Consider the following 46,207-nt stretch of genomic DNA (forward strand, 5'->3'; position numbering starts at 1 on the left):
GCGATCCGGCTGGGCAACCTGGCGACCACGTACAGCGACCTGGGCCGGCACGCAGAGGCCCTGCCACTGGAGGAACGGGCACTGCAGACGACGGCGGGGCCGGTCGCCACGGCGGGCGTGCCCAGCGCCCGGCGCACCTCGTCCGCCGCCCCTTCCGTGAGGCACAGGTACCGGTCGTTGCCGGGATGCAGCCACTGCCGGTGCACGGCGAAGTCCACCAGGAAGACGGCGCTCGGCACCCGCAGCCGGCCGCGGGCCCGGAGGTGGCCGGTGAGCTGCGCGGCGAGGTGGAAGACGCACACCACCACGTCGGCCTCCAGCCGCTCCACGAGCTCGGTCAGCCGGTCACCGGCGAGCCGGGCCAGCGGCACCCCGCTGGGGCGCGGACCCCGGCCGGCGCGCAGGAACGCACCGTAGACACCGGCGTACGCCCACGGGAAGTGGCGTACCGACGCCTGGTAGGAGCGGCGCAGTGCGTCGCCCAGGCCGTACGGCAGCAGCCGCAGGAGGTCGGCCACATGCGGGTCGTGTCCGGACGCCGCGGCTCGGCGCGCCAGTTCGGTGGCTACGGTGTCATGACCGGCCCCCATGCTCGCGCTCAGGATCAGCGGGCGCCGCCGGCCGCTCGGCGGGACGGGTTCCGTGGAGGGCACCTCGGCAGGAGTACGCACGGGGTCCGATTCTCCGGTGGGCGCCACCCGCAAACCGCTCATCCGGCCGCCGTGTCGCCCGACCGCCGGCCCGCGACACGGCAGCGGTGCGAGTTGCCCGGACGGCGCCGGGGTGGATGAATCGGCTCAGGACAGCGTGTGGGCGGCGAGCACGGGAGGAGCCGTGAGGCGGTTGCGGCGCGGCCTGCACCGCGCTTGGGAGTGGCTCAGGGTCGGGGTCCTGCTCGACCGCGGCCGCGAGCTGGAACTGATGCACCGGGCCATGGGGTTCGCGACCCTGGCGCTGGTGACGCTGGCACCGATGCTGATCGTGGTGGCCGCCGCCGATCCCCTGGTGAGGGGCGGTTTCGCCTCATGGCTCACCGACGGCATGGGCCTGTCCGGCCGGTCCGCCCATGTGCTCACCGACGTCATCAGCCCACCGCGCAACGTCATCGGCACGACCAGCGTCTGGGGCGGTGTGCTGCTCGCCGTCTTCGGTGTGTCCTTCGGCGGCAGCGTGCAGAACGCCTACGAACGGATCTGGAGCCTCGCCTCCGGCCCCTGGCACCGGGTCTGGCGGCAGGCGACCTGGCTGATCGTGCTCACCGCCTACCTCTACCAGGAGGTGGCGACCAAGAACACCCTGCACGGGGGCCAGCGGATCGTGCTGTCCACGGTGACCGGCGTGCTGTTCTTCTGGTGGGGGCAGCGCTTCCTGCTCGGCGGCCAGGTCGCCTGGCGCTCCCTGCTGCCGGGCGCGCTCGCCACCGTCGTCGGCCTGGCCGGCCTGCGGGCCTTCTCCTACCTCGTCTTCACCCCGCTCATCGTCACCAACGCGCTCAGCTACGGCGCCGTCGGCACCGTCCTCGTGGTCGAGTCCTGGCTCATCGGCGTCGGTTTCGTCATCTACGGCGGCGCCCTGTTCGGCCGCTGGTTTTGCGAGCACCACTGGATGCCGGCCCACGACGACGGGGGAGACGAGACGCCGCAGCCGCGCCGGGGCAAGTACTGAACGCTCCCGGCCGCCGGTCACCGCGGACGCTACGTCAGCTGCCGGCGCACCAGCTCGTGCAACCGGCCCGTGGTGTCGGCGAGCAGCTCCGCCGGCGCGCCCTGCTGCACCACCTTGCCGTCCTCCATCACGATCACCCGGTCGGCGTCCAGGACCGTCGACAGCCGGTGCGCGATGACGACCCGGGTGGCGTTCAGCTTGCGGGTGCTGTCGATGACGATGCGCTGGGTGTCGTTGTCCAGGGCGCTGGTGGCCTCGTCGAAGAAGAGGATGCGCGGCCGCCGGATCAGGGCCTGGGCGATCATCAGGCGCTGCCGCTGACCGCCGGAGATCGCGCCGTTGCCGGCCACGATGGTGTGCAGGCCCATCGGCATCCGCTTGATGTCCTCCGCGAGCCCCGCCATCTCGGCCGCCGCCATCGCCTCCTCCGGCGTGTACGGCTCGGTGCCGCAGATGACGTCCAGGATGGAGCCGGTGAACGGCTGGGCGTGCTGGAGCACGACCCCGCACTGGCGGCGCACCGCCGACTGGTCGAGCGCCCCGAGGTCCTGGCCGTCGTACAGGACGCTGCCGGAGACCGGTTTGTCGAAGCCGATCAGCAGCCGGAGCAGGGTGGACTTGCCGCAGCCGCTCGGGCCGACGACCGCGACGAACTCGCCCGGCCGGACGGCGAAGGACACGTCGTCCAGGACGAGCGGGCCGTCGTCGGCGTACCGGAAGGAGAGCCGGCGGGTCTCGATCGCGCCGGACAGCGGGCCCGGCCGGGTGCTCGCCTCCCGCACCTCGGGCGTCGCCTCGAAGACCGGCCTGATCTCCTCGAACAGCGGCAGCGCGGCCACGGCGGAGACGAAGGAGCCGGTCAGCTGGGTGACCGAGGTCAGCACCATCGTCACCGAGGTGTTGAAGGTCAGGAAGTCGGCCGCCGACATCGCGCCCCGCGCCGGGCCCGCCAGCAGCATGAACATCAGCAGCGTGCACACCGGCAGGTAGATCCCGCCGAGCACCGTGGTGAGGTTCTTGATCCGGCCGACCTTCTGCTGCAGCTCCCGGCTGCGCGCGAACTCCCGGGCCCAGGCCGCGTAGGCGTAGTTCTCGGCCGCCGCCACCCGCAGCTTCGGCAGGCCCCGCAGCGTCTGGAAGGCCTGGTTGTTGAGCTTGTTGCCGAGCACCGTCAGCTTCCGCTGCCAGCGCACCTGCCACAGCCCGAGCCCGAGGAAGACCGCCGCGATCACGACGAGCATGCCGATCGCCGCCATGGCCAGGGACGGGCTGTACCAGAACAGCAGGCCCAGGTTCATCGCACCGACCGTCACCGACTGCACGACCACCGGCCCGACGCCGGCCAGCAGCCGGCGGATCGCGCTGATGCCCATGGCGGCACTGGCGAGTTCACCGGTGGAGCGCTGGGTGAAGAACCGGGTCGGCAGCCTCAGCAGCCTGTCCCACACGGCGGGCTGCAGCGCGGCCTCGATCCGCCCCTCCAGCCGCAGGATGGAGAGGTTCTCCAGCAGTGTGAACGCCGCCGCGACCACCCCGCTCACCATCACGGCCAGGCACACCTGGACGATCAGGCCCTCCTGCGCCCTCGGCACGTACTCGCCGAGCACCTTGCCCGTCGCGATCGGCACCAGTGCGCCGATCGCCACCGTCACCAGGCCCGCCAGCAGCAGGCTCAGCAGATCGCCGCGGGTGCCCTGGAGGCTGAAGCGCAGCAGACCGGGCAGCGAGAGCGCCTTGTCGGGCAGCGGCCGGTAGAACATCACCGCGCGCGGCTCGAACTCCTCCGCGTTCGCCTTCTCGATCGGTGTCTCGCGTCCGGTGCCGGGATGGACGGCCACGTACCCGCCGCGCCGCCACAGCAGCGCGACCGGAGCCCCGGACAGCGCCCGGTGCCCGACCAGCGGGCCCACGTTCTCCCGCCACCAGCGTCCCTGCAGCCGTACGGCCCGGGTGCGCACCCGGGAGGCGAGCGCCACCCGCTCGACGGGGTCGAGGCGGTCGCTCTCGGTGCCGCTCTGCGCGGGCTCCGCCAGGGTGATCCCGGCCGCCTCGGCGACCAGCTTGCAGGCCGCGTAGCCCGCGTCGGCGTCGGCGGCCGTCGTACGGCGGGCCGAGCGCTTGCCGATGGACGCCAGCAGTGTCCGGTCGGCCTGGGCACGGATCTCCTCGCCGGCCTTGATCCCGGCGGCCGCGCGGGTCTCGTGGGTGCGCTCCAGCTGCTCGATCCAGCGGTCCAGGGCGGTCAGCAGCCGGTACTGCTGGTCGACCATGGACTGCCACAGCGCCGGGTCCATCAGCAGATCGGCGGCGGCCTCCGCGCCGTACAGCGAGCCGTACTGGACGCTGCCCGGCGGCACCTGCATCCAGAACACGTCGTCGTCGGTGGGCGCCTGGGACCGCTCCTCGGCCATCGGGGCCTGGAAGAGGACGGACAGACCGCGGCCGACGCCGAGCGCGACCGCGTACTCCAGCGGGCTGGTGGCGGGCGGCACGTACTGGGGGTTGCCGTACTCGTCGTACGACCATGTCTGGGTGTTGGCGGGCTGGTACAGCTCGCGCAGGTTGACGCGGTGCACCACGCAGTCCCGTACCGGGCGGGCCACCAGGGTGTGCTGGGGCCCGGCGACCGGACCGAGCAGCAGCGCGCCCGCCTCCAGCCGGCCCAGGTGGTGCCAGTGGCCCTGCTGGACGGCGTCCACCGCGAACAGGTCCAGCGCGCCGGCCGCGACCAGCCACAGCACCTGCGGGCCCTCCAGGTCCAGGCGGTTGTGGCCGGCGCAGTCCAGGCGCGTGCCCAGCGAGCCGAGCGCGCCGAGGACGAGGTCGTCTCCGTACCCCTCCTGCACAGTCGTCATCTCATCGCTCCCTGACCAGCGCGGCGTACGCGCCGCCGTGTGCCACCAGCTCCTCGTGCCGGCCGCGCTCGACGACCGTGCCGTGCTGCAGCACGACGATCTCGTCGCTGTCGCGGACGGTGCTCAGCCGGTGCGCGATGACCACGCAGGCGCAGCCGCGCCGGCGCAGGTTGTCCATCACGACCAGCTCGGTCTCCGCGTCCAGCGCGCTGGTCACCTCGTCCAGCACCAGGATGCTCGGCCGGCGAACCAGCGCCCGCGCGATCTCCAGGCGCTGGCGCTGACCGCCGGAGAAGTTGTGGCCGTCCTGCTCGACCCTGCTGTGGATGCCGCCGGGCCGGCGCATCACCACCTCGTACAGGGCCGCGTCCTTCAGCGCCTCCACCACGGCCTCGTCCGGGATCGACGGGTCCCACAGCGCCACGTTGTCGCGGACCGAGCCCTCGAAGAGGAACACGTCCTGGTCGACGAAGGAGACGGAGGAGGCGAGCGCGCCGCGCGGGATGTCCTCGAGACGGCGGCCGTCGATCCGGATCACCCCGTCCCAGGGCGCGTACAGGCCCGAGATCAGCCGGGACACCGTCGACTTGCCGCTGCCGGAGCCGCCGACCAGGGCCACCTGCTGACCGGGGCCCACGGTCAGGTCGAAGCCGCTCAGCAGGGGCTGGTCCAGCGGGCTGTAGCCGAAGGTGACGTTCTCCAGCTCGACGTGTCCCTGCAGCCGGCGTGTGGAGTCGGCGCCGCCCGGACGGGCGTAGAGCGGGTCGGCCTGGAAGTTCTCCACGTCCTTCAGCCGGGCCACGTCGGCCGCGAAGTCCTGGATGCGGCCCGCCACGCCGTTGAGCCGGGTGAGGGGCGCGGTGAACCGGGTGACCAGCGCCTGGAAGGCGACCAGCAGACCCACCGAGATGTGTCCCTCGACGGCGCGCAGGCCGCCGATCCACAGGATCAGCGCGCTGTTGAACGTGGCGAGCGTCGGAGCGACCACGCCGAGCCAGGCACTCGGCACGCCGAGCCGCTGCTGCTCCTCCAGCGTGGTGGCGTGCTGTCCGGCCCACTTGCGGAAGTAGCCGTCCTCGCCGCCGGTCGCCTTCATCGTCTCGATCAGCTGAAGGCCGGTGTACGAGGTGTTGGTCAGGCGTGCCGTGTCCGCGCGCAGCTTCGCCGTCCGCGTCGCGCGCAGCCGTACGACCAGGCGCATCGCGACCACGTTGAGCAGGGCCACGCCGATGCCGACGAACGTCAGCTGCGGGTCGTAGGTGTAGAGCAGCACGGCGTACAGGACGACGACGACCGCGTCCACGCCGGCCGCCGCGAGGTCGCGGGCCAGGGTCTCGGCGACCTGGTCGTTGGACTGCAGCCGCTGCACCAGGTCGGCGGGGGAGCGCTGGGCGAAGAACGTCACCGGCAGCCGCAGCAGATGGCGCAGGAAGCGGGCGCTGGAGAGGGTGGAGGAGATGATCCGGCCGTGCAGCAGGTTGGACTGCTGCAGCCAGGTCAGCACCAGGGTGAGCAGCACACAGGTGCCCATCGAGGCGAACAGCACGCCCAGCAGGGAGGTCTGGCCGCCGATGAGGAACTTGTCGATGTAGGTGCGGCTGAGCGCGGGCACGGCGGCGCCGACCGCGACCAGCAGCAGGCTGGCCAGGACGGCGGCGGGCAGGGTGCCGGCGGTGCCGCGCAGCCGGGCCGGCATCGCGCCGAGCACGCCGGTCCGGCGGCCGCCCTTGGTGAAGCCGTCGCCCGGCTCCAGCACCAGCACCACACCGGTGAAGCTGCCGTCGAACTCCTCCATGGGCACGAAACGGCGGCCCTTGGCGGGGTCGTTGATGTACACGCCCCGCCGGCCGAAGCGGCGGCCCATGCCGTCGTAGACGACGTAGTGGTTGAACTCCCAGAAGAGGATGGCCGGTGACCGCACCTCGGCGAGGGCGGCCAGGTCCATCTGCATGCCCTTGGCGGTCAGACCGTAGCTGCGGGCCGCCTTCAGCAGGTTGGAGGCGCGCGAGCCGTCGCGGGAGACACCGCAGGCGATGCGCAGCTCCTCCAGCGGGACGTGCCGGCCGTAGTGGCCGAGGACCATGGCGAGGGAGGCGGCGCCGCACTCGACGGCCTCCATCTGGAGGACGGTGGGCGTACGGACCGTACCGCCACGCGGCTTGGGCACCGGCCGCTTGGCCGGGGCGGCGCGTCTGCGGCCGCGTTCCTGGGTGGTGCTCACGGCAGCAGCCAATCGACGGGATGCTGGTCGGCCAGCTTGATGGAACCGGAGGCGAGCGTCATGGAGTCCAGGCGGAACGGAGGCCCGTCGGTGGTGGACCACCGGTAACCGCTCCTGGTGGTCGTCGACCTGTCGAGTGCGACCAGGACGGCCACCGGGCGGCCCTTGCTCGTGAACTGCTGGCCGAGCTGGCTGTCGCCGAGGAACGCGGAGATCGACTGGGCGGACTGCGCCGCGCGGTCCACCGACTTCACCTCGCCGCGCAGCACGCCGTAGGTCTGCGTCGGCACCGAGGACACGGTGAGGTCGACGGAGGCGTGGGCCGGGATGGCGGCGGCGTTCTCGGCGGGGACGTACACGGTCGCGTACAGCGGGTCGGAGGCGTGGGCGATCCTCTCTACGGCGGCGACGTCGGTGCCGGTCTGGATGATCTGCCCGATGGTGGCGGCGAGCGTGGTGACGCGGCCCGCGGCGACCGTACGAACCACCGAATCGCCCTGTGACGTACGGACCTTGAGCACGGCGGCGCCTGCGGGGAGCCGTTCGCCCTGTTTCGCGAGGACGGCCGTGACCTGGCCGGACACCGGGCTCTGCAGCAGATAGCTGCCCTGCCCGTGGGTGAGGACGGCCGGTGCGCTCACGGTGGAGGCGACCGAACCGGTCACCGCCCAGACGGAGGCCGCCGCCATGACGACGACGGTGACGCCCAGGGCGAGCCAGCCCTGGGGGCGGGCAAGGCGCACCGGGAGGTCCAGTTCTTCCGGTGACTGGAGCTTGGCGAGGGCCTGTTGACGGAACTGCACGGAACTTCCCTCACCTGTGGGAGAGACGCTGGTGTTTCAGGCATCCGAGAGCCCCGGAGCCGAGGTACGGCTCCGGGACCTTCGATGCGACGAGGTGCGATCAGAGACCGGCGACCAGGTCGGTGACCGGCTGAACGTTCAGGCCGGTGACACCCTCGACGGTGCCGATGGCGGTGTTGGTCAGGCCGGAAACCGGGGCGACGCCGTTGACGGCACCGGTCACGGTGTTCAGGGCGTTCAGGGACAGACCGCCGGAAACGTTGTCCAGCTCGGCGTCCGAGATCTCGACGGTCTCAACCTGGGGGGTGGAGTTCATGATGGAACTTCCCTTCCTAATGGGTATTTCACAAGGGGGGAGCGGCCCCCTCTGGGGACAGACGGACGGCCGCGACCGCGGGCGCCGGGCCCCCGTCGCCGGGAGCCCGCCGCGACCCCCGCGGTGCGATGGATCAAAGCACGCAGCCGGGGCGGGCTTCCAATCAACCAGGGCTCTCACCAGGGCACTTGAGTCACAAAAGGGTTCATCCGTGCAGGCGTGCGCACGCCATGTCGGCGACTCCTTCACATGTGGCGCGACATCGGTGTGCCCGGCCCCTTGCCCGCCGTACGGCGAATCCGGCACTCCTCACCAAAGGAGTGCCGGGGGGCGCGCGAATGTGCAGATCCCCGACCGACGGTGCCTTGGTTGAGTATTCAATGTGTAGATTCCCTGAAGCATGGGTTCCGCATAGCGCTCGGAACAGACCGTTACCGATCGGTAGCGGATCGTGTCAGCCCAAGATCGCGTACACCGTGCTCGCCCGGGCCGCGAGCGCCCCCGAGCCGGCGTCGCTCAGGGCGATGTCCGCGAACGCCATCCGGCGGCCCAGCTTCGTCAGGACCGCTTCGATCCGGACATCCGAACCGGTCACCGCCCGCTGGAACGACGTCGACTGCTGCACCGTCGTCATCGGGACGAAGCCGCCCCGCGCGGCCGAGACCGCGATCACCGTCGCCGTGTCGGCGGCCGCCATCAGCGCCTGCCCCGACAGCCCGCCGCCCTCCCGGGCCAGCCGCTGCGACCAGGGCAGTCGCAGCACGGCCCGGTCCTCGCCCACCGCCTCGACGGTCAGTCCGAGATCCAGCACCCAGGGGGCGAAGTTGGCGGAGAGGATCTTGTCGGCTTCGGCGGTGGTCATCGTCATGTGCGGGATTGTTCCCGGCGCCCCGCCGCGACACGCGGGGCGTGGCCGATTCGCCCGCCCGGCACGGCCGTTGGGAAACGGAATTGAACACACCGCGCGGCGGGTGCGTACGTACGGCCATCCAGGCGCCCCGAAACGAACTGCCCACAAGCGGCAGACCCCCCGTCCCCAGGAGGTCGAGAAGTTTGAGTCACAAGCGAATGCCCAAGCGCAAGGCCGCGATAGCGGTGGGCGGTGTCGCGGCGCTCGGAGCGGCGGCCCTTCTGCTGCCCAACGCCAACGCCTCGCAGGACAAGAACGACACGGCGTCGGGTGCCACCGGCTCCGCGAAGACCCTGAAGGCCACGCAGGCGTCCGGTCTCGCCGCCCAGCTCCAGAAGGCTCTCGGCGACGCCTTCGCCGGGTCCTACTTCGACAGCGCCAAGCAGCAACTCGTCGTCAACGTGGTCAACGGTGACAGCAACACGATCGTCCAGGCGGAGAAGGCGGGTGCGGTCGTCCGCCAGGTGAAGAACAGCACGCGCGACCTCAAGGCCGCCGCCACGACGCTGAAGACCAAGGCGACCATCCCCGGCACTTCCTGGGCCGTGGACCCGCGGACCAACAAGGTCCTCGTCACCGCCGACTCCACCGTCACCGGCGCCAAGTGGAACAGACTGCAGTCGACCGTGCAGAGCCTCGGCTCCGGCACGGCCACGCTGAAGAAGTCCGCCGGCACCTTCAAGACCTTTGTCTCGGGCGGCGACGCCATCTTCGCCCAGACCCAGCAGGGCGGCGTCCGCTGCTCCCTCGGCTTCAACGTCACCGCCTCCGACGGCAGCCCCGCCTTCCTGACGGCCGGTCACTGCGGTGTCGCCGCCAAGGACTGGTCCGACTCGCAGAACGGCCAGCCCATCGCCACCGTGGACCAGGCGAAGTTCCCCGGCAACGACTTCTCGCTCGTCAAGTACAACGACCCGAGCACGCAGGCGCCCAGCGAGGTCAACGCGGGCAACGGCCAGACCGTCCAGATCACCCAGGCCGCCGACGCCACCGTCGGCGAGACCGTGTTCCGGATGGGCTCCACCACCGGACTGCACGACGGCCAGGTCACCGGGCTCGACGCCACCGTCAACTTCCAGAGTGAGACGAACCCCGGCGGGGTCGACACCGTGAACGGCCTCATCCAGACCAACGTCTGTGCCGAAGCCGGCGACAGCGGCGGCTCCCTGTTCACCCAGGACGGCGGCGCCGTCGGCCTCACCTCCGGCGGCAGCGGCGACTGCACCAGTGGCGGCGAGACCTTCTTCCAGCCGGTCACCGCCGCCCTGCAGGCCACCGGTGCGACGCTCGGCGGCGGCGGCAACGCCGGCAACGGCGCGGGCGACCAGTCGGGGTCCGCGGCCCCGTCGGCCTCGGCCGGCGACCAGTCGGGCTCCGCCGACCCCTCGGCCTCGGCGGGCGACCAGTCCGGTGCCGGTGACCAGTCCGGCGCGGGCGGCGACCAGATCGGCGGCTCCGCCGACCCGTCCGCCTCGGCCGGCGACCAGTCCGGCACCGGCTCGGCGAGCGACGGGTCGTCCCTGACCAGCTCGCGGTAGCGCTCCGCGGACGTCCTGGCCGCGACAGCGCCGTCGTCCATCCGCGGCGCTCTCGTGGCGGCGCGCGCCCGCACGGCGCAGCCGCACCTCCATGCAGCCCCGCGTCTGCGGGTGCTGTCCCGCCCCGCGGCTCCACGCCGGCCTCACCCGCGGTTCCGGCCGGCGGGGGACGGTCCGGCCCTCCGGCGGGAGGGCCGGACCGTCAGGCGTCGTCGCGCGCCGGCAGCAGCATGACCGCCACGTCGTCCACCCGGTCCCGCGCCGCCGCGCTCCGCCGCACGAGCTCGTCCGCCCGTTTCTCCAGCGGCTGGTCGCCGATCTCCGACAGCAGCGCCCCCAGGCCGACCAGCGCGTCCTCGATGTCGACGGCGGGTGTCTCCACCAGACCGTCCGTGTACAGGACGAGCACCGAGCCGGGAGCGAGCGGCACCTCGGCCGTCGGGTACACCACGGCCCCGTCGATCCCGTGCAGCGGGCCGCCCGCCAGGTCCGGCACTCGCGCGCGCCCGTCCGGCAGCACCGCCGGCGCGAACGGATACGGCAGCACGACCGCGATGCGCGGACAGCAGCGGGCCATCTCCTCCTCGCCGCGCCCACCCACACCAGCTGCCGTCGGCGCGCCGCGTCGGCCACCGGGATCGGCGCGCTCAGCCCGACCCCCTCCCACGGATGCGGCCGTTGCCGTACCGGCCGCCGGTTCCGGTGCCGGTTCCTGCCCGTAGGACACGCCTCCGACCTCCTCGCACGGCGAGTGTCCCGGGCGCGGGCAGAGGCGCCCTCCGGGGGACGCCGCCGGATACCCCGTCCGCCCGCAACCATGCCCGGTCAGCAGAAGCGCGGGCGGCGTACGGGCGCCCCGCATGCGCCCCCGCGCACCCTTATGGCCGGATCTCCGCGCCCGCGAGCGGTACCAGCACCCAAGAATGGGCACGCGCTGTCCCGTGCCCGGTCATGGCGGAGCGTGGCGGACCGCGCGGGGCACGAGGTGCGGGACGCGACGGCACGGGCGGCGACGAGGAACCGGTGTGGACGACGATCCGAGGGGGCGGACTGGTGATCCGGGTGCTTCTGGTGCACGACGCGTGTCTGGTGCGATCGGTCCTGGCGGAGTGGCTGCGGGGAGAACCCGGTCTCGATGTCGACGACACGCCGTGGCAGGGCGTCGGCGCGAGGGTGCGGTCCTTATGCCCGGACGTGTGCGCGGCGGATCTCGACGGTGCCGACGGCCATGGGGTGCCGCCGCTCGGTGAACTGCGCCCGCCAGGCACCGGCGGCCGGGCGCCGGCGCTCGTGGTGCTGGCCCAGGCCGACCGGCCGGGCCTGCTGAAACGGGCGGCGGAGGCGGGCGCCCTGGGTTTCGTCGACAAGGCGGGCTCACCGGACCGGCTGGTGCGAGCCATCCGGTCCGTCGCAGCGAGGGAACGTTTCGTCGATGCCTCGCTGGGCTTCGGGTTCCTCAAGGCGTCCCAGATGCCGCTGACCAGACGCGAGCTGAGCGTGCTGTCGCTGGCGGCCGGCGGCGCGTCCATCGCGGAGATCGCCGGCAGCCTGCACCTGTCCCACGGGACCGTGCGCAACTACATGGCGGCGATCACCCGCAAGACCGGCGCGCGCAACCGGATCGACGCGATTCGCATATCCCGCGGGGAGGGGTGGGTCTGACTAGCCCGGCAGGGGCGCCGGGTGGCCGGACCAGCCGGCGGTCAGATCCCGGTACAGGGCCGAGGTGCGCAGCAACTCACCGTGGGTGCCACAGGCGGTGCGCGCGCCGTCCATGACGAGGATCAGGCCGGCGCGGCGCGCGGAGCTGATCCGGTGGGCGACGACGACGAGGGTGCCGCCCGGGCGCGCCGCGAAGGCCCGTTCGGCGCGCGCCTCGGCCGCCGGATCGAGATGGCAGGTCGCCTCGTCCAGCAGGGCCAGCGGGGCGGGGGAGAGGTACGCGCGGGTCAGCGCGATGAGCTGCCGCTCGCCGGCGGAGAGCGTCGCCGGGTCCACCCGGGCGCCCGGGCCGCCCAGTGTTCCGAGCAGGGGCGTGAGCCCGACCGCGTCGGCGGCCGCGAGGAGTTCGTGCACGGGAACCGGGTCGGAGCGGTGCAGGGTCAGGTTCTCGGCGAGGGTGCCGGTGTGGACGTACGCCTCCTGCGGGATGAGCACGCTCGCCGAGGCCCGGACGGTGCCGTGCCGCGGTGTCAGCAGGCCGGCGATCAACGCGGTGAGCGTCGACTTGCCGATCCCGCTCGGGCCTACGACGGCCAGGTGGGCGCCGCTGGGGAGAGTGAGGTCGAGGTCGTCCAGGACGGGTTCGCTCGCGGGGCCGTAGGCGAAGGTGACGGAGGTGAGGGACAGCGCGGGTGGGGGGTGCGGTGGTCGTGCCGGGGCCCGCCCCGGGTCCGCGGCGGAGTCGCCGACGCCTGCCGCCACGCGCCCCTGGGCCGGCTGTGCCTCCTGGTGCGGTGGGCCGTTCCGGGTCAGCCGGCGGAGCACCACGGTCAGCCGGGCACCGCTCGTGCCCAGGCCGTGGACCAGGTTCTGCAGGGCCGGGAGCAGGGACTGGGTGACGTAGGCGAGGGCGCCGACCAGGGCCCCCGGCGTGACGCCGTGCCCGAGCAGCCAGGGGGCGGTGACCAGCAGCAGTACCGCCGGCAGTTCGCCGCCCACCGCCAGCGCGGCCACCCGGGCCACGCTCCAGCGGGCCAGGGCACGGGCGGCCCGCAGTTCCGCGTCGGTGCGCTCGCCGACGGCGTCGGCGACGCTCTTCTCGGCGCCGGACGCCGTGACGTCCCGCAATCCCGGGCAGACCGCGCCCAGTTCCTCGGCCAGCTCCTCGTCGGCCGCCAGGAACGCCTCCTGACGGCGGGCCAGCGGTCCGAGCGTCGCGGCGAACACGGCCACGCCGGCGAGCAGCGGCGGCAGCACGACCGCCAACAGCAGCGGATCCAGCGAGAACAGCCCGACCAGGGCACCGGCGGCGGTGAACAGGAACGAACGGGACACCATCACCACACCGGCGAGCGTGTCCCGGGCGATCTCCACCTGCTGGGTCAGCCCGGACAGGGCACCCGCGTCCGCCTCCCGCACCCCGCGCCCGACCACCTGCCGCACGAGCAGGTCCCGGGCCGGCTCGACCAGCGCGGCGACCACGCCGTACACCCGCCCGGTGCCGTACGCCCCGGCACCCACGGCGATTCCCGCGGCCCCCAGCCACAGCATGCCCGTACGCGCGTTCCCGGCCAGGAAGCCGGCGTCCAGCGCCCGCGCGAGCGCGTATCCCACGGCGAACGTCTGGGCCGCCTCCAGCACGGACCAGGCACCGAGCGGGATCAGCACCCGCCACCGCGCACGCAGGAACGGGTACGCGTGCGCGCGCACGCCCCTGGTGACAGTTCCCGCGTCCGTCTCCCCGGAACGGCGTCCTCCGCCGCGCGTGTCCGTCAACTCCCGCTCCCTTCCGGCCCCGACCGTTCCTTGCCGCGTGAGCCCGCGGGCGGTCGTGCGGGGTGGTCGTGCCGTGTCGCGGTCGTGCATCGGGTGGTGGTTCCGTTCGTGGGGCCTTCCGCGGTCGGGGGGTTGCCCGGCGCGTCCGTCCGTCGGCCTCGCCTCGGCGGGCCGGTACGGCGTGTGCGGGCGGGTCCTTCAGTCCCGCGTCTTCCTTCCGGCCGTCCCCCCGCGCTGCTGTCGGTGATCCCCGCCGGCGGCCGTGCGGGTGCTCGTGTCGTGGCGCGGTCGTGCATCGGGTTGTGGCTCCGTTCGTGCGGCCTTCCGCGGATGGGGGGTTGCCCTACGCGTCCGTCCGTCGGCCTCGCCTCGGCGGGCCGGTACGGCCGGCGTGTGCGGGCGGGGCCCTCAGTTCCGCGTCTTCCTTCCGGGCGCCGCCTCGATGCCGTCGGTGGTTCCCGTCGCCGTCCGCCTGCCGGGCTCGTCCCCGGCGGGGGCGCGGCCGCGGGGTCCGTCCCGCGCCGCGACGTCCGACCGGGTGGCCGCGCCCTCGGTTCCCGGCGCACCGTCATCGCCCCCGAACACGGCCCGGTAGCCCGCCTCCTGCCACAGCTCCCGGTGTGTCCCGACCGCCCGGATGCGGCCGGCGTCCAGCCAGGCCACCCTGTCCGCGCGGGCCGCCGTCGCCGCGCGGTGGGCGATCAGCAGGCGGGTCCGGTCCGGGTCGGGAGCCAGCAGGGTCCGGGTGATGTGGTGTTCCGTGACCGTGTCGAGGCTGGACAGGGCGTCGTCGAGGATGAGCAGGCGGCCGCCGCGCGCGAAGGCGCGGGCGAGGCCGAGGCGTTGGGACTCGCCGCCGGAGCGGGGCGCGTCGGTGGTGCGGGTGGCGTAGCCGTGGGGGAGGCGCCGTACGAAGTCGTCGGCGCGGGCGCGCCGGGCGGCGCGGCGGACGGCGGCCGGCGTGGCGGACGGGAGCCCGAAGGCGATCGCGTCCTCGATGGTCGGGCCCAGCAGGACGGGGCGCTCGAAGGCGTAGGCGACGGCGCGGCGCAACTCGTCGCGGGCGAGGGCGCGCAGCGGGACGCCGTCGAGGAGGACCTCGCCCCCGTCGGGATCGGCGAGCCGGCCGGCCACCTCGGCGAGCAGGGACTTGCCGGCGCCGGAGCGGCCGACGACCGCCAGGGTGGTGCCGCCCGGAACGGTCAGATCGACCCCGTCCAGGACGGTTCGTCCGCCCCGGCGCGCCGTCACCGCCCGCAGTTCCAGCCGGCCGTTGCCGGGCGGCAGGCCAGCGGTGCCGTGTGCGGGCACGGGCTCGGCGCGCAGCTCGGCGAGCCGGCCGGTCGCCGCCCGGGCCCGGCCGAGCGCGGCCAGCTGCCCGACCAGCGCGCCGACGCCCGTGGCGAGCACCGCGTACCGGGAGGCGGCCAGCACCTCGCCCACCGACAGCCGGTGCCGGGCCAGCAGCAGCCCGGCCACCGCCAGCACGCCCAGGTTGAGCAGCGGGGCCACGGTGACCGCCTGGGCCGCGGCCCGCGCCTGCACCCGCCACATGCGGTGCCCGGCGCGCGACAGTTCGGGCAGCGGCGCCAGGATCCGGGCCGTCTCGCGCTCCTCGGCGCCCGCGGCCCGGATCGTACGGAAACCGCCCACCGCCTCCGCCAGCGCGCCGGCGATCCGGCCCTGCACCCGCTGGTAGTCGGCCACGCACGCCGAGGTGTCCCGGGCGAACGCGCGCAACAGCAGGGCGAGGACCGGCGCACCGGCGAGGAACACCGCCGCGAGCCACGGGTCGATGAGGCCGAGCGCGACCACACCCCCGACGGGTCCGGCGAGCGCGGCGAGCAGCGCGGCCAGCGCACCCGGGGCGGTCCCGGCCTGCGCGGCGTTGCCGACCAGCCGGGCCACCAGGTCCCCGGAGCCGAACCGGGCCGTCGCGCGCGGGCCCAGCGCCAGGACATGCCCGGTGAGATGCCGGCGCAGCCATGCGGTGGCGTGCGCGTCGGCGGTTGCCGTGAGCACGCCCGCGCAGCCGTCCAGCAGGGAGATCAGCAGGACGACGCCGGCACAGCCGCCCACCCAGCGGCCGGCCTCCGGGGCACGGGCCAGCAGCAGGTCGAGAGTGTGGCCGAGCAGGGCGGGCAGCAGCAGTCCGGCCGCCGTCGCGGCCGTGCTCACGGCACACAGTACGGCGCAGCGGGCGGTGCCCTGTCGCAGCACCGCACGCGACAGGGCACGGCCCGCTGGCCATGTCGCGCTGTCCGGGCGGGAGTTCATCGGCTGCGGCCTCGCTCGGGTGGCAGGGACGGGAAGGCCCCGGACGGCCCCGCCACGAGGGAGGGCGCCGTCCGGAGCCGTGGACTCACCGGCCCGGTCAGAGACAGAGCAGAACGCTCGCCGCGGAGACACACGAGAGCAGGCTCGCCGTGCTCGCGCCGGTGTGGGTGTGCTCCTCGGACTCGAGAGTCTGCAGGTCGAGCAGTGCCATGGCGTTTGTCCTTTCCTGGTTGGGGACGGGGTTGTGTGCGTCACGGCTCCGTCGGTGCGAAGCCGCGTGTGGGGGCCGCCGGTGGCGGCGGCAGGAAGGGCAGGTGCGCGGTGCCGGCGCCGTCGCGGGCCGCGGCGAGTGCGAGCAGGCAGCCTGCCGTACCGGTGGCGAGGTCCATGGACAGACGCATCATCTGGTGCCCGGGGAAGGCCAGTTGGCCCTGGTAGCCCATGGCGAACCAGCCGAGCCCCGAGATCTGCTGCTCCAGCCGCTCCCGGCTGGCACCGGGGGCCGAGCTGCGGGCGAGGTGCAGGATCAGTCCGGCGCGGCCCTGGAAGAGACCCGGCTGGGCGTAGAAGCGGGAGGTGGCGGCGGTGAGGATGCCGGCCCGGGCGCGCTCGAACTCCGCGCTGTCCGCGTGCGCGAGGTAGTCGTCCAGCACGAGTCCGATGCCGGCGCTGCCGTCGCCGAGGTAGGGCAGCGTCCGCCAGCCCTCGTCCACCTCCAGGCCGCCGCCCGCCTCCTGGGTGACACAGCGGTCCAGGTCCCGGCGCAGTGCCTCGGCCGCCGCGTCCAGGTGACGGTCCTCGCCCGTCTCCTCGTACCGCCGGATCAGGAACAGCGCGGGCCCGCTCGCACCGCGCAGCAGGCCGGCACGCCGGAGCGGGGCGTCCGGGACGGGTTCGGCGAGCCGTCGCAGCAGGATGTCGGCGGCCTCGGCCGCGTGTTGCCGCAGGGCGGGCTCGCCCGTCGTGTCCGCGAGCCGGCCGAGGACCAGGCCGAGCCCGGCGAGGCCACCGTGCAGATCGGAGGAGAGGCTGCGCCAGTTCTCCCGCAGAATGCCGTCGAGGAGATCCAACGCCCGCTGCCGGTGGCCCAGTCGGTCGAGCACCAGGGCGACGCCCGCGAGCCCGTCGTACAGGCCGAGCGGGGTGCCGGGCGGCGGCGGGGCGGTGCGGTCGAGCAGCCAGCGCTCACCCTCGTCGTACCGGCCGGCCCCGGACGCCTGAAGGGCGTACAGGACTCCGGCCGCGCCGTGTGCGAGGCCGAGGCCGCCGCCGTCCGCGAACTGTGCGATGTCACCGGGGAAGAGCCGGTCGTCGCGTTCCGGGGTGGCGGAGGCGAGGATCGCCTTGACCATCGAGTCCCGGCTGAAGGGCCAGTCGCCGGGCACCACCGGTGGCGCCGGCCGGCTGCGCCGGCCACCGGCCGGATCCCGGGTGATCTCCGCGACCGCCTCGTCCAGGAAGGCGCGCGGCACGTCCGGGAACTGCTCGGCGATCACCTCCGCGAGATGCGCCGCCTTGCCGCGGTCCACCACGAACAGCGTGGTCACCGGCAGGAACAGGGCGAGCCGCAGACAGGCCAGCGCATAGCGGTCGACGTCGGTGCCGCGGCGGTCCGGCGGGGCGAAGAAACCGGGGTGCGCGACGGTCTGCCGGGCGTTCTCGACGGCGGGTGCGGCCGCCTCGAAGTCGATGAGACGCACGGACTCCTCGTCCTCGTCCACCATGATGTTGAACACGTGCAGGTCGTTGAAGACCAGCCCGCGCGCGTGCACCGCCGCCACCGCCCGCTCCACCGCCGCGTGGATCCGCAGCGCCCACGCCGTGTACGCGGCGACCTTCGCCGGGTCGGGGTCGGGCGTGAGCAGCGGATGCCGTTCGGCGAAGAAGGAGTTGAGCGGGCGGCCCGCCAGGTGGTCCATGACCAGGAACCGGTGCTCGCCGAGCGTGAACCAGTCCCGTACCTCGGGCACCACACCGGTCCCGGCGACCCGCTCCAGCGCCGCCTTCTCCCGCTCCAGTCGCGCCACCGCGTCCGCGCCGTCGGCGGCGAGCCCCGCGTGCGGCCGGGCCTCCTTCAGCACCACCCGGCGCCCGTCGCGCGTGTCGGTGCCGGCGTACACCCCGCCGCCGTTGGAGAAGTGCAGCGCCTTCTCGATGCGGTACGGCAGCTCGCCGACCGTCGTCGTGTTGCGGGCCTGGAGATGGGGCCGCAGGAACGCGGGCAGCGTCACCCACTCGGGCACCTGGAAGGACGGCGCCCGCCGGTCCGGCACCAGGGTGCCCGCGCCGTCGGCCACCGCCGGGACCAGCGAGCCGCGCTCGTCGACGACGTACCGGCGGGCGAAGGCGCCGTAGCGGACGTAGAGCGGGCCGTCGTGCCAGCGCAGGTCGGTGAGGATGTACGGCCCCTCGAACCCCTCCAGCAGCGCGCCCAGCTCCCGCAGCGTCCCGTGCAGCTGCTCCTCGTCCGCCGGGTACACCGTGACGAACTTGCCGCTGGTGTCGCGGCCCGCGTACTTGGCGTTGCGCAGGTGCAGCAGGTGCGGCCCCGGCACGAACTTGAACGGGATGCGGCGCGGCACGCAGTAGTCCCACACGATCCCCGCGATCCGCTCCGCGTTCCCGGCGGTCGCCGAGGAGTGGATCTTCCACCCCTGGGCCGGCGACGGGAGCGGCGCGCCGTCGGCGCCGAGCGGGGTGAGCGTCAGCCAGTCCCCCGAGCGCGCCGCGTGCCAGCCCTCGGGGACTGCGCGACGCGCCGTCGCGAACAGGGGCGCGGCCTCACCGCCGGACCCCGGCAGCCGGTCGGGCGTGTCGTAGAAGTGCCCGTCGGCGAGCGCGTACACCTCGTACCGCTTGTCCATGCGCCTCCCACCCCCTCGTCGTGCGACCGGAACAGACACTCGCAGGAGTCGGACGGTGGCGGACAGTCATGTCTGTCATGAGGTCACCGTGCGGAACTCATGGGTCAACATGTGTTCGGCGGCTTTCGAACCGATCGGGCTCCCGAGCACCCGGAGCCTTCACAGGGGCTGCGCAGGAGCCCCACACGCGCTGTAATGGCGAACGTGGTGAGGAGCGAGGGCGCTGCGATCAGCAGGACGCGAGCGGAGCGTGCCGAAGCCGCCCTGGACACGCTCACCGCGTCACCCGCCACGCCCGATCGGCTCCGCCGGGTCCTCGAACAGGCGCTGGTGTTCGCGGGCGCGGCCTTCGCCGCGGTCTACACGCCCGGCGACGACCCCTCCCAGCTCTGTCTCGCCGAGTCGGCGGGCCTGCCGCGCACCCTGTACGGGCTGCGCGACTGCTATCCGGCCGCCGGCACCTCCCCGGTCGCCGAGACCCACCGCACCGGACGCCCGCGCCGGCTCGGACCCGAGGACCTGGCCGGCTTTCCCGAGGCCCGGCGCCTTGCGACCTCGGAGTTCTTCGTGGCCGTCCTGCCGCTCGGTCCGGCGGGCGGCGGCTGTCTGCTGGCCGTCAGCGAGCACCCGGGCGGCTTCGACGCCGACGACCGCGCCTGCCTTGACCTGATCGTCCGCGCGATCGCCGTCCCCGCCTCGACCGCTCCCGCCGGCGACACCGGTGAGCTGCCGGCGGACGCCTTCAGCCTGGCCATGGACAGCGGCCGGGTCGAGGTCGGCGACGAGATCCTGCGCCTGTTCGGTCTGGCCCGGGACGCCTTCGACGGCCGGGTGGAGACCCTGCTCGCCCTCACCGTGCCCGAGGACCTGCCCGCGCTGATGTCCGTGGTCGAGGCCGACCACATGTCCATCGGCGAGCGCGAACTGGAGTTCCGCATCCTGCAGCCCTCCGGCGAGCCGAGGTGGCTGCGCCTGCGCGGCCGGCTGCTGCCCGGCGGCGAGGGCCGTGCCGCCCGGCTCGTCGGGACCGTGGCCGACGCCTCCACGCTGCGCTCGGGCGTCACCGACGTGGCCCGGGTGCAGCGTCTGGCCGCCGCACTCGCCACCGCCGGCACCGTCAAGGACGTCGGCAAGGCCGTCGTCGCCGCCCTGCGCCGACCGTTGCAGGCCGACCGGATCGCGCTCGCCGAACTGGAGAACGACCGGCTCGTCGTCACCGTCCTCGACCCGCCCGAGCCCGAGGCCTGGCCCGAGCTGTGGCGCACCGAATGGCGCACCGAATGGCCCGACGCGCCGGTGCGCGCCATGCCCACCCTGGCCGCCGCGCTGCGCGAGGGCCGCGCCCGGATCTGGCCCGCCGGCACCCCGCTGGAGCCCGCCCTCGCCGACGTCGGCCCCGGCGGCCTCGCGGTGCTGCCGCTGCCCGCCGGCGGCCGCATGGCCGGCGCCTGCCTGATCGGCTGGGACCGCCCGCACGACTTCGGCCCCGACGAGCGCGCCCTGCTCACCGCCTGCGCCGGCCTGACCGGGCAGGCCCTGCTGCGCGCCCACGCCTTCGACGCCGAGCACGAACTCGTCGGCATGCTCCAGCGCACCCTGCTGCCGCGCCGCCTGCCCCGGCTGCCCGGCGCGGTCGCCGTCGCCCGGTACCTGCCCACCACCGCCGGACTGGAGGTCGGCGGCGACTGGTACGACGTGATCCCGCTCGCCGACCACCACGTGGCCCTGGTCATCGGTGACGTGCAGGGTCACAACGCGGGCGCCGCCACCCTGATGGGCCAGATGCGCACCGCGCTGCGCGCCTACGCCGCCGAGGGCCACTCCCCGGACGTGGTCGTGGCCCACGCCAACCGGCTGCTGCTGGACATGGAGACCGACCTGTTCGCCACCTGCGCCTACGTCGACGTCGACATGGAGCAGGGCACCGCCTGGTGCGTGCGCGCCGGCCACCTCCAGCCCGTATTGCGCCACCCGGACGGCACCGCCGAGATCGTCCGGGCCGAGGGCGGGCCCCCGCTCGGCGTGCTCAGCCAGGCCGAGTTCCCGATGACCCCGCTGCGGCTGCAACCCGGGACGGTGATCGCGCTGACCACCGACGGCCTGGTGGAGTCGCCCGACGAAGACCTCGACATGGGCATGGACCGGCTCGCCGCCGAGCTGGCCGCCGCCGACCCCGCCCACCTCGGGCTGGTCGCCGACGCGCTGCTCACCGGCGCCCACCGCACAGACGACGTCGCCCTGCTGCTGATGCGCTACGACGGCATGGCCGTGAAACCGCTGCGCGAGAGCTGGACGGTGTGGCGGGTGCCGGAGGCGGTCCGGCACGCCCGCCGCTTCACCCGCCGCACCCTGCGCACGTGGGGCGTCTCGCAGGACACCATGGAGGCGGCCCTGCTGGTGGTCTCCGAACTCGTCACCAACGCGCTCGTGCACACCGGCGGCCAGGTCCGCCTCGACCTCAGCCTGGTCAACCACCGGCTGCGGCTCGCCGTCGCCGACGCCTCCCCGCGCAGCCCCGTCAAGCCCACCAGCATCGGCTGGGAGGCCACCGGCGGCCGGGGCATCCTCCTGGTGGAGGCGGTGTCCGCGGCCTGGGGCACGCTCCCGGTCAGCGGCGGCAAACAGGTCTGGGCGGACCTCGTACCGGGCGGCTGACCGCCACACGGGTGCGTTTCGCGCCGGTTGACGAGGCTTGGAGAGGCACATCAGCACAGGGGTGCCTAGGGTCGACTGGTGTGGCACACACCTTCGAGGAACTCGTGCAGAAGCAGCGCGCGGCCGAGGCGGCCCACGCCACGGTCGAAGAGCTGCGGGACACCTACGGGCCGCCGGCCGAGCGGCGGATGACCGGTGCCCAGTCGGGCACCTACGAGACCGCGCTGCGCGCCTGGCGGGACCTGGCCCGCGATGTGCAGACCGCGGTCAGCGAGTACGCGAGGGAGAGCGGCCGGCCGCGGCCCGACGTGGAGGCCGACGTCACCCGGGCGGCCGCGGAACCCGAGGACGCATGAACCGTGCCGGCCGCCGCGCGGAGCGGCTCGTGGACGCCGCGGACGCCCGGTTGCCCGTGCTGGAGGGCGGCCCGCTGCTGCGCAAGGCGTTCCCCGACCACTGGTCCTTCCTGCTCGGCGAACTCGCCCTGTACAGCCTCCTGGTGCTGATCCTGACCGGGGTCTGGCTGACCCTGTTCTTCCAGCCGGAGATGCGCGAGGTCGTGTACGCGGGCCCCTATCTGCCCCTGCGCGGGGTGCGCATGTCGGCCGCCTTCGACTCCACCCTGCACATCAGCTTCGACGTGCGCGGCGGACTGCTGATGCGGCAGACCCACCACTGGGCCGCGCTGGTCTTCGTCGCCGCGATCGGCGCGCACCTGCTGCGGATCTTCTTCACCGGCGCCTTCCGCCGGCCGCGCGAGGTGAACTGGGTGATCGGCGTGACCCTGTTCGCGCTCTCGCTGGCCGAGGGGTTCGCCGGGTACTCGCTCCCGGACGACCTGCTGTCGGGGACCGGGCTGCGCATCGCGCAGGGCATCATGCTGTCCATCCCGGTGGTCGGCACCTACGTGGCCTTCTTCGTCTTCGGCGGCCAGTACCCGGCCCACGACATCATCACCCGGCTGTATCCGGTGCACATCCTGCTGCTTCCGGGCGCCCTCATCGCGCTGGTCGCCGTGCACCTGATGCTGGTGGTGTACCTCAAGCACACCCAGTGGCGCGGCCCGGGGCACACGCCGCGCAACGCCGTCGGCAAGCCCTTCTTCCCGCAGTTCACCGGCTCCTCCGGCGGCCTCGCCGTGATCGTCGCGGGCCTGCTGGTGCTCCTGTCCGGCATCGCCCAGGTCAACCCGGTCTGGAACTACGGCCCCTACCGCCCCGACCAGGTCTCCACCGGCTCCCAGCCCGACTGGTACGTCGGTTTCCTGGAGGGCGCGCTGCGGCTGGTGCCACCGTGGGAGACCGACTTCGCCGGGCACACCCTCATGTGGAACGTCCTGCTTCCGGCTGTCGTCCTGCCGGGCCTGCTGTTCGCCGTGCTGTACGCCTACCCCTTCGTCGAGCAGCGGCTGACCGGGGAGTGGCGCAGCGAGCGGCACCTGTGCGACCGGCCCCGCGAACGGCCCGTACGCACCGGGCTCGGCGTGGCGGGAACCGTGTTCTACGGCGTGCTGCTGCTGGCCGGCGGCAACGACGTCATCGCCCAGACCTTCCGCATCTCCGTCAACGCCCTCACCTGGGTGCTGCGCACCGCCCTGATCGTGGCGCCCGTCCTGGCCTTCCTGGTGACCCGGTGGCTGTGCCGGGCCCTGACGGCGGCCGAGATCGAACGGCTGGCCGAGGGCGTGCCCACGGGCGAGATCCGGCAGAGCGTCACCGGCGGGTACGAGACCGATCACGAGCCGGTGGAGACGTTCCGGCCCGGGGCCCCGCGCCGGCCGCTCACCGGTGCGCGTACTGGAACACCATCCCGTACACCCCGCGCGCCAGAACACCCAGACCGATGAGGAACAGCCACAGCCCGAAGACCACGCCGGACGCCGTCACCGCGGCACCGAGCGCGGTGACGACCGGCCACGGGCTCTCGTCGGGGAAGAACGCCACCGGCCCGGCCGCGTCCGCCACTTCCGCCCCGGTGCGGTCCTGGGCCCGCGAGCCGCGGCGCCGGTACTGGATCAGGCAGAAGAACGCGACCAGCCCGGCCATCCCGCAGGCGACGACCAGCGCGACCGTGCCCGCCTCCTCTCCCGCCCACATCCCGTACAGCGCCGCGGACCCGCCGAAGAACAGCGCGACCCCGCCGAACAGCATCGCCTCGGCCTTCATCGCGCCAGCTCCTCTCCGGCCGGGCTCTCGACCTCGGGATGGTGCAGGTCGAACGCCGGGGACTCCGAACGGATGCGGGGCAGCGCCACGAAGTTGTGCCGCGGCGGCGGGCAGGACGTCGCCCACTCCAGGCCCCGCCCCCACCCCCACGGGTCGTCGACGCCGACCTGCTCGCCCCTGACCGCGGTGCGCCACACGTTGTAGAGGAACGGCAGCGTGGAGACGCCCAGCAGGAAGGCCCCCGCCGACGACAGGGTGTTGAGCAGGGTGAAGCCGTCCTGGGGCAGGTAGTCCGCGTAGCGCCGGGGCATGCCGGCCTCGCCGAGCCAGTGCTGCACCAGGAAGGTCAGCTGGAACCCCGGGAACAGCAGCCAGAAGTGCACCTTGCCGAGCCGCTCGTCCAGCATCTTCCCGGTGAACTTCGGCCACCAGAAGTAGAACCCGGCGAACATCGCGAACACCACGGTGCCGAACAGCACGTAGTGCAGGTGGGCCACGATGAAGTACGTGTCGGTCAGATGGAAGTCCAGCGGCGGCGAGGCGATCAGCACCCCGCTCAGCCCGCCCAGCAGGAAGGACACCAGGAAGCCCAGGGACCACAGCATCGGCGTCTCGAACGACACGGAGCCGTGCGTCATCGTGCCGATCCACGCGAAGAACTTGATGCCCGTGGGCACCGCGATCAGGAACGACATGATGGAGAAGAAGGGCAGCAGCACCGCGCCGGTGGCGAACATGTGGTGCGCCCACACCACCGCCGACAGCATGGTGATCGCGATCGTGGCCCCGATCATCGGCAGATAGCCGAACAGCGGCTTGCGGGAGAACACCGGCACGATCTCCGAGACGATCCCGAAGAACGGCAGCGCCACGATGTAGACCTCCGGATGCCCGAAGAACCAGAACAGGTGCTGCCACAGCAGCGCGCCGCCGTTCGCCGCGTCGAAGACGTGCGCCCCGAACTTGCGGTCCGCCTCCAGCGCCAGCAGTGCCGCCGTGAGCACCGGGAACGCGGGCAGGATCAGGATCGAGGTGAACAGCACGTTCCAGGTGAAGATCGGCATCCGGAACATGGTCATGCCCGGCGCGCGCAGGGACAGGATCGTGGCGATGAAGTTCACCGCGGTCAGCGTCGTCGACACACCCGAGACCACCAGTCCCATCGCCCACAGGTCACCGCCGGCGCCGGGGGAGAAGTAGGCGCTGTTCAGGGGCGCGTAGGCGAACCAGCCGAACGCGGCCGCCCCACCGGGCACCAGGAAGCCGGAGACCACCATCAGACCGCCGAACAGGTACATCCAGTACGACAGCGCGTTCAGCCGCGGGAAGGCCAGGTCGGGCGCGCCGATCTGCAGCGGCATCACGGCGTTGGCGAACCCGGCGAACATCGGGGTCGCGAACAGCAGCATCATGATCGTGCCGTGCACCGTGAAGAACTGGTCGTAGCCGTGCTTGCTGAGGAACTGCAGACCCGGCCGGGCGAGTTCCGCGCGCATCCCGAGCGCGAGCAGCCCGGCGAACAGGAAGAAGCAGAACGCCGTGACCATGTAGAGCCGGCCGATCACCTTGTGGTCGGCGGTGGAGAGCCAGCGCAGCAGGGACCGGCCGGGACGCGGGGCGGGGGCGGTGTAGCGCGCGACGACCTCGGTCGTGTCCGAGATTTCCGGTAGTTCCGTCATCGCGGGTGACGCTACTCCCCGTGACGGGCGGCCTCCCGCGCGCCACGCCTCGGATCCGGGGTCGTATCCGCCGCTCGGCCGGGTACCCGGTGGTCATGAACTCCGCCATGTACACAGCCGCCACGGGGCCCCAGGTCTTCGGGTACGTCCTCATCCTGCTCGCCGGCGTCGCCTGCGTCACCGGACTGATCTGTGCCTTCCGGCTCGGCTTCAAGGTGCGCCAGCGCGAACCGGACCCGCCGCGACCCGAAGAGCAGCCCCGGGTGCCGGCGTCCGGGCCCGTCCTGGAGACCCTCGAGATGCGCGAACCCGACGAGGTGCCCCGAGCCGCGGACGACAGCGAGCGGCTCACGCCCTACCAGGTCGGCAACGTCCGGTCCCGGCGCGCGGAAGACCAGCGCCGTCCGCGCTGGTCGCCCGGCTCCAGCGGGTCGTTCGGCGGCGGAGGCGGCGGCCGGACCTGAGCCGGCGTGCGCGCTTGCGGGCGCAGCGGGGCGGGGACCGGTGAGGCACCTGTCTACCCGGGCCGGCCGGGACCCACGAACGGTCCCGGCCCGTGCAGGAACGCAGAAGGTACGGCAACGCAGAAGGAAGATGAACGACGTGACCGCGCAACCCAGTGACAAACCCGTCCAGGCGCCCGACGCCGAGACCGGCCGGCCGAACGCTCCCCGGCGGCGGGACCGGGGAGTGCGGACCTGTGTCCCCGCCGTTCTGGACCGCGGCGCCACCTCGCAGCAGGGCGCCGGCTCCGAGGACAACATCGTGCGGGGCGAGGACTGAGGAGGGCCGGGACACCCCCCGGCAAACGCCCGTCGACACCGGGGCAACGCTGTCGTGACGAGCCGGTCGTACAAGAGAAGGTCCGATCCGGACGATCGCCGTTAGGGTGGGGCGGATGAAGGCTCTGGTGCTCTCCGGCGGCTCCGGTACCCGACTGCGACCGATCACGCACACCTCGGCGAAACAGCTGGTACCGGTGGCCAACAAGCCCGTGTTGTTCTACGGACTCGAATCCCTCGCCGAGGCCGGGATCACCGAGGTCGGGATCGTCGTCGGGGACACCGCGGCGGAGATCGAGGAAGCCGTCGGCGACGGCTCGAAGTTCGGGCTGGACGTCACCTACATCCCCCAGGAACGCCCCCTCGGGCTCGCGCACGCCGTCCTCGTCGCGCGTGACTTCCTCGGCGACGACGACTTCGTGATGTACCTGGGGGACAACTTCGTCGTCGGCGGGATCCGCTCCCTGGTCGAGGAGTTCCGCGAGCGGCGGCCCGACGCCCAGATCCTGCTCACGCACGTCCCCGATCCGCGCGCCTTCGGCGTCGCCGAACTCGACGCGTCTGGTCAGGTGGTCGCCCTGGAGGAGAAGCCGGAGCACCCCAGGAGCGACCTCGCCCTGGTCGGCGTCTACCTCTTCACCCCGGCCGTCCACGAGGCCGTACGCGCCGTGAAGCCGTCCTGGCGCGGCGAGTTGGAGATCACCCATGCCATCCAGCACCTCATCGACGCCCGCGCCGACGTGCGGTCCACCGTCATCGGCGGCTACTGGAAGGACACCGGGAACGTCGAGGACATGCTCGAGGTCAACCGGACCGTGCTGGAACGGCTGGAGCGGCGCATCGACGGCGAGGTGGACGACGCCTCCGAGACCGTGGGCCGGGTGGTGATCGAGGAGGGGGCGAGGATCACCAACTCCCGGATCGTCGGCCCGGTCGTCATCGGCGCCGGGACCGTCGTCGGCGACTCCTACGTCGGCCCCTACACCTCCGTCGCGGAGAACTGCCGGATCACCGACAGCGAACTGGAGTTCTCCATCGTGCTGCGGGACTCCTCCATCGCCGGGGTCGGCCGGATCGAGTCCTCGCTGATCGGCCGGCACGCCGAGGTCACCCCGGCGGCCGGAGTACCCAGTGCCCACCGACTCGTCCTCGGAGACCACAGCAAGGTGCAGATCCGTTCATGAACCTCCTCGTCACCGGCGCCGCCGGGTTCATCGGCTCCCGTTACGTCCGGATGCTCCTCGCCGGTGACCCGCCCGGCGCTCCCCGCGTCACCGTGCTGGACAGGCTCACCTACGCCGGCACGCTCACCAACCTCCCCTCCGGCCATCCCCGGCTCGACTTCGTGCACGGCGACATCTGCGACGCCGCCCTGGTGGACAAGCTGATGGCGGATGCCGACCAGGTCGTGCACTTCGCCGCCGAGTCGCACGTCGACCGGTCGATCGCGGGTGCGGGGGAGTTCGTCCGCACCAACGTGCTCGGTACCCAGACCCTGCTGGACGCGGCCCTCGAACACGGCACCGGCCCGTTCGTGCACGTCTCCACCGACGAGGTCTACGGCTCCATCGACACCGGCTCCTGGCCGGAGGAGCACCCGCTCGCCCCCAACTCGCCGTACTCCGCCTCCAAGGCCTCCTCCGACCTGCTGGCGCTGGCGTACCACCGCACCCACGGCCTGGACGTCCGGGTCACCCGCTGCTCCAACAACTACGGTCCGCACCAGTTCCCCGAGAAGGTGATCCCGCTCTTCGTCACCAATCTCCTCGACGGACTGAAGGTCCCGCTCTACGGCGACGGACGCAACGTCCGCGACTGGCTGCACGTCGACGACCACTGCCACGGCATCGACCTCGTGCGCACCCAGGGCCGGCCCGGTGAGGTCTACAACATCGGCGGCGGCACCGAGTTGAGCAACAGGGAGCTGACCGGCCTGCTCCTCGACGCGTGCGGCGCCGGCTGGGACCGGGTGGAGTACGTCACCGACCGCAAGGGCCACGACCTGCGCTACTCGGTCGACTGGAGCAAGGCCCGCGACGAACTCGGCTACCACCCGCGCCGCGACTTCACGGCCGGGCTCGCCGAGACCGTCGCCTGGTACCGCGACCACCGCGACTGGTGGGAGCCGCTGAAGCAGCGGAGCGCGCGATGAGGTGGCTGGTCACCGGCGCGGGCGGCATGCTCGGCCACGACACCGTGCACGAACTGCGGGCACGCGGAGAGGACGTCACCGGCCTGACCCGCGCCGCCCTCGACATCACCGAACCGGCCTCGGTACGCCGGGCGGTGGCCGGGTACCGGCCGGACGTGGTCGTCAACTGCGCCGCCTACACGGCCGTCGACGCCGCCGAGACCGACGAGGACCGCGCGCTGCTCGTCAACGGCGAGGGCCCCCGGCTGCTGGCCCGCGCCTGCGCCGCACACGGCGCCCGCCTGATACACGTCTCCACCGACTACGTCTTCACCGGTGAGGCCCGCGACGTCCCCCACGCGGAGGACGAGGAACCGGACCCGCGCACCGCCTACGGCCGCACCAAGCTCGCCGGGGAACGCGCCGTGCTCGCCGAACTCCCCGGTGCCTCCGTGGTGTTGCGCACCGCCTGGCTGTACGGCGTCCACGGCGGGAACTTCGTCCGCACGATGCTGCGGCTGGAGGCCGACCGCGACACCGTCGACGTCGTGGACGACCAGCGCGGGCAGCCCACCTGGAGCGCGGACGTGGCCGCCCGGATCGCCGACCTGGGCGCCGTGGACGCGCTCGGCGTCTTCCACGCCACCAGCTCCGGCGAGGCCAGCTGGTACGAGCTGGCGCGCGAGGTGTTCCGGCTGGCCGGCGCCGACCCCGACCGGGTGCGCCGCACCGACAGCCGGGCCTTCGTCCGGCCCGCGCCCCGGCCCGCGTACAGCGTGCTCGGCCACCAACGGTGGCGGGCCGCCGGTCTCGCACCGCTCAGGGACTGGCGGTCCGCCCTGCACGAAGCACTGCCCCGCATCCGCAAGGAGACGTCTTAAGTGAAACGGCACGAGTTCCTGCGGGAACTCCACAAGGTCAGCGCGAACCGCAACTACCTGGAGATCGGCGTCAACGACGGCCGCAGTCTGACGCTGTCCCGGGTGCCCAGCATCGCGATCGACCCCGCGTTCAAGGTGGTCACGGAGATACGCTGCGACGTGCACCTGGCGAAGGCGACCAGCGACGACTTCTTCGCCCGTGACAACCCCCTCGCGCACCTGCGCGGCGGCCGGCATCCGCTGCGCAACCTCGCCCGCAACCGCAGCCCGTTCGGCTACTGGAAGCGCACCACCCTGGACCTGTCGTTCATCGACGGCATGCACCTGTTCGAGTACGCGCTGCGCGACTTCATCAACATCGAGAAGCACTCCGACTGGGCCGGCGTGATCGTCTTCGACGACATGCTCCCGCGCAACGTCGACGAGGCCGCCCGCGACCGGCACACCAACGCCTGGACCGGGGACGTCTACAAGCTGGTCGAGATCCTGGGCCGCCACCGTCCCGACCTGGTGACCGTCCTGGTCGACACCGCGCCCACCGGCCAGCTGCTGGTCTTCGGCGCCGACCCGGCGAACACGGTCCTGGAGGACAAGTACGACGACATCGTCGCCGAGTTCGAGGTCCCCGACCCGCAAAAGGTCCCCGAGTCCGTCCTGGGGCGCACCACGGCCGTCGCACCGGAGGAGTTCCTCGCCGCCGGCTTCTGGAAGCCGCTGGTCGCGGCCCGCAACCGGGGCACGAAACGTTCCCGTGGCTGGGAGCCGCTGCGCCGGGCGCTGGCCCCCTACGCCGTCAGTCGCTGAGGCCGCCCGAGCGCAGCCGCCGGTAGTGGGCGGAGCAGTCCGCGTACGTGGGCAGCAGCCCGGACCGCTCCGCCTCGGCCAGCGTGGGCGACTTGGCGTCCTTGTCCGACAGCACCGGCTCGATGCCCTCGGGCCAGGCGATGCCCAGGTCCGGGTCGAGCGGATGCACCCCGTGCTCGTGCCGCGGCGTGTACCCGGCCGAGCACAGATAGACCACCGTGGCGTCGTCGGTGAGCGCCATGAAGGCGTGCCCGAGACCCTCGGCGACGAACACCGCGCGCCGCCTCTCGTCGTCCAGCCGCACGGCCTCCCACTGGGCATAGGTGGGGGAACCGACGCGGATGTCCACGACCACGTCGAGGACGGCCCCGCGCACACAGGTGACGTACTTGGCCTGACCGGGCGGGACGTCGGCGAAGTGGATGCCGCGCAGCACGCCCCGCCGGGACACCGAGCAGTTCGCCTGGGCGAGGTCGAGGTCGTAACCGGTGGCCTCGCGGAACTCCGCGCCCCGGTACCACTCGTGGAAGCTGCCCCGGTCGTCCGGGAACGCGTGGGGCTCGAGCACCCAGGCGTCCCCAATCACCAGTTGCCGCACGCCGTCATGCCTTCCGTGTCGTCGTGGCCGTCCGTGTTCCCCGTATCCCGCCGAGCAGGCGCCGTGCCCCGCGCACCAGCCGGCGCAGGCGTCCGGGCGCCGGCCGGCGGACCACCTCGACGGCACCGTGCGTACGGCCCACCCGCAGCAGCAGCGGCAGCCTCAGGACCCGTCCGCCGGCCAGCCGCAGCTCCGTGCGCCACAGGGCGCTGCGCAGCTCGCGCAGCGGCAGGCCGGTCTCCAGCAGCGCGTGGACGCCGTCGGCGGGCGTGAGCACGGCCGGCCGGTCGAGCGTCCGCCCCCGGGCGCCGACCAGGCGGACCGTGGCGGCCGTGGTGTCGGGCACATACAGGGGCAGGGCGACGGTCAGTGCCTCGGCGTCGGAGACCGCCGCGTCCGCCGGGGTGAGCCGGTGCAGACCGAGGCCCTGCACGGCGCGGTCCACGTCCAGGGACAGATTGCGGTGCTGCTTGGTCCAGTACGGCAGGACGACCCGGTCCGCGACGATCCCCGCCGGCGGCAGCGCGAGACCCGCCACGGGGGCGGGGCCCAGCCGGCACTCCTTGGTCCAGCCGCCCAGGCCGACCCGCACGTACAGGTCCCACAGTCCGCCGTGGAGCGGGTCGCCGCCCGCCGCCCGGAGGGGGTCGACCGTGGCCGTGGCGTTGAGCACCAGCCGGGTGCCGCCGTCCTCGGCCGCGACCCGGTCGCGGCTGGTGACGCGCACCGGCTGGAAGAAGGAGGCCGCGCTCTCCCGGTCCCGCACGATCAGGTCGACGGTGGCGGAAGCGAAGCCGGCGTCGGCGGCCGCGGCCAGCCAGGCCGCGGCCTCGGCGCGGTCGCGGGGCGCGCCGTCCGCCGGGGGCCGCGTGGCGTCCGGCGGAACGGTCAGCGGGCCTGCGGCGGTGGTGTACTCGGCACTGAGGCCGAGGCGCAGGGTGCCGTCCCGCCAGGCGACTTCGGCCGGGACGGCGCTCGGCCGCACCCCGGCCTCCCACTCGGCGTGGGCGACCAGGTCGTCGTAGCGGTCCTCGCGGATCAGCGCGGCCACGATCCGCTGGGCCGGACGCAGTCCGGGGGCGACTTCGGGGCCGAAGCGCTCGACGACGACCTTGTGCATCTCCCGCAGCAGCTCGCGCCGGTGGTCCTCGGGCATCGCCAGCAGCCGGCGCCCGCTCATCCGCTCGACCATCTCCACCCGCAGCCAGCGGCGCAGCAGCCTGTCGCGCAGGGGGCCCGGCTCGGTGTGACGCTCGACCACGTCGAGGGCCTCGCGCAGGTTGGCGAAGTAGCCGACCGGGTCGAAGCGCTGGAAGCCGGCGTTGGAGGCGTCGTCACGTTTGAGGTGGTAGTAGCAGACGTAGTCGCTGAGCACCGAGACGTTGTCCGCGCGCAGATACGCCTCGGTGACGAAGACGTGGTCCTCCAGGCGCCGCCGGCCCTCGGGGAAGCGCAGTCCGGTGCGGTCCAGGAAGGAGCGCCGGAACATCTTGTGCGGGGTCAGGCTGTCGATGAGCGGCGCGTTGTCCACCGTGGCGTGCGGGTGGTTGCGGCGGAACAGCTCCACCGGCACCGGGCGGCCCTTTCCGGCCATCTTGCCGACGATCACGTCGGCCTTGTTCGCGACCCCGTAGTCGTACATCCGCTCCAGGGCCTCGTCGCCGAGCCGGTCGTCGTTGTCGACGAACATCACGAACTCGCCGCGGGAGGCCTCGACACCGACGTTGCGGGGCTTGCCGGACCAGCCGGAGTTCTCCTGGTGGATGACGCGTATGTGCGGGTGCTCGGCGGCGAGCGCGTCCAGGCGGGCCGGGGTGGCGTCGGTGGAGCCGTCGTCCACGAAGATCACTTCGTAGGCGTCGGGAGGCAGCGACTGGCGCAGCAGCGAGGCGATGCAGTCCTCGATGTACGGCCCCGGGTTGTACACGGGGACGATGACGCTGACCTTGACCGGCATCCGGCTCCAAGCCCCCTTTGTTCGCTTGCCGTTGCCTCGGTGGCACGGTGGGCGTGGCCGAATGCTAACCCGGCCCCTTGCGCAGGGGGTACGGGGACCCCGCGCAAGGGGCCGGGCCGGCCGGTCAGGCGTGGGTCTTGGCGAGCAGTTCCAGGATCTCGGCCGTCGTGCCGCTCTCGCCGAGCCGCGGGAAGATCCGCTCGACGCTGTTCGCGTGCGCCCCGGCGTCGGCGTCGGACATCGCGTCGGTGGCGAGGGTGACGTGGTAACCGTGGGCGTAGGCGTCCCGGGCGGTGGACTCCACGCCGATGCTGGTGGCGATGCCGGTCAGCACGATCTGGGTGATGCCGCGGCGGCGCAGCTGGGCGTCCAGGCCGGTGCCGTACAGGGCGCTCCAGTTGTGCTTGGTGACGTGGATGTCGCCGGCGTGGCCGGACAGTTCGTCGACGACGAGGTCCCAGCCCTCCGGGAAGGCGAGGCCGCGCGGCCCGCGCTCGGTGCGGCCCGGGACGGCGTCGGCGCCGTCGGCGGCGAAGGAGACGCGGACCAGGACCACGGGCAGGTTCCGGGACCGGAACGCCTCGGCCAGTTCGGCCGTGCGGGCCACGACGTCCGAGGCCGCGTGCGGCTGCACCGGCATGCCGACGATGCCGTTCTGCAGGTCGATCACGACGAGGGCGGTACGGGGGTCGAGCGTGGTGAGCGACATGAGTCGGTCAGGCCTTTCCAGGGGTGGTGGTCGGTGCGGGGACGAGCCGGCCGAGGGAGCGGTCCGGCAGTGTCGTCGCCAGCAACAGGGCGGAGCCGGCGAGCATGAACAGGGCCAGGCCGTGCAGCCCGGCCGTGTCGGCGCGGTGCGGGTAGAACGCCGCGGTCGCGGCGGACGCGCCCAGCGCGCCGAGGTACATGAAGGTCCTCAGCAGTCCGGCCGCGGAGGCGATCCGCTCCGGGTCGGCCTGCCGGTACAGGGCGTTCTGCGTGGCCAGGCCGATCAGGCCCGACGGGACGCCGAGGACCGCGCCGACCGCGAGCAGCAGCCACAGCGGGCTGTCGGCGCGCACCAAGAGCAGCAGGGCACAGCCCGCCACCTGGAGTGCCGAGCCGGCGAGCAGCTTGGCCCGCACCGCCTCCCGGCGCCCGGTGAGCGTGGACACGATCAGCGCGGACACCGACAGCGGCAGCAGCGTCAGCCCGGCGGTGGAGGCGGTCAGCCCGCGCCCCTGCTCCAGCCACTGCGTGTAGCCGTACATGAAGGCGTACGAGGTGGTGTAGGCGAGCAGCTGACGCAGATAGGTGGTGAGCAGCGGGCCGTTGCCGCCGAGGACGCGCAGGTCGACGAACGGGTCCCGCACGCGCAGCTCGCGCGCCGCGAAACCCGCCGCGGCGGCGGCCGACAGCACCGGCAGGTACCAGTGCCCTGTCCGCGGGTCCATCAGGAACAGCATCAGCGAGAGCAGGAGCAGCGCGAACAGCGCCATGCCGGGCAGGTCCACGCCCCGCCGCCGGGCCGGCCGGGAGCGGGGCAGCCGTAGCGTGCCGAGCACCAGGCAGGCCGCCGAGAGCGGCACGTTGACGGTGAACACGGCACGCCAGCCGCCCAGGCCGATCAGCAGGCCACCGAGCGCGGGGCCGACGACGGCCACCGTCTGGTTGGCGACGGCCAGCGCGGTCAGCACCCCGGCCGGGCTGTCCTGCCCGGTGCGTTCGGCCTCGCTGCGGGTCAGCCGCATGGCCGCCGGGTACGCCGCCGAGGTCCCGAAGCCCAGCAGCACCCGCGCCGCGATCAGCGCCCCCAGCGAGGGAGCGAGCGCGCCGAGCACACCGGCGACGCCGACGAGCGCCGTACCGGCGAGGTAGAGCCGGCGCGGGCCGTACATGTCCACCAGGCGGCCGATGACGGGCTGTCCGACGGCCGTGGCCAGATAGAGCGCCGAGACCAGCCAGGCGGTCTCGGCGGGCGGGGCCCCGAAGGCGACGCCGATCGGCACCAGGGCCACGGCGATCATCGAGGAGTTGACCGGATTGAGGACCGAGCCGAACAGCATCGGCGGGATCAGCCGGCGGTCGAATCCGGTGGGGGAGGGGCGGGCGGCCTGCCCGGTACGTGCGCTGAGCCTCGGTATCACGACCGCGAGAGCCGTTCCATCAGCTCCAGTGCCGCCAGCACCGTCTGCCGCTCCTCCTCCGTGTAGCGGTCCTGGAAGGCGCGGGCCAGCCACTCCTCGCGGATCTGCCGGTTGCCCTCGACGCGGGCCCGCCCGGCGTCGGTCAGGGTGACCAGCTGGCGGCGGCCGTCGTCCGGGTCGGGGGCGCGCCGGATCAGCCCGTGCTGGTCCAGTGCGGCCAGCGTGGTCGCCATCGACTGCGGCCGTACGCCCTCGGCGGCGGCGAGCGCGCTGGCCGTGGCGGCGCCGTGCTTGCCGACCAGGGTGAGCGCCGACTCCTGCGAGGGGCTGAGGTCGGTGTCCTGCGCTACCTCGCGGATACGGCGCCGCAGCCGGCTGAACACCACGCGCAGATCGCGTGCGGCGCGGGCGGCGGAGTCGGAGATGTCGGCCATGGCTCCCACCCTAGGACCGGCAGGGGCAAACTGTCCAGTCCAGGCTGTTCAGTTTTGCCTGGCGAATTGCCGGGTACTCGCCCGTCCTCGAACAGGGCAGCACGTGGGTGAACCCGAGGAGCGCAGATGACCCCTCCGGACATGTCCGGGCTGGAGACCGCTCTCCGCGCCGAGGTGGACGCCGAGGTCCGCTTCGACGCCGGCAGCCGCGGTGCGTACGCCACGGACGGTTCGAACTACCGGCAGGTCCCCCTGGGCGTCGTCGTCCCCCGCACGGTGGAGGCGGGTGCCCGGGCGCTGTCGGTGTGCGCACGCTTCGACGCCCCCGTCCTCTCCCGGGGCGGCGGCACCAGCCTGGCCGGACAGTCCACCAACACCGCCGTGGTGGTCGACTGGAGCAAGTACTGCACCCGGCTGATCTCCGTCGACCCCGAGCGGCGCACCTGCGTGGTGGAGCCCGGGATCGTCCTCGACGAACTCAACCGTCAACTCGCCTCGCACCAGCTGCAGTTCGGGCCGAAGCCGTCCACCCACAGCCACTGTGCGCTCGGCGGCATGATCGGCAACAACTCCTGCGGCTCCTCCGCGCAGGCGTACGGCAAGACCGTCGACAACGTCCGGGGCCTGGAGATCCTCACCTATGACGGACAGCGCGCCTGGGTCGGCCCCACGCCGCCCGACGAGCGCGCCCGGATCGCCGCCGCCGGCGGCCGGCTCGCCGAGCTCTACGGCGGCCTCGACCGCATCGCCGGCGAATACCTCGCCGACATCCGCCGCGGCTACCCCAAGATTCCGCGCCGCGTCTCCGGCTACAACCTCGACTCCTTGCTGCCCGAGAACGGCTTCGACGTGGCCAAGGCACTCGTCGGCAGCGAGGGCACCCTGGTCACCGTCCTGCGCGCCGAACTCGACCTCGTCCCGGTGCCGCCGTACCAGTCGCTGCTGGTCCTCGGCTACGACGACATCTGCGCCGCCGCCGACGACGTGTCCCGCCTGCTGGAGCACTGCTCGCCCACCCAACTGGAGGCGCTGGACGGCCGGATGGCACAGCTGATGCGCGAGGAGGGCGCCTATCTCGACTCGCTCGCCGTGCTGCCGGAGGGCGACAGCTGGCTGATGGTGCAGTACAGCGGCGACAGCCAGGAGGACGTCGACGAGCAGGCCCACGCCCTGCTGCGCGCCATCGACCGGGACGAGAAGGACGGGCGGGTCGCCTTCTCCGACCAGCCCGAGCGCGAGCAGAAGATGCTCAGGGCCCGCGAGGCCGGACTCGGGGTCACCGCACGCCCGCCGGACGACCGGGAGACCTGGGAGGGCTGGGAGGACTCCGCCGTCCCGCCCGAGCGGCTCGGCGACTACCTGCGCGACCTGAAGGGACTCTTCGAGGAGTTCGACTACGACCACCCGTCCCTGTACGGCCACTTCGGGCAGGGCTGCGTCCACACCCGCATCCCCTTCGGCCTGCGCACCGCCGACGGCGTGGCGGACTTCCGCCGTTTCGTGGAGCGCGCCGCCGACCTCGTGGCCTCCTACGGCGGCTCGCTGTCCGGCGAGCACGGCGACGGCCAGTCCCGCGGCGAACTGCTCACCCGGATGTTCGGCGAGCGGCTGGTGACCGCCTTCGGCGAGCTGAAGGCCCTCTTCGACCCCCGCGACCGGATGAACCCCGGAAAGATCGTCCGCCCCAACCCCGTCGACGGACAGCTGCGGCTCGGTCCCGGCTGGCGGCCGGCCACCCCCTCCACCCACTTCGACTTCCCCGAGGACGAGCACTCCTTCAACCGCGCGGTGATGCGCTGCGTCGGCATCGGCAACTGCCGCAGCCACTCCGGTGGGGTGATGTGCCCCTCCTACCGGGCCACCCTGGAGGAGGAGCACTCCACCCGCGGCCGGGCCCGGCTGCTCTTCGAGATGCTGAACGGCCACGCCGACTCCGCGATCCAGGACGGCTGGCGCTCCACCGCCGTACGCGACGCGCTCGACCTGTGCCTGGCCTGCAAGGGCTGCAAGTCCGACTGCCCGACGGGCGTCGACATGGCCACCCTCAAGGCCGAGTTCCTCGCCCACCACTACGAGGGCCGGCCGCGTCCCGCCGCCCACTACTCCATGGGCTACCTCCCGCTGTGGGCGCGGCTGTCGCGGATCGCCCCCTTCCTGCTCAACTCCGCGCTGCACGCGCCCGGCCTGGCCACCCTGGGCAAGCGGCTGGCCGGGATCGACGGGGCACGCTCGGCACCCGTGTTCGCCCAGGAGTCCTTCCTGCAGTGGTGGCAGGCCCACAACTGGGAGCAGCCGGACCCGGCCGACCCGCGCACCGTGGTGCTGTGGCCCGACACCTTCAGCACCTACTTCCATCCCGCGATCGCGAAGTCCGCCGTACGGGTCCTCGAGGACGCGGGCTTCCGGGTCGCCGTGCCCACCGAGCCGGTGTGCTGCGGCCTGACCTGGATCTCCACCGGCCAACTCACCGTCGCGAAACGGGTGTTGACCCGCACCCTCGGAGTGCTGCGCCCCTACCTGGAGGCCGGCACCCCCGTCATCGGCCTGGAACCGTCCTGCACGGCCGTCTTCCGCGCCGACGCCCCCGAGCTCATGCCCGCCGACCAGGACGTGCAGCGGCTGGCCGGCCAGGTCCGCACCTTCGCCGAACAACTCGTCCACCACGCCCCCGACGGCTGGCAGCCACCGCAGCTCGCCCGGCAGGCCACCGTACAGACCCACTGCCACCAGCACGCCGTCATGAAGTTCGACGCCGACCGCGAGCTGATGCGCCGCGCCCACCTGGACGCCGAGGTCCTGGACGAGGGCTGCTGCGGACTCGCCGGCAACTTCGGCTTCGAACGCGGCCACCACGAGGTCTCCGTGGCCGTCGCCGAACAGGGTGTCCTGCCCGCCGTACGCGGGGCCGCACCCGACAGCCTGGTCCTCGCCGACGGATTCAGCTGCCGTACCCAGATCGAGCAGGGCGGCACCGGCCGCCGTGCCCTGCACCTCGCCGAGGTACTGGCCCTCGCCCTCGACGGCAACCTGCCGAGCGACCACCCGGAACGCCTGGCCGACCGCCCGCCCGAGCCCTCGCGCACGGTCCGCTGGGCGACGACGGCGACCGTCACCGCCCTGGCCGCCGGCGGTGCGGTGCTCGGGGCGCGGCGCCGGGCCTGAGGAGGCGACGTGACCGACCGCCCGACCGTCGACGACGCCTACACCGTCCCCACCGACGCCCTCGCCCGGGACAGGACCACCGTCGTCCCGGCCGCCGCACGCCCCGGCACCACCACCGGCCTCGGCCACCTGCGCCCCGGCCGCCACCGTCAGCGGCCGGCCCACGACGTGCCCCGCACCAACGACCAGCACGCCGGGCGCCGACGGCACGCCCGGGCCCGGGCCGAGTCCCGTGGCGGAACCGGCCGCACCGTACCGGGCGGAGTGAAGTCCCCCTGGGGGAAAGGAGATGACCATGCCCACGACCGTCGTCATCACCGGCGCCAGTGCCGGGATCGGACGCGCCACCGCCCGTCTGTACGGCGGGCGCGGCGCGAACGTCGTCCTGGTCGCGCGCGGCGAGGGCGGCCTCCAGGCGGCGGCGGACGAGGTCGCGGCCCTCGGCGGACGCCCCCTCGTCCAGGCGGCCGACATGGCGGACCAGGCCCAGGTGGAGGCCGTCGCCGAGGCCGCGGAAAAGGAGTTCGGCCCGCTCGACGTATGGGTCAACTGCGGCTTCGCCAGCGTGTTCGCGCCCTTCGACGAGATCACCCCCGAGGAGTTCCGGCGGATCACCGACGTCACCTACCTCGGCTTCGTCAACGGCACCCGCTCGGCCCTGAAGCGCATGCTGCCCCGGGACCGGGGCACCGTCGTGCAGGTCGGCTCGGCGCTCGGGGAACGGTCGATCCCGCTGCAGTCGGCGTACTGCGGCGCCAAGCACGCCATCAACGGCTTCACCTCCTCGCTGCGCACGGAACTGCTGCACCGCGGCAGCCACGTCCATGTCACCGTCGTCCAGATGCCCGCGGTCAACACCCCCCAGTTCGAATGGGTCCGCTCCCGGCTGTCCCGGCACCCGATGCCGGTGCCGCCGATCTACCAGCCGGAGGTCGCCGCCCGGGGCGTGGTGCACGCGGCCGACCACCCGCGCCGCAAGCAGTACCTGGTCGGCGCCAGCACGGTGGCCACCATCTGGGCCAACCGGATCGCCCCGGCCCTGCTCGACCGCTACCTCGCCCGCACCGGCTTCGACTCCCAGCAGACCGACCGCGTCCCGCCCGCCGGCCTGGACAACCTCTTCGCACCCGTGGACCAGGACCCCACCGAGGACCAGGGCGCCCACGGCGCCTTCGACGACAGCGCGCACGCCCGCTCCTGGCAGCAGACGCTGGCACGGCACCCCGCCGTCACCGCCGTCGGCACGAGCGCCGCGCTGCTCTGCGCCGTACGCGGCCTGCGCCGGCTGGCCTCGCCCGCCGCCTAGGCTGACGGCGTGCGCCTCCTGCTCATGTCCGACACCCATCTGCCCAAGCGCGCCAAGCGGCTCCCCGAGCCGCTGCTGGCCGAACTCCCGCACGCGGACGTCGTCTTCCACGCGGGGGACTGGGTCGACACCGCCACCCTCGACCTGCTGGAGAGCCGCAGCCGCCGGCTCGTCGCGGTCCACGGCAACAACGACGGACCGGAGCTGCGGGCCCGGCTCCCCGAGGTGGCGTACGCCGAACTGGACGGCCTGCGCTTCGGCGTGGTCCACGAGACCGGTCCCGCCCAGGGCCGCGAGGCCCGCTGCGCCGCCCGCTTCCCCGACCTCGACGTCCTGGTCTTCGGCCACAGCCACATCCCCTGGGACACCACCGCCGCGACCGGCCTGCGCCTGCTCAACCCCGGCTCGCCGACCGACCGGCGCCGCCAGCCGCACTGCACCTACCTCACCGCGACCCTGACCGACGGAACACTCACCGACGTCACCCTGCACCGGCTGCCGCAGCGGTAACGGACCCGGAGCGGCATCGTCGTCGGTGCTGGGTGGTACCCGTGGGGCATGCCTCACACACCGGCGACACTGCTGCGGCGCGCGGTGCGGCCCGCCTCGCGCGCCGCTTCCCCGCACACCGTGCTCCTCGTCATGTGCGCCGGATACTTCCTGGTGCTGCTCGACGTGACGATCGTCAACGTCGCCCTGCCGCGGATCGGCTCGGGACTCGGCGCGGACGTGGGCGGACTGCAGTGGGTCGTCGACGGCTACGCGCTTGCGCTCGCCGCGCTCATGCTCACCAGCGGCACCGCCGGGGACCTGTACGGCCACCGGCGCGTCGTCCTGACCGGGTTCGCCGTGTTCGGCGCGGGATCCCTGGCCTGTGGGCTGGCCCCCGGCGTGCCCGTGCTCGTCGCCGCCCGCGTGGTCCAGGGCGTCGGTGCCGCGCTGCTGCTGCCGGGCACGCTCGCCATCATCGGCCGGGTCTTCCCGGACGAGGCCGAGCGGGCCCGCGCGATCGGCGTGTGGGCCGGCGTCGGCAGCCTGGCCCTGCCCGCGGGGCCGTTGCTCGGCGGCCTGCTCACCGAGTGGCTCGGCTGGCGCGCGATCTTCCTGGTCAACGTGCCGATCGTGGTGCCGGCGCTGATCTGGTCGGCTGCCGTCGTGCAGGAGAGCCGGGAGGAACAGGCCCGACGGCTGGATCTGCCCGGCATGCTGCTCGGCGCCCTGGCGCTGCTCGCCGTCACCTTCGCCTTCATCGAGGGCGGCCGCCTCGGCGCGGCCGCGCCCGAGGTCCTGACGGCCGCGGTGATCGCCGTCGCCGCCCTGGTGGCGCTGGGCGTGGTCGAGTCACGGCGCGGCGACGACGCGATGCTGCCCCTCGCGCTGCTGCGCCGGTCGGCCTTCGGCGCCGCCAACACGGCCGCCGGGATCATGAACCTGTGCACCCTGGGCACGCTGTTCGTGCTGACGCTGTTCCTGCAGTCGGTGCAGCACCACTCCGTGCTCCTCGCCGGGCTCATGCTCGTCCCGCTGTTCGCGCCGCTCGCCGTGCTCGCGCCGCTCGGCGGCCGCATCACGAGCCGGATCGGCTCCCGCCTCCCGGCCGGCGCGGGCTTCCTGGTCGCCGCGGCCGGACTCGCGCTGCTGCCGCGTGCCACACCGCACGCGGGCTATCCGGTGCTGCTCGTGGCGTTCCTGCTGTGGGGCGTCGGGCTCGGACTGGTCACCCCGGCCGTCGTCGCCGCGGCGATCTCGGCCGTGCCGGGCGAGCGTGCCGGGCTCGCCTCGGCCGTCAACAACACCGCCCGGCAGACGGGCGGTGCGATCGGGATCGCGGTGGCGGGCGCGGTGGCCGGCGCGGCCTCGGACCCGGCCCGTTTCCTCCCGGGCTTCCACGCGGTGGCCGTCGCCTCGGCCTGTCTGTACGCGGTCGCCGCCGTACTGGCCTTCGCGTTGTTGCCGGGTGCGCTGCGGGCGGGGCGGTGGTGAGGGACGGGGCGCTCCGGGCCGGATCACTCACGCGTCCGCCGGGACCGGCGCGGCTCGGCCGCTGGACGGTCGCCTCCTTCCCGCGCCGCTGGGGCGTCGCGCGTCACCGGCGCCGAGGGGTGCGCCGTCCTCGCAGGCGCCGTCGCAGCCGGGCCGCGGCCCATGCCAGCACGGCAACAGCGGCCGCCAGGGCCACCGCCCGCCCGGCGACCGGCCGTCCCGTCGTAGTCCTCCACCACCGCGCCCGGCAGGCAGGACGCGACCCGTTCGCTGTCGAGAAGGGCCGGCCAGGCGTCGTCGACCGGGACGGGGACCGTGAACTCGTGGTGTGGCTCCATCGGGTGCTCCTTCCGGAGGCGTCAGACCGCGCTCGGGTGAATGGCTCCGGCGGTGGTGGTCAGGGGCGCGCCGCTGCCGCCCCAGCGCAGGGCCACGATCTCGGCGGCGACGGAGACGGCGACCTCCTCGGGGGTACGGGCCCCGAGGTCGAGGCCGAGCGGTGAGCGCAGCCGGGACAGTTCGGCCTCGCTCAGACCGGTGCCGGCGAGCCGTTCGCGCCGCTCCTCGTGGGTACGCCGGCTGCCCATCGCCCCGATGTAGGCGGCCGGCCGGCGCAGGGCCTCACGCAGCAGCGGTACGTCGAACTTCGGGTCGTGGGTGAGGACGCAGAGCACCGTGCGGTCGTCGGTCTCGGTGCCCGCGAGATAGCGGTGCGGCCAGTCGACCACGACCTCGACGCCCGCCGGGAAGCGCTTCGGTGTGGCGAAGACCGGGCGGGCGTCGCACACGGTGACCCGGTAGCCGAGGAAGTCGCCGATGCGGGCCACCGCGGCCGCGTAGTCGATCGCACCGAAGACCAGCATGCGCGGCGGCGGCGCGAACGACTGGAGGAACACGGTGACGTCGTCCTCGCGGCGTTCGCCGCGCGGTCCGTAGTGCCTGAGCAGCGAGGCGCCGAGCGCGAGTTCGCCGCGCGCGTCGGCGGTGACGGCCACGTCGAGGCCGCTCGCCCCGAGCGTGCCGTCCGCGCGGTCCGGCCAGACGGCGAGCGTGGCGCCGCGCGGCGCCGGTCCGTCCACCACCGTGGCCACGGTCACCGGCTCGCCCGCGGCGACCGACGCGGCGACCGCGCCGAGCGCCGGGTCCGACGCGGGCGACACCGGCCGTACCAGCACGGTGATCTCACCGCCGCAGGTGAGCCCGACCGCGAAGGCGTCCTCGTCGCTGTAGCCGAAGGTCTCCAGGCGGGCCTCGCCGCTCGCCACGACCTCCTGCGCGAGCTCGAACACCGCCCCCTCCACACAGCCCCCGGACACACTTCCCACGACCTCGTCGTCCGGGCCCACCGCCATCGCGGCGCCGGGGCCGCGCGGGGCGCTGCGGCTGACCGCGACGACCGTGGCCAGACCGAACGGGATCCCGGCCGCGTGCCAGCGGGCCAGCGCCGGCAGAACCTCACGCACGATCCGCTCCTCTCACCCGTGCCCCGTGGGCCTCCGCGCCGCGCACCACGGCCGCGAGCCGCTCCAGCGCCGCCAGGCTGTGGCCTTCGACGAAGGCGTCCACACTGGGCAGCGCCGCCGCCATCCCGGCCGCCGGCGGCGCGTAACCGGGCCGCGCCTTGCGGGGGTTCGCCCAGACCACCTGGTGGGCAAGGGCGTGCAGGCGGCGCATCTGCTGCCCGAGCAGCGCGGAATCGCCGCGCTCCCAGCCGTCACCCTACGACCGCGCTCTGGTCACGGCGAGTGCTGCGGAAGGCTTTTATTGAGCGTTAATCCATTGCCGCTCGGTGCCGGGTCTGCTGCACTGCGCGGTACCCGTTGTCACACAGAGAGGACCAGCGATGCGCGCTGCGTGCATGTCCATCCAGGAAGGAACCCACCCCGTGCCGAAGGACATCACGCTCAGTGCATCTGCTCAATCTCGGAATTCTCGCCCATGTCGACGCCGGTAAGACCAGCCTGACCGAACGGCTGCTGCACACCGCCGGTGTGATCGACGAGATCGGCAGCGTCGACGCCGGCAGCACCACCACCGACACCCTCGCGCTGGAGCGCCGGCGCGGCATCACCATCAAGTCCGCCGTCGTGTCGTTCCCGCTCGACGGGGTCACCGTCAATCTCATCGACACCCCAGGACACCCGGACTTCATCGCCGAGGTCGAGCGGGTGCTCGGCGTGCTCGACGGCGCGGTCCTGGTCGTCTCGGCCGTGGAGGGTGTCCAGGCGCAGACACGTGTGCTGATGCGCACCCTGCGGCGGCTGGGGATTCCCACGCTGATCTTCGTGAACAAGATCGACCGACGTGGTGCGGACGGCGCCGCCGTGCTCGCCCAGATGGCTCGCAAGCTGTCCGTACCGCTCGTCCCCATGGGGGAGCCGGCCGAACCGGGTACGCCCACGGCCCGTTTCGCCGCCCGCCTCGGACCGGCCGCGCTGGACGTGCTCGCCGACCACGACGACGATCTGCTCGCCGCCTACCTCGACGGTGGGGTGACCGACACCCGCCTGCACACCGCCCTCGCCGCCCAGACCCGGCGCACGCTGGTCCATCCGGTGTACTTCGGCTCCGCCATCACCGGAGCGGGCGTGCCCGAGCTGATCGCCGGCATCGAGCGCCTGCTGCCCACCGCCACCGGCGACCCGGCGGGTCCCCTGTCGGCCACGGTCTTCAAGGTCGAACGCGGCCCGGCGGGGGAAAAGGTGGCCTACGCCCGCCTCTTCTCCGGCACCCTCCGCATCCGCGACCGGATCCCGTTCGGAGCCGGGGGAGGAGAGCGAGCTGAGGACGGTGGCGGGGTGGGGGAGCGGGCGGCCGGTGGCCGAGCGGGGGAGGGGGTCCCCGCTGGTCGGGAGGGGGAGTGGGGCACCGGTGGTCGGGTGGGGGAGTGGGCCTCCGGAGGTCCCTTTGGGGAGTGGGGCACGGGTGATCCGGTGGGGGAGCGGGCCTTCGCAGATCCCCTTGGGGAGCGGATCTCCGGTGGCCGGATGGCGAAGCGGACCGCCGACGGCCGGGGGAGCGGCCGGACCTGCGAGGGCGGGGGGAGTGGCCGGACCTGCGAGGGTCAGGGGAGGGGCCGGACCCGCGGCGGCTCGGTGCAGGAACGGGCCGCCGCCCGTCACGTGGAGACACACGCCGCGGACGGCCGAGCGGAGGCCGGGGCTGTCGATGGGCGGGTGCGCGACCGGGTTGCCGACGGCGCTGCGGTGGGGCGGGACGCCGATGGACGGGCGGAGGGTCGGGATGCCGCGGAATGTGAGCTGGGGGTGGACGCAGGTGGACGTGGGAACGGGCGGGGGCTCGACCGGCGGTCGCCGGGCGGGTCGGGGGAGCGGCGGTGGGCCGAGGCGCGGGTCACCGGGATCAGTGTGTTCGAGTGCGGCACGGACGTGAGGCGCGACAGTGCCGGTGCGGGGCGGATCGTGAAGGTGTGGGGACTCGGTGGCATCCGGATCGGCGACGTGCTCGGCCGGCCGCGGGCGGCCCACGCCTACCACTTCGCGCCGCCCACCCTGGAGACCGTCGTCGTGCCCGGTCCCGGCGCCGGCCGGCGCTCCCTGCACCTCGCGCTCACCCAGCTCGCCGAACAGGACCCGCTCATCGACGTCCGCCATGACGAACTGCGCGGGGAGACCTCCGTGTCCCTCTACGGCGAGGTCCAGAAGGAGGTGATCCAGGCGACCCTCGCCGAGGAGTACGGCCTGGACGTCACCTTCCGCGAGACGACGACCCTGTGCGTCGAACGGCCCGTCGGCATCGGTCACGCCGTGGAATTCAACAAGAAGGACGCCAATCCCTTCCTGGCCACGGTCGGCCTGCGGGTCGAGCCCGCCCCGCCCGGCGCGGGCGTGGCGTTCCGGCTGGAGGTGGAGCTGGGCTCGATGCCGTACGCCTTCTTCAAGGCCGTCGAGGACACCGTCCGCGAGACGCTCGGGCAGGGGCTGCACGGCTGGCGCATCCCCGACTGCACGGTCACCATGACCCACTCCGGCTACTCGCCCCGGCAGAGCCACGCCCACCAGGGCTTCGACAAGAGCATGTCGAGCACCGGGTACGACTTCCGGGGCCTGACCCCGCTGGTCCTGACCGAGGCGCTGCGCCGGGCCGGGACCCGGGTGCAGGAGCCCATGCACCGCTTCCGGCTCGAGGCCCCGGCCGACACGCTCGGCGGTCTGCTTCCGGTGCTGGCCCGGCTGGGCGCCGTACCGGAGACCACCGGCGCGCTCGGCGCGGCCTGTGTGCTGGAGGGCACGGTGCCGGCCGCGCGGGTGCACGAGCTCGAGCAGCGGCTGCCCGGGCTCACCCGAGGCGAGGGGGAGCTGGAGACGGCGTTCGACCACTACGCCCCGGTCACCCGCGGCACGGTCCCGGAGCGGCCGCGCACCGACCACAACCCGCTGAACCGGAAGGAGTACCTGCTCAACGTGACACGCCGGGTGGGCGATCGGGCACCTGGCTGACTGATAGTCAACTTACTCAGGAGTCAGAAGGTATTGACGCTGTCCGGGGAGCGTCGGACTGTGGTGGACATGCCGAATTTCCGGGTGCGTCTGCTGGTTGTTCCGGTCGTCCTCAGTGGATTCCTGGCGGCGGCGGGGCGGCCCCCCCCCCCCCCCCCCCCCCCCCCCCCCCCCCCCCGCCCCCCCCCGGGGGGGGC

At 73.4% G+C, this 46,207-nt stretch carries 34 protein-coding genes and 3 pseudogenes; 17 read left to right on the forward strand and 20 right to left on the reverse strand.

Annotated features, from left to right (window positions below):
• A pseudogene (locus tag AB0D93_RS38870) lies at positions 1–590 on the reverse strand (galactosyldiacylglycerol synthase); the annotation flags it as partial.
• Between the two features lie 244 nt (positions 591–834).
• Between AB0D93_RS38870 and AB0D93_RS38875 the strand changes: the two are divergent.
• Positions 835–1,665 (forward strand): ribonuclease BN, encoded by an 831-nt coding sequence (locus AB0D93_RS38875; RefSeq protein ID WP_362130573.1) that lies wholly within the window; start codon positions 835–837, stop codon positions 1,663–1,665.
• Between the two features lie 29 nt (positions 1,666–1,694).
• Here the strand turns inward: AB0D93_RS38875 and AB0D93_RS38880 are convergent, their stop codons facing one another.
• The 5 genes from AB0D93_RS38880 to AB0D93_RS38900 all read right to left on the reverse strand — a co-directional run bounded on the left by AB0D93_RS38880 (position 1,695) and on the right by AB0D93_RS38900 (position 8,728).
• Complete coding sequence (locus AB0D93_RS38880) at positions 1,695–4,520, reverse strand: NHLP bacteriocin export ABC transporter permease/ATPase subunit (protein ID WP_362130576.1); 2,826 nt, start codon at positions 4,518–4,520, stop codon at positions 1,695–1,697.
• A gap of 1 nt (position 4,521) precedes the next feature.
• Entirely contained in the window at positions 4,522–6,741 is a 2,220-nt protein-coding gene (locus AB0D93_RS38885) for an NHLP family bacteriocin export ABC transporter peptidase/permease/ATPase subunit (RefSeq protein WP_362130579.1), read from the reverse strand.
• Positions 6,738–7,544, reverse strand: coding sequence for an HlyD family efflux transporter periplasmic adaptor subunit (locus tag AB0D93_RS38890; RefSeq protein WP_362130582.1), 807 nt, complete (start codon positions 7,542–7,544; stop codon positions 6,738–6,740). The genes AB0D93_RS38885 and AB0D93_RS38890 overlap by 4 nt, the downstream gene beginning before the upstream one ends.
• A gap of 100 nt (positions 7,545–7,644) precedes the next feature.
• Positions 7,645–7,860 carry a type A2 lantipeptide gene (locus tag AB0D93_RS38895; RefSeq protein ID WP_362130585.1) on the reverse strand — a complete coding sequence of 72 codons (216 nt, stop codon included), beginning with the start codon at positions 7,858–7,860 and terminating at the stop codon, positions 7,645–7,647.
• Between the two features lie 454 nt (positions 7,861–8,314).
• On the reverse strand, positions 8,315–8,728 hold the full coding sequence (locus tag AB0D93_RS38900) for a PaaI family thioesterase (RefSeq protein ID WP_362130587.1): 414 nt from the start codon (positions 8,726–8,728) through the stop codon (positions 8,315–8,317).
• A 200-nt stretch (positions 8,729–8,928) separates the two neighbouring features.
• Between AB0D93_RS38900 and AB0D93_RS38905 the strand changes: the two genes are divergently transcribed.
• Positions 8,929–10,308: a S1 family peptidase gene (locus tag AB0D93_RS38905; RefSeq protein WP_362130666.1), complete on the forward strand. Its 1,380-nt coding sequence runs from the start codon at positions 8,929–8,931 to the stop codon at positions 10,306–10,308.
• A 202-nt stretch (positions 10,309–10,510) separates the two neighbouring features.
• On the opposite strand, the pseudogene AB0D93_RS38910 reads toward AB0D93_RS38905, so the two are convergent.
• Positions 10,511–10,834, reverse strand: a pseudogene (locus AB0D93_RS38910) (SpoIIE family protein phosphatase); the annotation flags it as partial.
• Between the two features lie 527 nt (positions 10,835–11,361).
• Here AB0D93_RS38910 and AB0D93_RS38915 point away from each other — a divergent pair.
• Positions 11,362–11,970 carry a response regulator transcription factor gene (locus tag AB0D93_RS38915; protein WP_362130669.1) on the forward strand — a complete coding sequence of 203 codons (609 nt, stop codon included), beginning with the start codon at positions 11,362–11,364 and terminating at the stop codon, positions 11,968–11,970.
• Here AB0D93_RS38915 and AB0D93_RS38920 read toward each other — a convergent pair whose 3' ends face one another.
• The 4 genes from AB0D93_RS38920 to lanKC form a co-directional block, all read right to left on the reverse strand.
• Entirely contained in the window at positions 11,971–13,746 is a 1,776-nt protein-coding gene (locus AB0D93_RS38920) for an ABC transporter ATP-binding protein (RefSeq protein ID WP_362130590.1), read from the reverse strand.
• A gap of 408 nt (positions 13,747–14,154) precedes the next feature.
• On the reverse strand, positions 14,155–16,023 hold the full coding sequence (locus AB0D93_RS38925; protein WP_362130593.1) for an ABC transporter ATP-binding protein: 1,869 nt from the start codon (positions 16,021–16,023) through the stop codon (positions 14,155–14,157).
• A 97-nt stretch (positions 16,024–16,120) separates the two neighbouring features.
• Entirely contained in the window at positions 16,121–16,234 is a 114-nt protein-coding gene (locus AB0D93_RS38930) for a SapB/AmfS family lanthipeptide (protein ID WP_055704589.1), read from the reverse strand.
• Between the two features lie 40 nt (positions 16,235–16,274).
• Positions 16,275–18,887, reverse strand: coding sequence for a class III lanthionine synthetase LanKC (gene lanKC / locus AB0D93_RS38935; protein ID WP_362130598.1), 2,613 nt, complete (start codon positions 18,885–18,887; stop codon positions 16,275–16,277).
• A 195-nt stretch (positions 18,888–19,082) separates the two neighbouring features.
• Between lanKC and AB0D93_RS38940 the strand changes: the two genes are divergently transcribed.
• From AB0D93_RS38940 to AB0D93_RS38950, 3 genes are all read left to right on the forward strand, one after another.
• Complete coding sequence (locus tag AB0D93_RS38940; protein ID WP_362130601.1) at positions 19,083–21,542, forward strand: SpoIIE family protein phosphatase; 2,460 nt, start codon at positions 19,083–19,085, stop codon at positions 21,540–21,542.
• 80 nt (positions 21,543–21,622) lie between these two features.
• Positions 21,623–21,898 carry a hypothetical protein gene (locus AB0D93_RS38945; RefSeq protein WP_362130604.1) on the forward strand — a complete coding sequence of 92 codons (276 nt, stop codon included), beginning with the start codon at positions 21,623–21,625 and terminating at the stop codon, positions 21,896–21,898.
• Positions 21,895–23,388 carry a ubiquinol-cytochrome c reductase cytochrome b subunit gene (locus AB0D93_RS38950; protein ID WP_362130607.1) on the forward strand — a complete coding sequence of 498 codons (1,494 nt, stop codon included), beginning with the start codon at positions 21,895–21,897 and terminating at the stop codon, positions 23,386–23,388. Before AB0D93_RS38945 ends, AB0D93_RS38950 begins: the two co-directional genes overlap by 4 nt.
• Here AB0D93_RS38950 and AB0D93_RS38955 read toward each other — a convergent pair.
• On the reverse strand, positions 23,324–23,707 hold the full coding sequence (locus AB0D93_RS38955) for a cytochrome c oxidase subunit 4 (RefSeq protein WP_362130610.1): 384 nt from the start codon (positions 23,705–23,707) through the stop codon (positions 23,324–23,326). The two genes, AB0D93_RS38950 and AB0D93_RS38955, sit on opposite strands and share 65 nt — an antisense overlap.
• The gene (ctaD, locus tag AB0D93_RS38960) at positions 23,704–25,386 is read right to left on the reverse strand and encodes a cytochrome c oxidase subunit I (protein WP_362130613.1); all 1,683 of its coding nucleotides are present in this window, start codon (positions 25,384–25,386) and stop codon (positions 23,704–23,706) included. The genes AB0D93_RS38955 and ctaD overlap by 4 nt, the downstream gene beginning before the upstream one ends.
• 95 nt (positions 25,387–25,481) lie before the next feature.
• Between ctaD and AB0D93_RS38965 the strand changes: the two genes are divergently transcribed.
• From AB0D93_RS38965 to AB0D93_RS38990, 6 genes are all read left to right on the forward strand, one after another.
• Positions 25,482–25,850, forward strand: coding sequence for a DUF6479 family protein (locus AB0D93_RS38965; RefSeq protein ID WP_362130616.1), 369 nt, complete (start codon positions 25,482–25,484; stop codon positions 25,848–25,850).
• A 130-nt stretch (positions 25,851–25,980) separates the two neighbouring features.
• Positions 25,981–26,169, forward strand: a complete 189-nt coding sequence (locus tag AB0D93_RS38970) for a hypothetical protein (protein WP_362130619.1) — start codon at positions 25,981–25,983, stop codon at positions 26,167–26,169.
• A 115-nt stretch (positions 26,170–26,284) separates the two neighbouring features.
• Positions 26,285–27,352, forward strand: coding sequence for a glucose-1-phosphate thymidylyltransferase (locus tag AB0D93_RS38975; RefSeq protein WP_362130622.1), 1,068 nt, complete (start codon positions 26,285–26,287; stop codon positions 27,350–27,352).
• Entirely contained in the window at positions 27,349–28,320 is a 972-nt protein-coding gene (rfbB, locus tag AB0D93_RS38980) for a dTDP-glucose 4,6-dehydratase (protein ID WP_362130625.1), read from the forward strand. Before AB0D93_RS38975 ends, rfbB begins: the two co-directional genes overlap by 4 nt.
• Positions 28,317–29,180, forward strand: a complete 864-nt coding sequence (rfbD, locus tag AB0D93_RS38985; protein WP_362130629.1) for a dTDP-4-dehydrorhamnose reductase — start codon at positions 28,317–28,319, stop codon at positions 29,178–29,180. Before rfbB ends, rfbD begins: the two co-directional genes overlap by 4 nt.
• Positions 29,181–29,984: a class I SAM-dependent methyltransferase gene (locus AB0D93_RS38990; protein WP_362130632.1), complete on the forward strand. Its 804-nt coding sequence runs from the start codon at positions 29,181–29,183 to the stop codon at positions 29,982–29,984.
• Here the strand turns inward: AB0D93_RS38990 and rfbC are convergent.
• The 5 genes from rfbC to AB0D93_RS39015 form a co-directional block, all read right to left on the reverse strand.
• On the reverse strand, positions 29,974–30,582 hold the full coding sequence (rfbC, locus tag AB0D93_RS38995) for a dTDP-4-dehydrorhamnose 3,5-epimerase (protein ID WP_362130635.1): 609 nt from the start codon (positions 30,580–30,582) through the stop codon (positions 29,974–29,976). The two genes, AB0D93_RS38990 and rfbC, sit on opposite strands and share 11 nt — an antisense overlap.
• A 4-nt stretch (positions 30,583–30,586) precedes the next feature.
• Complete coding sequence (locus tag AB0D93_RS39000) at positions 30,587–32,539, reverse strand: glycosyltransferase family A protein (RefSeq protein ID WP_362130638.1); 1,953 nt, start codon at positions 32,537–32,539, stop codon at positions 30,587–30,589.
• Between the two features lie 124 nt (positions 32,540–32,663).
• Entirely contained in the window at positions 32,664–33,248 is a 585-nt protein-coding gene (locus tag AB0D93_RS39005) for a hydrolase (RefSeq protein WP_362130641.1), read from the reverse strand.
• 7 nt (positions 33,249–33,255) lie between these two features.
• Complete coding sequence (locus AB0D93_RS39010; protein WP_362130644.1) at positions 33,256–34,665, reverse strand: MFS transporter; 1,410 nt, start codon at positions 34,663–34,665, stop codon at positions 33,256–33,258.
• Positions 34,662–35,099, reverse strand: a complete 438-nt coding sequence (locus tag AB0D93_RS39015; RefSeq protein WP_362130647.1) for a MarR family transcriptional regulator — start codon at positions 35,097–35,099, stop codon at positions 34,662–34,664. The genes AB0D93_RS39010 and AB0D93_RS39015 overlap by 4 nt, the downstream gene beginning before the upstream one ends.
• Positions 35,100–35,225: 126 nt before the next feature.
• Here AB0D93_RS39015 and AB0D93_RS39020 point away from each other — a divergent pair, with 126 nt between their 5' ends.
• From AB0D93_RS39020 to AB0D93_RS39035, 4 genes are all read left to right on the forward strand, one after another.
• Positions 35,226–38,261, forward strand: coding sequence for an FAD-linked oxidase C-terminal domain-containing protein (locus tag AB0D93_RS39020; protein ID WP_362130650.1), 3,036 nt, complete (start codon positions 35,226–35,228; stop codon positions 38,259–38,261).
• Positions 38,262–38,556: 295 nt separating this feature from the next.
• Entirely contained in the window at positions 38,557–39,567 is a 1,011-nt protein-coding gene (locus AB0D93_RS39025) for an SDR family oxidoreductase (RefSeq protein ID WP_362130653.1), read from the forward strand.
• 9 nt (positions 39,568–39,576) lie between these two features.
• Complete coding sequence (locus tag AB0D93_RS39030; protein WP_362130656.1) at positions 39,577–40,077, forward strand: metallophosphoesterase; 501 nt, start codon at positions 39,577–39,579, stop codon at positions 40,075–40,077.
• A gap of 48 nt (positions 40,078–40,125) precedes the next feature.
• Positions 40,126–41,550, forward strand: a complete 1,425-nt coding sequence (locus AB0D93_RS39035) for an MFS transporter (RefSeq protein ID WP_362130658.1) — start codon at positions 40,126–40,128, stop codon at positions 41,548–41,550.
• Positions 41,551–41,909: 359 nt separating this feature from the next.
• On the opposite strand, the gene AB0D93_RS39040 is transcribed toward AB0D93_RS39035, so the two are convergent.
• Together AB0D93_RS39040 and AB0D93_RS39045 are read right to left on the reverse strand one after the other, a co-directional pair.
• Positions 41,910–43,013 (reverse strand): XdhC family protein, encoded by a 1,104-nt coding sequence (locus AB0D93_RS39040; protein ID WP_362130660.1) that lies wholly within the window; start codon positions 43,011–43,013, stop codon positions 41,910–41,912.
• Positions 43,006–43,266 (reverse strand): annotated as a pseudogene (locus AB0D93_RS39045) (VWA domain-containing protein); the annotation flags it as partial. The gene AB0D93_RS39040 and the pseudogene AB0D93_RS39045, both read right to left, overlap by 8 nt.
• A 191-nt stretch (positions 43,267–43,457) precedes the next feature.
• On the opposite strand from AB0D93_RS39045, the gene AB0D93_RS39050 reads away from it, so the two are divergent.
• Complete coding sequence (locus AB0D93_RS39050) at positions 43,458–46,010, forward strand: GTP-binding protein (RefSeq protein WP_362130663.1); 2,553 nt, start codon at positions 43,458–43,460, stop codon at positions 46,008–46,010.
• Positions 46,011–46,207 lie beyond the last annotated feature (197 nt).

The sequence above is a fragment of the Streptomyces sp. NPDC048191 genome, assembly GCF_040652655.1.
In the GTDB taxonomy this organism is placed as follows: Bacteria; Actinomycetota; Actinomycetes; order Streptomycetales; family Streptomycetaceae; genus Streptomyces.

Coding starts and splice junctions, on each gene's coding strand:
- AB0D93_RS38880 (WP_362130576.1), bottom strand. CDS start 4,520: ATGACGACTGTGCAGGAGGGGTACGGAGACGACCTCGTCCTCGGCGCG.
- AB0D93_RS38895 (WP_362130585.1), bottom strand. CDS start 7,860: ATGAACTCCACCCCCCAGGTTGAGACCGTCGAGATCTCGGACGCCGAG.
- AB0D93_RS38900 (WP_362130587.1), bottom strand. CDS start 8,728: ATGACGATGACCACCGCCGAAGCCGACAAGATCCTCTCCGCCAACTTC.
- AB0D93_RS38905 (WP_362130666.1), top strand. CDS start 8,929: ATGCCCAAGCGCAAGGCCGCGATAGCGGTGGGCGGTGTCGCGGCGCTC.
- AB0D93_RS38925 (WP_362130593.1), bottom strand. CDS start 16,023: ATGAACTCCCGCCCGGACAGCGCGACATGGCCAGCGGGCCGTGCCCTG.
- AB0D93_RS38930 (WP_055704589.1), bottom strand. CDS start 16,234: ATGGCACTGCTCGACCTGCAGACTCTCGAGTCCGAGGAGCACACCCAC.
- lanKC (WP_362130598.1), bottom strand. CDS start 18,887: ATGGACAAGCGGTACGAGGTGTACGCGCTCGCCGACGGGCACTTCTAC.
- AB0D93_RS38940 (WP_362130601.1), top strand. CDS start 19,083: ATGGCGAACGTGGTGAGGAGCGAGGGCGCTGCGATCAGCAGGACGCGA.
- AB0D93_RS38950 (WP_362130607.1), top strand. CDS start 21,895: ATGAACCGTGCCGGCCGCCGCGCGGAGCGGCTCGTGGACGCCGCGGAC.
- AB0D93_RS38955 (WP_362130610.1), bottom strand. CDS start 23,707: ATGAAGGCCGAGGCGATGCTGTTCGGCGGGGTCGCGCTGTTCTTCGGC.
- ctaD (WP_362130613.1), bottom strand. CDS start 25,386: ATGACGGAACTACCGGAAATCTCGGACACGACCGAGGTCGTCGCGCGC.
- AB0D93_RS38965 (WP_362130616.1), top strand. CDS start 25,482: ATGAACTCCGCCATGTACACAGCCGCCACGGGGCCCCAGGTCTTCGGG.
- AB0D93_RS38970 (WP_362130619.1), top strand. CDS start 25,981: ATGAACGACGTGACCGCGCAACCCAGTGACAAACCCGTCCAGGCGCCC.
- AB0D93_RS38975 (WP_362130622.1), top strand. CDS start 26,285: ATGAAGGCTCTGGTGCTCTCCGGCGGCTCCGGTACCCGACTGCGACCG.
- rfbB (WP_362130625.1), top strand. CDS start 27,349: ATGAACCTCCTCGTCACCGGCGCCGCCGGGTTCATCGGCTCCCGTTAC.
- rfbD (WP_362130629.1), top strand. CDS start 28,317: ATGAGGTGGCTGGTCACCGGCGCGGGCGGCATGCTCGGCCACGACACC.
- AB0D93_RS39000 (WP_362130638.1), bottom strand. CDS start 32,539: ATGCCGGTCAAGGTCAGCGTCATCGTCCCCGTGTACAACCCGGGGCCG.
- AB0D93_RS39005 (WP_362130641.1), bottom strand. CDS start 33,248: ATGTCGCTCACCACGCTCGACCCCCGTACCGCCCTCGTCGTGATCGAC.
- AB0D93_RS39015 (WP_362130647.1), bottom strand. CDS start 35,099: ATGGCCGACATCTCCGACTCCGCCGCCCGCGCCGCACGCGATCTGCGC.
- AB0D93_RS39020 (WP_362130650.1), top strand. CDS start 35,226: ATGACCCCTCCGGACATGTCCGGGCTGGAGACCGCTCTCCGCGCCGAG.
- AB0D93_RS39025 (WP_362130653.1), top strand. CDS start 38,557: ATGCCCACGACCGTCGTCATCACCGGCGCCAGTGCCGGGATCGGACGC.
- AB0D93_RS39035 (WP_362130658.1), top strand. CDS start 40,126: ATGCCTCACACACCGGCGACACTGCTGCGGCGCGCGGTGCGGCCCGCC.